Source organism: Herminiimonas aquatilis, from assembly GCF_042665175.1.
Taxonomy (GTDB): Bacteria; Pseudomonadota; Gammaproteobacteria; order Burkholderiales; family Burkholderiaceae_D; genus Oxalicibacterium; species Oxalicibacterium aquatilis.
In genome coordinates, this window is the sequence record NZ_JBHTCC010000001.1 from 1964411 (window position 1) to 2014185 (window position 49775).

At 52.2% G+C, this 49775-nt stretch carries 49 protein-coding genes, 1 other RNA gene and 1 pseudogene (1 of these 51 cut by a window edge); 30 read left to right on the forward strand and 21 right to left on the reverse strand.

Annotated elements, in window-relative coordinates; all coding sequences use genetic code 11:
• The 6 genes from ACFQO0_RS09225 to ACFQO0_RS09250 form a co-directional block, all read left to right on the forward strand.
• Positions 1-291 carry the 3' portion of an FmdB family zinc ribbon protein gene (locus tag ACFQO0_RS09225; RefSeq protein WP_382233894.1) on the forward strand. It extends 57 nt beyond the left edge of the window, so only the last 291 of its 348 coding nucleotides appear in the window; its start codon lies beyond the left edge, outside the window; it ends in the stop codon at positions 289-291.
• Between the two features lie 50 nt (positions 292-341).
• A complete protein-coding gene (locus tag ACFQO0_RS09230) occupies positions 342-983 on the forward strand; it encodes a DUF502 domain-containing protein (protein WP_382233896.1) in 642 nt (213 codons plus the stop codon).
• Positions 984-1043: 60 nt separating this feature from the next.
• Entirely contained in the window at positions 1044-2849 is a 1806-nt protein-coding gene (gene aspS / locus ACFQO0_RS09235) for an aspartate--tRNA ligase (RefSeq protein WP_382233898.1), read from the forward strand.
• 108 nt (positions 2850-2957) lie between these two features.
• Entirely contained in the window at positions 2958-3476 is a 519-nt protein-coding gene (gene nudB / locus ACFQO0_RS09240) for a dihydroneopterin triphosphate diphosphatase (protein ID WP_382233900.1), read from the forward strand.
• 103 nt (positions 3477-3579) lie between these two features.
• Positions 3580-4374: an endonuclease/exonuclease/phosphatase family protein gene (locus ACFQO0_RS09245; protein ID WP_382233902.1), complete on the forward strand. Its 795-nt coding sequence runs from the start codon at positions 3580-3582 to the stop codon at positions 4372-4374.
• Between the two features lie 135 nt (positions 4375-4509).
• Positions 4510-5676: a phospholipase D-like domain-containing protein gene (locus ACFQO0_RS09250; protein ID WP_382233904.1), complete on the forward strand. Its 1167-nt coding sequence runs from the start codon at positions 4510-4512 to the stop codon at positions 5674-5676.
• A 67-nt stretch (positions 5677-5743) separates the two neighbouring features.
• Here ACFQO0_RS09250 and ACFQO0_RS09255 read toward each other — a convergent pair whose 3' ends face one another.
• Positions 5744-6601, reverse strand: coding sequence for an HDOD domain-containing protein (locus ACFQO0_RS09255; RefSeq protein ID WP_382233906.1), 858 nt, complete (start codon positions 6599-6601; stop codon positions 5744-5746).
• Positions 6602-6846: 245 nt separating this feature from the next.
• Here ACFQO0_RS09255 and ACFQO0_RS09260 point away from each other — a divergent pair, with 245 nt between their 5' ends.
• From ACFQO0_RS09260 to ACFQO0_RS09275, 4 genes are all read left to right on the forward strand, one after another.
• Positions 6847-7227, forward strand: coding sequence for an RNA-binding S4 domain-containing protein (locus tag ACFQO0_RS09260; protein WP_382233908.1), 381 nt, complete (start codon positions 6847-6849; stop codon positions 7225-7227).
• 60 nt (positions 7228-7287) lie between these two features.
• Complete coding sequence (locus tag ACFQO0_RS09265) at positions 7288-9078, forward strand: acyl-CoA dehydrogenase C-terminal domain-containing protein (protein ID WP_382233910.1); 1791 nt, start codon at positions 7288-7290, stop codon at positions 9076-9078.
• A 104-nt stretch (positions 9079-9182) separates the two neighbouring features.
• Entirely contained in the window at positions 9183-11594 is a 2412-nt protein-coding gene (locus tag ACFQO0_RS09270) for a 3-hydroxyacyl-CoA dehydrogenase/enoyl-CoA hydratase family protein (protein WP_382233912.1), read from the forward strand.
• A 169-nt stretch (positions 11595-11763) separates the two neighbouring features.
• Positions 11764-12960: an acetyl-CoA C-acyltransferase gene (locus tag ACFQO0_RS09275; RefSeq protein WP_382233914.1), complete on the forward strand. Its 1197-nt coding sequence runs from the start codon at positions 11764-11766 to the stop codon at positions 12958-12960.
• A gap of 176 nt (positions 12961-13136) precedes the next feature.
• Here ACFQO0_RS09275 and ACFQO0_RS09280 read toward each other — a convergent pair whose 3' ends face one another.
• Positions 13137-13841 (reverse strand): hypothetical protein, encoded by a 705-nt coding sequence (locus tag ACFQO0_RS09280; protein ID WP_382234094.1) that lies wholly within the window; start codon positions 13839-13841, stop codon positions 13137-13139.
• A 343-nt stretch (positions 13842-14184) separates the two neighbouring features.
• Here ACFQO0_RS09280 and ACFQO0_RS09285 point away from each other — a divergent pair, with 343 nt between their 5' ends.
• The 4 genes from ACFQO0_RS09285 (at position 14185) to ACFQO0_RS09300 (ending at position 17750) form a co-directional block, all read left to right on the forward strand.
• The gene (locus tag ACFQO0_RS09285; protein WP_382233916.1) at positions 14185-15132 is read left to right on the forward strand and encodes an ABC transporter substrate-binding protein; all 948 of its coding nucleotides are present in this window, start codon (positions 14185-14187) and stop codon (positions 15130-15132) included.
• Between the two features lie 86 nt (positions 15133-15218).
• Positions 15219-16109, forward strand: a complete 891-nt coding sequence (locus tag ACFQO0_RS09290; protein WP_382233918.1) for an ABC transporter permease — start codon at positions 15219-15221, stop codon at positions 16107-16109.
• Complete coding sequence (locus ACFQO0_RS09295; protein ID WP_382233920.1) at positions 16102-16911, forward strand: ABC transporter ATP-binding protein; 810 nt, start codon at positions 16102-16104, stop codon at positions 16909-16911. Before ACFQO0_RS09290 ends, ACFQO0_RS09295 begins: the two co-directional genes overlap by 8 nt.
• Before the next feature lie 20 nt (positions 16912-16931).
• The gene (locus ACFQO0_RS09300) at positions 16932-17750 is read left to right on the forward strand and encodes an alpha/beta hydrolase (protein ID WP_382233922.1); all 819 of its coding nucleotides are present in this window, start codon (positions 16932-16934) and stop codon (positions 17748-17750) included.
• 10 nt (positions 17751-17760) lie between these two features.
• Here the strand turns inward: ACFQO0_RS09300 and ACFQO0_RS09305 are convergent, their stop codons facing one another.
• From ACFQO0_RS09305 to ACFQO0_RS09315, 3 genes are all read right to left on the reverse strand, one after another.
• Positions 17761-18816 carry a GlxA family transcriptional regulator gene (locus ACFQO0_RS09305; RefSeq protein ID WP_382233924.1) on the reverse strand — a complete coding sequence of 352 codons (1056 nt, stop codon included), beginning with the start codon at positions 18814-18816 and terminating at the stop codon, positions 17761-17763.
• Positions 18817-18945: 129 nt separating this feature from the next.
• Positions 18946-20196, reverse strand: coding sequence for a formyl-CoA transferase (gene frc / locus ACFQO0_RS09310; RefSeq protein WP_382233926.1), 1251 nt, complete (start codon positions 20194-20196; stop codon positions 18946-18948).
• A gap of 451 nt (positions 20197-20647) precedes the next feature.
• Complete coding sequence (locus ACFQO0_RS09315) at positions 20648-21616, reverse strand: GlxA family transcriptional regulator (protein WP_382233929.1); 969 nt, start codon at positions 21614-21616, stop codon at positions 20648-20650.
• Positions 21617-21845: 229 nt separating this feature from the next.
• On the opposite strand from ACFQO0_RS09315, the gene ACFQO0_RS09320 reads away from it, so the two are divergent.
• The 3 genes from ACFQO0_RS09320 (at position 21846) to ACFQO0_RS09330 (ending at position 23804) form a co-directional block, all read left to right on the forward strand.
• The gene (locus tag ACFQO0_RS09320; RefSeq protein WP_382234096.1) at positions 21846-22535 is read left to right on the forward strand and encodes a M24 family metallopeptidase; all 690 of its coding nucleotides are present in this window, start codon (positions 21846-21848) and stop codon (positions 22533-22535) included.
• Positions 22536-22737: 202 nt separating this feature from the next.
• The gene (locus ACFQO0_RS09325; RefSeq protein WP_382233931.1) at positions 22738-23082 is read left to right on the forward strand and encodes a CidA/LrgA family protein; all 345 of its coding nucleotides are present in this window, start codon (positions 22738-22740) and stop codon (positions 23080-23082) included.
• On the forward strand, positions 23079-23804 hold the full coding sequence (locus ACFQO0_RS09330) for an LrgB family protein (RefSeq protein WP_382233933.1): 726 nt from the start codon (positions 23079-23081) through the stop codon (positions 23802-23804). Before ACFQO0_RS09325 ends, ACFQO0_RS09330 begins: the two co-directional genes overlap by 4 nt.
• 18 nt (positions 23805-23822) lie before the next feature.
• Here the strand turns inward: ACFQO0_RS09330 and ACFQO0_RS09335 are convergent, their stop codons facing one another.
• The 4 genes from ACFQO0_RS09335 to ACFQO0_RS09350 form a co-directional block, all read right to left on the reverse strand.
• Positions 23823-24257 (reverse strand): NINE protein, encoded by a 435-nt coding sequence (locus ACFQO0_RS09335; protein WP_382233935.1) that lies wholly within the window; start codon positions 24255-24257, stop codon positions 23823-23825.
• A gap of 2 nt (positions 24258-24259) precedes the next feature.
• Positions 24260-25549: a c-type cytochrome gene (locus ACFQO0_RS09340; RefSeq protein ID WP_382234098.1), complete on the reverse strand. Its 1290-nt coding sequence runs from the start codon at positions 25547-25549 to the stop codon at positions 24260-24262.
• Between the two features lie 70 nt (positions 25550-25619).
• The gene (locus ACFQO0_RS09345; RefSeq protein ID WP_382233937.1) at positions 25620-26372 is read right to left on the reverse strand and encodes a c-type cytochrome; all 753 of its coding nucleotides are present in this window, start codon (positions 26370-26372) and stop codon (positions 25620-25622) included.
• 275 nt (positions 26373-26647) lie between these two features.
• Positions 26648-28063 (reverse strand): aminotransferase-like domain-containing protein, encoded by a 1416-nt coding sequence (locus tag ACFQO0_RS09350; protein WP_382233939.1) that lies wholly within the window; start codon positions 28061-28063, stop codon positions 26648-26650.
• 112 nt (positions 28064-28175) lie between these two features.
• Here ACFQO0_RS09350 and rnpB point away from each other — a divergent pair.
• An RNA gene (rnpB, locus tag ACFQO0_RS09355) (RNase P RNA component class A) lies at positions 28176-28498 on the forward strand.
• Positions 28499-28629: 131 nt separating this feature from the next.
• On the opposite strand, the gene ACFQO0_RS09360 is transcribed toward rnpB, so the two are convergent.
• Positions 28630-29019 carry a VOC family protein gene (locus tag ACFQO0_RS09360; protein ID WP_465261959.1) on the reverse strand — a complete coding sequence of 130 codons (390 nt, stop codon included), beginning with the start codon at positions 29017-29019 and terminating at the stop codon, positions 28630-28632.
• Positions 29020-29169: 150 nt separating this feature from the next.
• Here ACFQO0_RS09360 and ACFQO0_RS09365 point away from each other — a divergent pair, with 150 nt between their 5' ends.
• Together ACFQO0_RS09365 and ACFQO0_RS09370 are read left to right on the forward strand one after the other, a co-directional pair.
• Positions 29170-29313: a DUF3096 domain-containing protein gene (locus ACFQO0_RS09365; RefSeq protein ID WP_382233941.1), complete on the forward strand. Its 144-nt coding sequence runs from the start codon at positions 29170-29172 to the stop codon at positions 29311-29313.
• A 75-nt stretch (positions 29314-29388) separates the two neighbouring features.
• Positions 29389-29892 carry a DUF4124 domain-containing protein gene (locus ACFQO0_RS09370; protein WP_382233943.1) on the forward strand — a complete coding sequence of 168 codons (504 nt, stop codon included), beginning with the start codon at positions 29389-29391 and terminating at the stop codon, positions 29890-29892.
• A 443-nt stretch (positions 29893-30335) separates the two neighbouring features.
• On the opposite strand, the gene dsbG is transcribed toward ACFQO0_RS09370, so the two are convergent.
• From dsbG to dsbD, 3 genes are read right to left on the reverse strand one after another with little or no spacing between them, the layout of a single operon-like run.
• Complete coding sequence (gene dsbG, locus ACFQO0_RS09375) at positions 30336-31103, reverse strand: thiol:disulfide interchange protein DsbG (RefSeq protein WP_012080909.1); 768 nt, start codon at positions 31101-31103, stop codon at positions 30336-30338.
• Positions 31100-31939, reverse strand: a complete 840-nt coding sequence (locus tag ACFQO0_RS09380) for a TlpA disulfide reductase family protein (RefSeq protein WP_012080908.1) — start codon at positions 31937-31939, stop codon at positions 31100-31102. Before ACFQO0_RS09380 ends, dsbG begins: the two co-directional genes overlap by 4 nt.
• Positions 31939-33744 (reverse strand): protein-disulfide reductase DsbD, encoded by a 1806-nt coding sequence (dsbD, locus tag ACFQO0_RS09385; protein WP_382233946.1) that lies wholly within the window; start codon positions 33742-33744, stop codon positions 31939-31941. Before dsbD ends, ACFQO0_RS09380 begins: the two co-directional genes overlap by 1 nt.
• Positions 33745-33811: 67 nt before the next feature.
• Here dsbD and ACFQO0_RS09390 point away from each other — a divergent pair, with 67 nt between their 5' ends.
• Positions 33812-34531, forward strand: coding sequence for a response regulator (locus tag ACFQO0_RS09390; RefSeq protein WP_012080906.1), 720 nt, complete (start codon positions 33812-33814; stop codon positions 34529-34531).
• Positions 34528-35865, forward strand: a complete 1338-nt coding sequence (locus ACFQO0_RS09395; protein ID WP_012080905.1) for an ATP-binding protein — start codon at positions 34528-34530, stop codon at positions 35863-35865. The genes ACFQO0_RS09390 and ACFQO0_RS09395 overlap by 4 nt, the downstream gene beginning before the upstream one ends.
• A gap of 74 nt (positions 35866-35939) precedes the next feature.
• Here ACFQO0_RS09395 and ACFQO0_RS09400 read toward each other — a convergent pair whose 3' ends face one another.
• Positions 35940-36689, reverse strand: coding sequence for an MBL fold metallo-hydrolase (locus ACFQO0_RS09400; protein WP_012080904.1), 750 nt, complete (start codon positions 36687-36689; stop codon positions 35940-35942).
• A 117-nt stretch (positions 36690-36806) separates the two neighbouring features.
• Between ACFQO0_RS09400 and ACFQO0_RS09405 the strand changes: the two genes are divergently transcribed.
• From ACFQO0_RS09405 to ACFQO0_RS09425, 5 genes are all read left to right on the forward strand, one after another.
• Entirely contained in the window at positions 36807-37130 is a 324-nt protein-coding gene (locus ACFQO0_RS09405) for an ArsR/SmtB family transcription factor (protein ID WP_041297161.1), read from the forward strand.
• A 4-nt stretch (positions 37131-37134) separates the two neighbouring features.
• Entirely contained in the window at positions 37135-37566 is a 432-nt protein-coding gene (locus tag ACFQO0_RS09410) for a YeeE/YedE family protein (protein WP_012080902.1), read from the forward strand.
• A 10-nt stretch (positions 37567-37576) separates the two neighbouring features.
• Positions 37577-38014: a YeeE/YedE family protein gene (locus tag ACFQO0_RS09415; protein WP_012080901.1), complete on the forward strand. Its 438-nt coding sequence runs from the start codon at positions 37577-37579 to the stop codon at positions 38012-38014.
• Between the two features lie 8 nt (positions 38015-38022).
• Positions 38023-38820 (forward strand): sulfite exporter TauE/SafE family protein, encoded by a 798-nt coding sequence (locus tag ACFQO0_RS09420; RefSeq protein ID WP_012080900.1) that lies wholly within the window; start codon positions 38023-38025, stop codon positions 38818-38820.
• A gap of 231 nt (positions 38821-39051) precedes the next feature.
• Entirely contained in the window at positions 39052-39177 is a 126-nt protein-coding gene (locus ACFQO0_RS09425; protein ID WP_143710596.1) for a YHYH domain-containing protein, read from the forward strand.
• Positions 39178-39241: 64 nt separating this feature from the next.
• Here ACFQO0_RS09425 and ACFQO0_RS09430 read toward each other — a convergent pair whose 3' ends face one another.
• The 7 genes from ACFQO0_RS09430 to ACFQO0_RS09460 all read right to left on the reverse strand — a co-directional run bounded on the left by ACFQO0_RS09430 (position 39242) and on the right by ACFQO0_RS09460 (position 46604).
• Complete coding sequence (locus tag ACFQO0_RS09430; protein ID WP_012080899.1) at positions 39242-39592, reverse strand: DUF3147 family protein; 351 nt, start codon at positions 39590-39592, stop codon at positions 39242-39244.
• A 115-nt stretch (positions 39593-39707) separates the two neighbouring features.
• A complete protein-coding gene (locus ACFQO0_RS09435; protein WP_012080898.1) occupies positions 39708-40148 on the reverse strand; it encodes a hypothetical protein in 441 nt (146 codons plus the stop codon).
• A complete protein-coding gene (locus ACFQO0_RS09440) occupies positions 40138-43242 on the reverse strand; it encodes an efflux RND transporter permease subunit (protein WP_012080897.1) in 3105 nt (1034 codons plus the stop codon). The genes ACFQO0_RS09435 and ACFQO0_RS09440 overlap by 11 nt, the downstream gene beginning before the upstream one ends.
• Positions 43243-43252: 10 nt before the next feature.
• Positions 43253-44374: an efflux RND transporter periplasmic adaptor subunit gene (locus tag ACFQO0_RS09445; protein ID WP_012080896.1), complete on the reverse strand. Its 1122-nt coding sequence runs from the start codon at positions 44372-44374 to the stop codon at positions 43253-43255.
• Positions 44367-44927: a cytochrome c oxidase subunit II gene (locus ACFQO0_RS09450; RefSeq protein WP_238379999.1), complete on the reverse strand. Its 561-nt coding sequence runs from the start codon at positions 44925-44927 to the stop codon at positions 44367-44369. Before ACFQO0_RS09450 ends, ACFQO0_RS09445 begins: the two co-directional genes overlap by 8 nt.
• The gene (locus ACFQO0_RS09455; protein ID WP_012080894.1) at positions 44924-46138 is read right to left on the reverse strand and encodes a TolC family protein; all 1215 of its coding nucleotides are present in this window, start codon (positions 46136-46138) and stop codon (positions 44924-44926) included. The genes ACFQO0_RS09450 and ACFQO0_RS09455 overlap by 4 nt, the downstream gene beginning before the upstream one ends.
• A 109-nt stretch (positions 46139-46247) precedes the next feature.
• A complete protein-coding gene (locus tag ACFQO0_RS09460; protein ID WP_238379998.1) occupies positions 46248-46604 on the reverse strand; it encodes a hypothetical protein in 357 nt (118 codons plus the stop codon).
• 196 nt (positions 46605-46800) lie between these two features.
• Here ACFQO0_RS09460 and ACFQO0_RS09465 point away from each other — a divergent pair, with 196 nt between their 5' ends.
• From ACFQO0_RS09465 to ACFQO0_RS09475, 3 genes and pseudogenes are all read left to right on the forward strand, one after another.
• A complete protein-coding gene (locus tag ACFQO0_RS09465) occupies positions 46801-47733 on the forward strand; it encodes a chromate resistance protein ChrB domain-containing protein (protein ID WP_012080892.1) in 933 nt (310 codons plus the stop codon).
• Entirely contained in the window at positions 47730-49103 is a 1374-nt protein-coding gene (gene chrA, locus ACFQO0_RS09470; protein ID WP_012080891.1) for a chromate efflux transporter, read from the forward strand. Before ACFQO0_RS09465 ends, chrA begins: the two co-directional genes overlap by 4 nt.
• 506 nt (positions 49104-49609) lie before the next feature.
• Positions 49610-49775 (forward strand): annotated as a pseudogene (locus tag ACFQO0_RS09475) (IS30 family transposase); the annotation flags it as partial.

Consider the following 49775-nt stretch of genomic DNA (forward strand, 5'->3'; position numbering starts at 1 on the left):
AAGATGTCCGATCCAGTCCTGACCGAGTGTCCGCAATGCGGCAAGGCCACGTTCAAGAAACAGTTAACCGCCGCCGGTTTTCAGCTCAAGGGCACTGGTTGGTATGTCACTGACTTTCGGGGCGGTCAGGGTGGCACGACAGCACCTGCAGTTGCCAGCACGGCCGGCAGCGATGCGCCTGCTGCCAAATCCGATACCGCCGCTTCGGCAGCCAGCGCCACGCCGGCACCTGCAGTCGCGTCGGCAACATCGGCTGCTGCGACTACTGCGACTACCAAATCCGATTCATGACATTGCATCGTGCCGGAACAGTCCGGCCGATTTTTTTACGGTAAATCATCATGCGTAAATATTTCATTACCGGTTTGCTGATCCTCGTTCCGCTTGCGATCACCTTGTGGGTGTTGAACCTGATCGTCGGCACGATGGATCAGTCACTGCTCCTGCTGCCGGCGCGCTGGCGGCCGGAGGCACTGTTCGGTTTTGCGATTCCCGGACTCGGGACGATACTGACGCTGCTGATCATTTTCCTGACCGGTCTCGCCACACGCAACTTTATCGGCAATCGTGTGGTCGCTTTGTGGGAATCGGTGTTAAAGCGCATCCCGGTATTCAACACAATTTACTCTAGCGTCAAGCAAGTGTCGGACACCTTGTTCTCTTCATCCGGCAATGCCTTCCGCAAGGCACTGTTGGTGCAGTATCCGCGTCAGGGTTCGTGGACGATTGCTTTCATGACCGGCGCGCCGGGCGGCGATGTACGCAATCATTTGACCGGCGACTATGTCAGCGTCTATGTGCCGACTACACCTAATCCGACTTCGGGATTCTTTCTGATGGTGCCGCGTGCGGACACGATAGAACTCGACATGAATGTCGATGAGGCTTTGAAATACATCGTATCCATGGGCGTCGTTACACCTGAATATTTCGATAAAACACACATCATCGATCCGAACAAGGTGCACTCGGACGAAGTTTAGCAATGAGCAATCGCGTATTTCTGTGATTGAAAACAAGAAACCTGAAACTGGAAATTGAATATGTCTATGCGAACCCAATACTGTGGTCTTACTTCCGAAACGCTGCTCGACCAAACCGTCAGCCTGTGCGGCTGGGTCCATCGTCGTCGTGATCATGGCGGCGTGATTTTCATCGATCTGCGCGATCGCGAAGGTCTGGTGCAAGTGGTGTGCGATCCGGATCGCGTCGATGTGTTCAAGGCAGCGGAAGCTGTGCGTAACGAATTCTGCCTGCGCATCACCGGTGTCGTACGTCACCGTCCTGACGGCACCAGCAACAGCAATCTGACTTCGGGCAAGATCGAAGTATTGGCACATGAACTGGAAGTGTTGAACCCATCGGTGACGCCACCGTTCCAGCTGGACGATGACAATCTGTCGGAAACCACACGCCTGACCCATCGCGTGCTGGATCTGCGCCGTCCGCAAATGCAAAACAATCTGCGTCTGCGTTACAAGGTCACGATGGAAGTGCGCAAGTTCCTCGATGCGCAAGGGTTCATCGATATCGAAACACCGATGCTGACCAAGTCGACGCCAGAAGGCGCACGCGATTATCTGGTGCCTTCCCGTGTCAACGCCGGCCACTTCTTCGCGTTGCCGCAATCGCCGCAATTGTTCAAGCAATTGCTGATGGTTGCCAACTTCGATCGCTATTACCAGATCGTCAAATGCTTCCGTGATGAAGATTTGCGTGCTGATCGTCAGCCTGAATTTACGCAAATCGATTGCGAAACTTCGTTCATGAACGAGCAGGAAATCCGCGATATGTTCGAAGGCATGATTCGCCTGGTCTTCAAAAATTGTCTGAACGTTGATCTGCCTAACCCATTCCCAGTCATGGATTACGCCACCGCGATGGGTATGTATGGTTCGGACAAGCCGGACATGCGCGTCAAGCTCGAATTCACCGATCTGACCGCGATCATGAAGGATGTCGAATTCAAGGTATTCTCCGGCGCAGCGAATATGGAAAACGGACGCGTAGTCGGCTTGCGCGTTCCAGGCGGCGGCGCGATGCCACGTTCCGAGATCGATGCATATACGCAGTTCGTCGCGATCTACGGTGCCAAAGGTCTGGCGTACATCAAGGTCAATGAAAAAGCCAAGGGCCGCGATGGTCTGCAGTCGCCTATCGTGAAAAATATCCACGACGAAGCGCTGGCAAAAATCATCGAAGCAACCGGCGCACAAGATGGCGACCTGATTTTCTTCGGTGCCGATAAGGCCAAGGTTGTGAATGATGCGATCGGCGCGCTGCGCGTCAAAGTCGGTCACAGCGATTTCGGCAAGAAAAACGGTTTGTTCGACGACGAATGGCGTCCATTGTGGGTAGTCGATTTCCCTATGTTCGAATTCGACGAAGACAATCAGCGCTGGTCGGCAACCCATCATCCATTCACCGCTCCGAAAGACGGTCACGAAGACTTGATGGAAACCGATCCGGGCAAATGCCTGTCCAAAGCCTACGATATGGTCTTGAACGGCTGGGAACTGGGCGGCGGTTCAGTCCGTATCCACCGTGCCGATGTACAAAGCAAGGTGTTCCGCGCATTGAAGATTGGTGCAGAAGAAGCGCAACTGAAGTTCGGCTTCCTGCTGGACGCATTGCAATACGGCGCGCCACCGCATGGTGGCTTGGCATTCGGCCTCGACCGCATTGTCACCATGATGACCGGTGCTGAATCGATACGCGACGTGATCGCTTTCCCTAAAACCCAGCGTGCGCAATGCCTGTTGACACAAGCGCCTTCGGAAGTCGATGAAAAGCAATTGCGCGAATTGCATATTCGTTTGCGCAATGTGGAACCTGCAGTAAAAGGCTAAGTTCCTTGGGGACATTGCTTTTTACGGCATAATAAAAAGGCGCGGAATTCCGCGCCTTTTTTTCGCTCCAATGCTTGAGTAATTCGCACTTTGAAAGACACGATTGGTATGAGCCGGCCTTACAAAATTCCTGAGTCTGTTTTAGTGGTAATTCATACCGCTCAGCTGGAAGTGCTGTTGATAGAGCGTGCCGACAGGCCTGGCTTCTGGCAGTCTGTGACCGGTTCCAAGGATAGTGTGGACGAGCTTTTCCTGGAAACGGCGGTACGCGAAGTTGAGGAAGAAACCGGGATTGCGGTGCGAAATTTGCCTTTTGAACAAGAGCAGGTTGCAGGATTGGTCACAATAAGCGCCCATGTTCCGCTGGAAAATCTCAAGGATTGGCAACTTTCCAATGTCTATGACATCTATCCGGTATGGCAGCACCGTTATGGCCCGGATGTGACACGCAATACCGAACATGTATTCGGGTTGCGGGTGCCACGCGACATTCCGGTTGTGCTGGCCCCGCGCGAGCATTTGAACTTTGTGTGGCTGCCGTATCGCGAAGCTGCGGATAAATGTTTTTCTGCCTCGAATGCCGAAGCAATTTTACTGTTGCCGAAGTACGTCGATAGGGCGGGATAAGCGACTTTCTGCCATTGACCGGGATACAAATATTTGCAATTGAATACTCTGAAACAGATTTACTCGATCATCGATTCAATTTAATTCGTCAGGCATAGACTGCATGAAACTGCGTATCACGACTTACAACATTCACAAGGGCGTATCTTCATTTGGAGCCCGACCACGCATACACGCATTAAAACAAGCCATCAATGCGATGCAGTCCGACGTGCTGTTCCTGCAAGAAGTGCAGGGGCGTCACGATTTGCATGCGCTTAAACATGCAACCGACTGGCCGGAGTTGTCGCAGCAGGATTTTCTGGCAGGCGACTCGCATCATTGCGCGTATGGCATGAATGCCATCTATGATCACGGCCATCATGGCAATGCCTTGTTGAGCTGCCATCCTATTCTGTCATCTCGTAATCAGAATATTTCGGATCACAAGTACGAGGCGCGCGGCATTCTGCATTGCGTGGTGCAGGCGCCGGAAGCAGAGGTACATTGTTTCGTGATTCATCTGGGTTTGTTTGCCGGCAGCAGAAAGCGCCAGACCGAGGCCTTGATCGAAGCGGTATCCGAATCTGCTCCGGCCGATGCACCTGTGATTATTGCCGGCGACTTTAACGATTGGGGCAATCACTTGAGCGAGGAGTTACGCGCCAGGCTGGATGTCACTGAGGTATTTGATGCAAATCTTTCGCGGCGCGGCTTTGGTACTTACCTCCGTCAGTTGAGTGGACGCGGCACCAAGATTCAGCCGGCACGCACTTTCCCGGCGGCGATGCCTTTCCTGCAGCTGGACAGAATTTATGTGCGCGGATTCAAAGTAGAATCGGCTGAGGTTCTGCACGGTGCAATGTGGGCAAAATTATCTGACCATGCGCCTATTGTCGCGAATTTGCAGCTGAAATAACCGACGGCTGAACAGACATCATTAGAAAGCGGGCGCATGTGCTTTGTGCGCTCCGAAAAATCGGTCAGTATCAAGTCGCACCAGATCAAGTCGCATCTATACCCATTATCCTTTCTCGCAAGGTAGCCCACACTTATGCGCCCCGTCAGCTTTATCGGTCAAAACGATATCCAGCTCCTGCATGGCGGTGCGGAATATTTCCCCGCCATGATCGAGGCATTTGACGCGGCGCAATCGGAAATTTATCTCGAAACGTATATCTTCGCAGCCGATGAAGCGGCGCAAGCCATCAAGGCTGGCCTGGCGCGCGCTGCCGCGCGTGGCGTCATCGTCAATGTGATCACAGACTGGATAGGCACTGGCAATCTCGCATCGGGCACATTGCAGCGCGAGTTCCAGGAAATGGGTGTCGATCATCGCAGCTTCAACCCTTGGTTCAGGCGCGGCATCGCCCGCATGCATAGAAAATTATGTGTAGTGGATCGCTCGGTGGCATTTCTTGGCGGCGTCAACATCGTCGATGATATGCACGACGACGATGATGCAAGTATCGTTCTTCCCGCACCGCGCTGGGATTTTGGCGTACGTATTGTCGGTCCATTAGTGGCAACCATCCATTGGGAAATGGCATTGAACTGGGTGCGCCTGGGTCATATCAGCCTGCGCACGCGCTGGGCTACTTTCAAGGAGCAGCGTGCACGCCAGCCGACCGAGGCTCGCGTACCGATAGTGGCCGGCATGGTGGTGCGCGATAATTTACGCAATCGCCGCACGATACAGAATGCATATTTAAAGGCATTGGGTGGTGCGCGCGAATCGGTATTGCTGGCTAATCCTTATTTCGCTCCGGGCCGCAAACTGCGCAAAGGATTGTCGTCGGCTGCCTCGCGCGGCGTAAAGGTGACCTTGTTGCTGGGTGTAGGGCATTACCAGTTTCAGGATGTGATTGCGCGCGCGTATTATCCAGAATTGCTGAAATGCGGCGTAAAGATCGTCGAGTATAGAAAAACGCAATTGCATGGCAAGGTCGCAGTGGTCGACGATAGATGGTCTACGGTGGGCTCCAGCAATTACGATGGCTTCAGTCTGTTCGTGAATCAGGAAGCCAACGTGGTTGTGATTGATGTTGATTTTGCAAAACAGTTGCGCGCGCATATCGAACGTGGCGTAGCCGATGGCGTCGTGATGGACTTGTCTGAGTTCGACCAGATTCCCTGGTACAAAAAGGCGTTCTATCGTTTCGCTTATCTGATTTATAAAAACCTGTTGCGACTGATCACCTGGGGCAAGTCGGCCGAGTAGCGAGTGTGAGTGTAAGGTCCTGGCGTCTGGTATCCACGAATTGTATGGCGCGACCTGCGGGCAGCGTTTAGTAAGCGCGAAATCTCTGGATCAGCGATTCACATAAGTTCTCGACTTCGCGGTGCGAGATACGCAAGGCCTTTGACGCGTACAAGCCGGCCGCCACCCATTCCAGCGAACCAGCCTGGCCACGATATTCCTGAATCGCTTTTTCCACGACGTAGTTGAGTGCGATCAATGTGCGTACCACCGGCGTATAGGCTTTGTCGAACAGCACCTGATGCGAATGATGCATGCGGATTGCCAGTACGATTTCAGGCCCCAGCGACCAACGCTCCGCCAGCAGCGCACCGACTATCGTGTGATTGACACCATGCCTGTCGTTTTCGACCTGCAAAAATTCGTCCGATGCTTTCAGATTGGCATGCAATAGTGTTTCTAGATATGACGGAAACGCGCCTTTCAGCAATGGAATGCCGGCATCGCAAAAGAGGCCGAAGGTATAGGCGATTTCCGGCGAAAGTATGCGCGTTCTTTTTGCCAGCATGCTAATGCCTATCGCGCGTTTTTCCGAGCCGTCCCAAAACCTTGCCATCATCTTGTTGCCGAAGTGAAGCGATTTGCGCAGGATCAGCCCCGACATGATGGCGTTGCATTGATTCAGCCCCAACAGCACGATCGCGTCTTCTACCGTGGCAATACGACGGCCGGGATTGAAGTAGGCCGAATTGGCAAGTTGCAGCAGCGTGCCTGTCATGGCGACGTCGCGTCGAACCAGGTCGGCAAAGCGCTTGGTATTGGGGTTATCTTTTTGGATTTCGTGTTGCAATGCCATCAGCAACGCAGGGCGCGGCGGAATGCTATCCAGTGAAAAATCCGGCGTGACCAAATGTGAGGGCGCAAGGCTGGATGGAGGCGATGCCACGACGAATTTCCTTTAATCTATTGATGTATGGCAACATTTTGTTGCTCGTTTGTTATTCTTTCTGCGTCGCAAGCAAAATAACATCTTTTTAACAAAGCGAGAGTACTTGCCCTTTCTTTTCTAGTCTTATTTGCATAAGTTCACAATTCGACGGCCAGCTTTTTGTCATCTCAAAATGTGCAGAAGCGTTCCAATGTCGCCGTCGTTACAATGGTGTTTCTGAAATCGCATAACGGTTTGTAAATATGGCTGCAGAAAACGTACGTATCGACAAATGGTTGTGGGCAGCGCGGTTTTTTAAAACCAGAACGCTGGCAAGCGACGCTGTCGATAACGGCAAGGTGAAGCTGGATCGCGATCGCATCAAGCCCGCACGCAATGTCAAGGTAGGCGAGGTCCTGCAAATCGATAATGGCGCGACTGAATGGGAAGTGACAGTCCAGGCATTGTCGGACGTACGCGGTTCGGCAGAAATGGCGCAGAAGCTTTATACGGAAACAGAACAGAGCATCATCAAGCGACAACAGGAAGCGGAGAAAAGAAAATTCTTCAAGGAGCCTGGATTGACGCTCAAGGGACGACCAACCAAACGTGATCGACGTCTGCTCGACAAGACGAATCAGTAATCGATTTCAGATGATAGTATTCAATAGCGTTTAAACCAAAATAGCTTCCAGGAGACATTCATGGGTCAATACGTTGCGCCTTTGCGCGATATGCAATTTGTACTGCACGAACTGCTGCATGTTGCAGATGAATTGAAACAATTACCTAAGCATGCCGACATCGATGCCGACATCATCAATCAGGTGCTGGAAGAAGGCGGAAAGTTTACTTCAGAAGTTCTGTTCCCACTCAATCATTCAGGTGATCGCGAAGGCTGCAAGCTGGACACGACCACGCATGAAGTCACTCCACCAAAAGGTTTTAAAGCTGCGTATGAACAATACGTGGCAGCCGGCTGGCCATCGCTGACTTGCGATCCGGAATACGGCGGCCAGGGTTTGCCTATGGTGGTGCAAAACTCGTTTTATGAAATGCTGAATGCGTCGAATCAGGCATGGACCATGTATCCGGGCCTGTCGCATGGTGCGTATGAATGCCTGCATGAACATGGCACGGATGAACAGAAAGCGCTGTATCTGCCGAAGCTGGTTTCGGGCGAATGGACAGGCACGATGTGTCTGACGGAAGCCCATTGCGGCACTGATCTTGGCTTGTTGCGTTCGAAGGCCGAGCCGCAAGCTGATGGCTCCTACAAAATCACCGGCAGCAAGATTTTCATTTCGGCTGGCGAGCACGACATGGCGCAAAACATTTTGCATCTGGTGCTGGCACGACTGCCGGATGCGCCAGCCGGGACCAAAGGTATTTCGCTGTTCATCGTGCCGAAATTCTTGCCGAATGCAGATGGCACTATCGGCGCACGCAATCCGATATTCTGCGGTGCGCTTGAAGAGAAGATGGGCATCCACGGTAACGCCACCTGCCAGATGAATATCGATGGCGCGATCGGCTGGATGATAGGCGAACCGAACAAGGGTTTGAACGCGATGTTCGTGATGATGAATGCTGCGCGCCTTGGCGTCGGCATGCAGTCCTTGGGTTTGACAGAAGTCGCATATCAAAACGCCTTGATCTACGCGAAAGATCGTTTGCAAATGCGTAGCCTGACTGGCGCGAAAGAAGCAAGCAAGCCGGCCGACCCCATCATCGTGCATCCTGATGTGCGTCGCATGCTGTTGACAGCAAAAGCGTATGCCGAAGGCGGCCGCGCATTCAGCTCCTACGTTGCGCTGCAGATCGATAAGGAACTCAATCATCCGGATGAGGCGATCCGTACCGAAGCAGTCGATGAAGTCGCGTTGCTGACGCCTATCATCAAGGCCTTCCTTACCGACAACGGCTGGATCTCTACATCAGAGGCGATGCAGGTTTATGGCGGCCATGGCTTCATCTCCGAATGGGGCATGGAGCAATATGTACGTGACTCACGCATCAACATGATTTATGAAGGCACCAACACGATCCAGTCGCTGGATTTGCTGGGTCGAAAAATCCTGCTGGATAACGGCAACAAGCTGCGCAAATTCGGTGAAAAAATCCGCGCCTTCATCGAAGAAAACGGTACCGATGAAGCGATGTCGGAATTTATTACTCCGCTGGCTGACCTTGCAGAAAAAGTGCAAAAGCTGACGATGGAAATCGGCATGAAGGCCTTCCAGAATCCGGATGAAGTCGGTGCCGCCGCCGTGCCGTATCTGCGCGTGGTCGGGCATTTGATCTACGCTTACTTCTTTGCGCAAATGGCAAAGATCGCATTGGCGAAACAGGATGGCGGCGATAACTTCTACAAATCCAAACTGGGAACTGCGCGTTTCTACTTCGGCCGTCTGCTGCCGGAAACCGCAATGCTGATTCGTCAGGCGCGTTCCGGCTCTGCCAATCTGATGGCACTGGATGCCGATCTGTTTTAAAACCTGAGCAATATTGTTGCGATTGAAACGGTGCGCGATTGACTATGCTTAGTTAATACATTGATGGCGCACCATTCATCAAAAGTTTATCGAGAGGTTGAAGCATGTCAAATTTCATCGTCAAAAAAGTAGCCGTACTTGGCGCCGGCGTGATGGGCGCGCAGATCGCTGCGCACTGCGTGAATGCCAAAGTTTCGGTCATCCTGTTCGACCTGCCAGCCAAGGACGCGAACAAAAGTGTGGTCAAGAATGGCGTCGTGTTACGCGCGATCGAGAATCTGAAAAAACTCAATCCCGCGCCCCTCGCCAATCCCGATTACGCGGCTTTGATAGAAGTCGCAAACTACGAAGATCATCTGGAAAAATTACAGGATTGTGATCTGATCATTGAAGCGATCGCCGAGCGCATGGACTGGAAGCATGATCTGTACAAGAAGGTCGCGCCGCATATAGCTCCCAACACGATCTTTGCATCGAACACATCCGGCCTGTCGATCACGGCCTTGTCGGAAGGATTTGATGCCGATCTGAAGTCGCGTTTTTGCGGTGTGCATTTCTTCAATCCGCCGCGGTATATGCACTTGGTTGAATTGATCCCGACCGCTGCGACCAAGCCGGAAATTTTAGATCAGCTTGAAGGTTTCCTGACATCGACTTTGGGCAAGGGCGTAGTGCGCGCCTTCGATACACCTAACTTCATCGCCAATCGCGTCGGTATCTTCGGCATGCTGGCAACCATGCATGAAGCGCAAAAATTCGGACTGACGGTTGATGTAGTCGATGACCTGACCGGCAGCAAATTGGGCCGTGCCAAATCCGGCACCTTCCGCACCGCTGATGTGGTCGGACTCGACACGATGGCGCACGTTATCACGACGATGCAAAACACTTTGCAGGACGATCCTTTCTTCCCTGTGTATCAGACGCCAGAGATTCTGACCAAACTGATAGGTGGCGGCGCCCTGGGTGCAAAAGCCGGTGCAGGTTTTTACAAGAAAGTCGGCAAGGACATTCTGCGTATTGATCCAGCAAAAGCAGATTATGTCGCTGGCGGTGGCAAAGCCGATGATCTGGTCGGACGCATCCTGAAAGAAAAAGATCCTGCCAAGCGCATGAAGGCTTTGCACGATTCGACCAATCCGCAGGCGCAATTCCTGTGGGCGATTTACCGCGACATGTTTCATTACATTGCCGTGCATCTGGAAGCGGTCGCCGACAATGCGCGGGATATCGATTTCGCCTTGCGCTGGGGTTTCGGCTGGACTAGCGGTCCGTTTGAAACATGGCAGGCTGCAGGCTGGGAACAGATCGCAAGCTGGGTCAAGGAAGATATAGACGCTGGCAAAGCACTCAGCAATGCACCTTTACCGGCTTGGGTCTTCGATGGTCCGGTTGCGAAAAATGCAGGCGTGCATGCGCCTGATGGCTCGTGGTCACCGGCGCAGAAAAAGAATGTGGCGCGTTCCAACCTGGCTGTGTATCAGCGCCAGGCATTCCGCGCGAGTGTCTTCGGTGACAAGGCTGCGAATGGCAGTACTGCCGGCACAACTGTATTCGAAGATGAGTCGGTGCGTATCTGGCATCAGGACGACGAAGTCTTGATCCTGTCGTTCAAGACCAAAATGCATGTGATTGGAGGCGGCGTGACTGCAGGCATCGCGAAAGCCATCGAAGAAGCGGAGAAGAATTACAAAGGTTTGGTGATCTGGCATGCGGATGCAGCTGAAGGCGGTGCATTCTCTGCTGGTGCAGATTTGCAATCGATGCTGCCCCTATTCATGTCTGGTGGCGTCAAGGCGATCGAGCCCGAAGTCGTCAAGTTGCAGCAAGCGCATCAGGCCTTGAAATATGCGAACGTGCCTGTCGTTGCAGCAGTCGCAGGTTTGGCGCTGGGCGGCGGTTGCGAATTGCTGCTGCACGCAGCCAAACGTGTCGCATCGATAGAATCGTATATCGGTTTGGTGGAAGTCGGCGTCGGCTTGATCCCGGCCGGTGGCGGCTTGAAAGAAGCCGCAGTACGCGCTGCGAATGAAGCCAAGGGCAATGACATCCTGCAATTCCTTAAACACTATTACATGAGTGCAGCAACGGCGGCCGTTTCCAAATCCGCACTGGAAGCGCAGACCATGGGTTATCTGAAGAGCGATGACGTGATCGTCTTCAATCCGTATGAGTTGCTGCATATCGCCAAGGTGCAGGCACGTGCGATGTTCGATGCCGGTTATCGCGCACCGCGTAAAGCACTGGTGGCGGTGACAGGTAAATACGGTCTGGCGACAATCGGTGCGCAGCTTGTCAATATGCGCGATGGCGGTTTCATCTCTGCGCATGATTACAAGCTGGGCACGATGATCGCCGAGATTGTAAGTGGAGGGGATATTGAACAAGGTTCGCTGGTTGATGAGCAATGGTTGCTTGATCATGAGCGCAAGGCGTTCATGGAGTTGCTGAACAATCCGAAAACTCAGGAGCGCATCATGGGCATGATGCAAACCGGCAAACCAGTCCGCAACTAAGGAAGGGTCGATAAAGCTGCTGCGCGATCCAATCTCAGCGCTGTGATGCTCGCCGTACTTGCGTACGACTCTGCTTCTCGCACTGACCTTGAACCGCTCGCTACGCTTTCTCAACCCTTCCTCAATCTTTCCGATTAGTCGAATAAAAAGATTTCATTAGGAGCACAAGATGAGCAAACAACTTCACGATGCCTACATTGTTGCAGCGACTCGCACACCGATAGGCAAGGCGCCGCGCGGGATGTTCAAGAACACACGGCCCGACGATTTGCTGGTGCGTGTATTGCAGTCGGCGTTGGCGCAAGTTCCCGGCCTCGATCCGAATCTGATCGAGGATGCGATAGTCGGTTGTTCTTTTCCCGAAGCGGAGCAGGGTTTGAACTTGGCGCGCATGGGCGTGTTGCTGGCGGGTCTGCCGAAGACAGTGGGTGGCGTTACCGTTAATCGTTATTGCGCATCGGGTTTGACGGCGATTGCGATGGCCGCCGATAGGATACGTGTGGGTGAAGCTGATGTGATGATAGCCGCTGGCGCCGAGTCGATGTCCATGGTGCCGATGATGGGTCATCATCCTTCCATGAATATGGGTATCTTCAAGGATGAAAATATCGGCATGGCTTACGGCATGGGTTTGACTGCTGAAAAAGTTGCCGCGCAGTGGAAAGTGTCGCGCGAAGCGCAGGATCAGTTTGCGCTGAACTCGCATTTGAAAGCACTGGCGGCACAGCAAAGCGGCGAGTTCAACAACGAGATGACGTCGGTCGATATCGTTGAGCGCTTCCCGAATCTGTCCAGCGGCGAAATCGATATCGCGACACGCATGGTGAACATGGATGAAGGCGCGCGTGCTGATACCAGTTTAGAAGTACTCGCAAAACTGCGCCCTGTGTTTTCACCGAAAGGTTCGGTCACGGCGGGAAACAGCTCGCAAACCTCGGACGGTGCCGGCGCATTGATACTGGTCAGCGAAAAAATCCTCAAGCAATTCAATCTGACGCCACTAGCGCGCTTCGTCTCGTTTGCCGTGCGTGGCGTACCGCCGGAAATCATGGGCATAGGACCGAAGGAAGCGATCCCTGCGGCGTTGCGCGCGGCTGGTTTGAAGCAGGATCAGATGGACTGGATAGAATTGAATGAAGCGTTCGCAGCGCAAGCGCTGGCGGTGATTCAGGATTTGGGTCTTGACCCTTCCAAGGTCAATCCTATGGGTGGTGCGATTGCGCTTGGCCATCCGCTCGGTGCGACCGGTGCGATTCGTTCCGCGACTGTGGTGCATGCCTTGCGTCGTAAAAATCTGAAATACGGCATGGTGACTATGTGCGTGGGCACTGGCATGGGGGCAGCGGGGATTTTTGAGCGTATGTGATCAGGTACGCATGTGATCAGTCATATTGGTATTACTTAAAAAGCCGCACGATTTGGTTCGTGTGGTTTTTTTATGTATCAACTCTATCCAGAGTTTCTAAAGATGAGGACGCTGCTGCAGTTGTGGCAACATTCCGGTCAAGTTGCAGACTGCGCATTCGCATCTTGCAAGCGTAATTATTTCCCCAGCAGCGCCAGCGTATGATCCCATTCCGCAGCCCATGTGTCCAAGAACGCATGCGTATTGAAAGATTTTTTCAAGTGTGACATCGGCACCCGATACACATCATTCAATCCCAGCGCCAGCGTGATCGGATTCCACATGAATTTGCTCTTGGTTTTTTTTCCGCTGCCTTTAATTCTGGCTCCCTCATCGCCGAATATGCCGCCGCCGCTGGCCAGGGCCTGCTCCAGATCGATTTTTACCAGGCTGGAAAATGCGATCAACACTTCCTCCTTGCTGATGCCGACCTGTGATTCCCTGGCTTCTTCAACTTTGGCCGGTTCAGCCTCGCGCTTGAGTTTTTTTACCAGATGCTCCAAATCTTTTTTCAGGAAACGCAACTCATGCAAGGCTCTGCGAAAGCCCGGTGGTGGTAGTTGCGTCACTATCTTGTAAGCGTCTTTCGTAATCGTGATGAGTACGTCTTCGCTGCCGGTAGCAAGTCGGCGCGTGTCGTCCTCGAAAAATATCGGCGCTGCATAACCACCGTTCGCATCACCGAATAGCGCCGGATAGTCGGCGTCATATTCCAGCCAGACGTAGGGGGTCAAGCCATGCTCCAACATGAGCGCCAGCGTCCATGGCGTGCCGGTCTGCTTTGCCAGCCAGCCGCAAGCCTGTTCTGTTGTTGCGCGAAATGGTAGTTCGATGATCGTCATTTTCATGATTGTCTTTTACGCAGGCCCAATTCAATTATCTGCATGCGCGCCTGACGCCGCTTGCAGGAAAGTGCACATCATATGCGAAAGCGGCAGGAACACTTGGTTTCATCATGGTGCACACATGCGGTGCGCGTTTTGCACCAGCGCGACACCCTTACTTCTCGCACTGCTGTTTCCCTTCATACGGTTAACTTCCTGCACTCTCCCTCGTGATTCTGTCGTATTGCCAGCTCCAGACTGACATGGCACAGACCTTGCACTAACAAACTTGTACACAAGAAGGTATTTAATCGCCGGCTCGCGTCGACACCCGCTCATCCGTTCACTCTAAGGAACCGCCATGCAAACACGCAGAACATTCATCGCCACCCTGATCGCTGCCTCCTTCGCGCTTGCTGCAGGAGCCCCTTCCGCATTCGCAGCAGATCAGGTTATCAAGGTCGGTACGCTCAAACTGATGCATGGCATCACGCCTTACTTCTACGATAAATTCACGCCGCCCGGTTACAAGATCGAAGTGATTCCATTCGAAACGCCGACCGATGGCAAGAATGCGGTCGTCACCAAGTCGGTTGATTTCGGTACCTACGGCCTCGCTGCTGCAACACTTGGTGGCGCAGCCGGTGAGCCGGTGGTGATCATCGCAGCGCAATGCAATCGCGGTATGGCAGTGGTAGCGCGCGCAGACAGCAAGATCGCCACGATCAAGGATTTGAAAGATCAACGCGTCGGCATTCTGCCTGGCTCCACACAAGAAGTCGTGATTCTCGATCGTCTGAAACAAGAGGGGATGACGATCAAGGATATCAAGCCGGTACGCGTGTCGTTCAGCGAAATGGCTTCTGCACTGGAACGTAAGGATATTGATGCATTCGTCGGCGCAGAACCAGGCCCATCGATCGCAGTGGGCAAAGGCGTAGGCAAGATTGTCGAGTATCCGTACTCAACCCCGACCGGCACCGTCAACATGGTGATGACTACGCATGCGGATAACGTCAAGGACAAGGCTGAACTGATCAAGGTTTTCCTGAAGATCCACCGCCAGGCAACCGAATACGCAATGGCGAATCGCGCCGAGTTCGTCAACATGTCGGTGCAGAAGCTCGGCTTGCCTGCCAAGACAGCTGAACTCGCTGCGCCAAATGTCGAGCTGACCTGGAAGCTGGATGAAGACTGGATCAAACGCGCCAAGTACTACGGTTCGCAAATGCTGGACAAGAAACAGATACGCCAATTGCCTGACTACGGCACCTTCATCAACGCCAGCTTTATTCAACAAACCAAGTAATGACTTCAGCACTGATGGACATAAGTGCTGAAGCAACTCGATAAGCAAGTGAACAGGCAAGTGCAGTTAATCTGGAAGGAATCATCGTGGAACATACCGCCGAATTATCAATCAAGGATGCGGGAGGGAGTGTAGCAAGCAGTCCGCCTGCAGCCGTGGCGAAGGAACCGGCTGCGGTCGTCAAATCTACATTCTGGCCGCGCATCAAACGCATAGTGACACCGTTGGTGGTGCCGTTTCTCTTGCTGCTCGCTTGGCATGCGGCGGTGCGCATCTCGGGTACGCAATTGATCCCGTCGCCGAAGGACGTGGGTTTGATGCTGTATGACTTTGCATTCGGCGGTATTTACGATGATGCATTCAGTGAAACCTTGTGGCTGCATTTGTGGAAATCGGTGACCCGCGTCTATGGTGGATTTTTCGCCGCAGCGCTGGTGGCGATTCCTTTGGGTTTGCTGATAGGTCGCATCAAACTGATACGCGATTTGCTCGATCCGACTTTGCAGCTATTGCGTCCAGTGCCGGTGACAGCATGGTTGCCGCTGTCTATGATTTTCTTCGGTATCGGTCCCAATGCTGCGATCTTCCTGGTATTCCTCGGTGCGTTTTATCCTATCGTCTTCAATACGATCTTTGGCGTGAAAGCGGTCGATGGTCGTTTGTTTGAAGCGGCGCTGATGTTGGGTTGCTCAGGTTCTTCGTTGTTCCGCCAGGTGGTCTTGCCGGCAGCGATTCCTTCGATCCTGAATGGCTTGCGCCTCGGTCACGGCTTCGCATGGATTCTGATTGTGGTTGGTGAAATGACAGGCGTACCCGAAGGACTGGGTGCCGTGATCATGGACGGTCGCATGCTGTCACGTACCGATCTGGTGATCGCTGGTATGGTGGTGATTGGCATCACCGGCTATACGACAGATCGCTTGCTGGTCTTGCTGAATAACCGCTTGCTTAGATGGAGCCCGCAACATCATGTCTGAATCCAAACCTGTAGTGTATGCAGATCGCCAGCCATTGCCGGCGATCGAAATCAAGAATGTCGGCAAGGTTTTTTCAGTTGGCAATCAAACCGTGCAGGCTTTGCGCGACGTCAACCTGACAATCAAAAAGGGTGAGTTCGTTTGCCTGATCGGTGCTTCCGGTTGCGGCAAGTCGACGCTGCTGCGCATCATGGCCGGCTTTGAAAAGGCGACCTCCGGCATCGTCAATATGTACGGCATGCCTATCGATGGGCCTAGCCCCGAGCGCGGCATGGTATTCCAGGATTACGGCCTGTTCCCGTGGCTGACGGTCAAGGAAAATATCGGCTTTGGCCAGCGGCAGCGCAATCTGCCGAAAGCCAAGCTGGAAGAAATTTCGGCCTATTACACCGAGATGGTCGGCCTCACGAAGTTTGCCGATTACTATCCCGGACAATTGTCAGGTGGCATGAAGCAGCGCGTATCGATTGCACGTGTGCTGGCGAACGATTGCGAAGTGCTGCTGATGGATGAGCCTTTCGGCGCACTCGATGCATTGACGCGCGAAAAGCTGCAACAGGATTTGCTGGAAATCTGGGAACGCACCAAGGTCACCATCGTCTTCGTCACGCATGCGGTCGAAGAAGCGGTGATGCTGTCGGATCGTGTCGTCGTGATGACGGCAGGACCAGGCCGCATCGAAGAAGATATCAAACTGGAGCTGGAACGTCCGCGTGATATCACCGCGATCGAGTTCAACCAGGTGCGTCGCGATATTACGCAATATATGACCAGTCACGTTTCGACCAAGGCCGTAGCGTGATAATGGGCATGACAGGAAGCATGACTGCAATCTATCGCGACATGGATCAGACTGCGCTGGACGCTGGCTATAACAATACGCTGGCGGTCAGCGACAGTGCCGCTTTACTGCAGGATTTCGATGAGCGCAGTGCCGCGTTGCGGATTGCACATGGTGAACATCTGGATTTGCGCTACGGTCCGGCACCGCGCAATCGCATCGATTATTTTGCTGCGGAAAAACCAGGACCATTGCTGATCTTTATACACGGCGGTTACTGGCAAATGCGCGCAAAGGAAACCTTCAGTTTTCTCGCCGCTGGTCCGCTTGCACATGGAATCCATGTTGCGATGATCGGCTATACGCTGGCGCCTGATGCAACGCTGACCGAGATCGTTGCGGAAGTGCGCACGGCGATCGCGTGGTTAAAAAATAATGCTGCAGAATTTGCCGGCGACACTGAACGCATGGTCGTGTCTGGCTGGTCGGCCGGCGGTCACTTGACAGCAATGTGTCTGGACGAACCGGGTGTGATTGGTGGCGTTGCCATCAGCGGCATTTACGATCTGAAACCGGTACGGCTTTCGTACCTGAACGACAAATTGCGTTTGAGCGATGAAGAAGAATCTGCGCTTAGTCCCTTGCATCTGCCATTGAGCGAAAAACCGTTGACGATCACTTACGGCACAGGCGAATTGCCGGAATTACAAAGACAGTCGGAACAGTATGGCGAGGCACGTCGCGGCTTGCCGGGTGAAGTCCTGCCGCTACCGCAGCACAATCACTTCACTATCTTGAATGAGCTGGCTGCAGTTGATGGTGCGATTACGCGTGCAGTGTGCAAAATTGCGGGAATCTGAATCGCCTCTATCAATTTTTCTCTGATTTGGTTTTCTTCTGCATCGCATCGTCGGTTCTAAATCGCTCGCGATAATCGACGGGGCCTATGCCCAGCCGTTTCGCAAATACACGGCGCAAGGTTGCTGCATTGGTAAAGCCGCAGCGCCTGGCTATTTCTGTCAGGCTGATATCGGTAGCTTCCAGATGACGCCGCACCGCGTCTATGCGCGCATCGTTGACGAAGGTCATCAGCGTCATCCCGCATTCCTGCTTGAAGATGCGCGATAGATGACGTTCGCTCATCTGCATTTTTTCTGCGATGGACGGCAGCGTATGTTCGACATCCAGATTGGCGAGTACGTAGCTCTGAATGGCACCGACCGGCGAATCGGTTTCTGCCTGCAGCTCCAGCAAGGGGCTGAATTGCGATTGCCCGCCGGCGCGACGCAAATAGACGATCAGGTATTTGGCAACATCCAGCGCCATCTTCTTGCCGAAATCTTCTTCAATCAAGGCCAGCGATAAATCGATGCCGGCGGTGACACCTGCGGTCGTGTACAGCGCATCGTCCTTGACGTAGATGCGATCCGGTTCAACGATCGCCTTGCGAAACATGCTACTCAAGCGTGCTGCATCCATCCAGTGTGTGGTGACCGTCTTGCCATTGATCATGCCTGCCGCGCCAAGCGCAAACACGCCATTGCAGATCGCACCGACGCGGCGGCAATTTTCACCTTGTGCGAGCAACCAGTCGATCAACGGTGTATCTTCCAATAAATCGAAAACACCAAGTCCACCTGGCACGATCAACGTGTCGAAATGCGGTGCCGGATCGAAGATGGTGCGATCAGGCGTAATGGTTAATCCGCTTGATGATTGTATTGGTCCGCGTGTGGTTGCGATGGTCAGGATTTCATATTCGCATTCGCCATGACTGAGCACCTTCACTTCTGCGAATGCATCGCTGGGCGCAGCGATGTCCAGCATCTGGAAGCGGGGGAAAACCAGTAGGGCGACAGTAATTTTTCGCATGGTTGATAGGGGCCGGGATGGCGATGAATACAGATTGAATTGTGCATCGATCATATCAAGTTGTGCGCCATTGAGGAATTGTCATGAAAATGAGAAGCACAAGGGAATGAATGTTGATTCGTATAGCCAGGAATTAAAAGAGCGCCAGATGGCGCTCTTTTACCAACCGGTGTTACACCAACATCAAACCGCTTGTGCCGCGTGCAAGGCTGCAATTTGCTGTGCGTTGTAACCGAGCTTGGCCAACACTTCATCCGTGTGTTCACCCAGCAATGGCGACTGAGTGATTTCCACTTTATTGGCGGACATCTTGATCGGGCTACCGACTGTCAGGTATTTGCCGCGTACCTTGTGATCGACTTCGACAATGGTTTCGCTTCTACGCAAGGATGGATCGTTGGCGATTTCCTTCATCGATAAAACAGGGCCGCATGGAATATCGAATTTACGGAAAATTTCAATCGCTTCGAATTTGTCTTTGTTTTGCAGCCATGTTTCGATATACGCAAAGATGTCGAAAATTTTGTCCTGGCGTGCACGCGCTGTCATGTATGCAGGATCGTCTATCCATTCTTCCTTGTTGATGGCGCGGCAGGTTTGTGGCCATGCTGTTCCTTGAATCGTGAAGTAGATATACGCGTTAGGATCGGTTTCCCAACCTTTGCATTTCAGGATCCAACCCGGGTTGCCGCCACCACCTGCGTTACCGCCGCGTGGGACGACGTCCGTAAAGGTGCCGTGCGGATACTGCGGATACTCTTCCAGCACGCCGGTACGATCCAGACGTTGCTGATCGCGCAATTTGACTCGGCAGAGATTGAGCACGGCGTCCTGCATCGACACCGCCACTTTTTGACCGAGGCCGGTCGTGTGACGTTGCTGCAATGCAGCCAGAATCCCAATCGTCAAATGCATACCGGTGTTGCTGTCGCCGAGTGCCGCGCCGCTGACAGTGGGTGGGCCGTCCCAGAAACCGGTGGTGCTGGCTGCGCCGCCCGCTGCTTGTGCGACGTTGTCATAGACTTTCAAGTCTTCGTAGAAATGGCCGTCGTTGAAGCCTTTGACAGATGCCAAAATCAAACGCGGATTCAGTTTTTGAATGGTTTCCCACGTGAATCCCATACGGTCGAGTGCGCCTGGCGCAAAGTTCTCGACCATGATGTCGGATTGCTTGATCAACTTCTCCAGCACTTCCTTGCCTTCGGGTTTCTTGGTGTCCAGCGTCAATGACTTCTTGTTGCAGTTCAACATGGTGAAGTACAAGGCATCCGCACCGGGAATATCCCGCAACGAGGTGCGCGTTGCGTCGCCGGAGCCTGGGCGCTCAACCTTGGTGACGTCGGCGCCGAACCATGCAAGTTGCTGCGTGCAGGAAGGGCCAGCTTGCACGTGGGTGAAATCGATAATCTTGATGCCGTCTAATGCTTTGCTCATGATTGATGTTCCTTCGTTCTTCGTTAGCTATGTCCGTATTTGGCTGTTTTCAAATAGTCTGAATGATTTGAAACAGCTTTTTCGCGGCAGAATTGTCACCCGCTTCCAACGACTTTACGTGGCCGGCGCAAGGCCGTTTTCAGCAGGTTCGAAATGATTCTGCCTAGGCTTTTTTTGCATTTCCACGTCTATTTTTCACTTGGCTGCCATCGTCTCGCATGCGGCAGTGCATGCATGTACCCGTGTCTGAATTTGCTTGGGATTCGTTAAACGGACAAGTTTGAAATTGGCTTGAATCGGACAGATGGGATGCAACGGCCATCGCCGCAAATGGCTGAATAAATGAAAAATGAAAGCCAAAGAAGGTGATCGATTTGCAATGGCGAATTGAAAAAGTGCAGGTGGCGCGCGGAAAAGTGGAGCGCTAATAAAAATTACATGAAGCTGTCGCTCATCTGGTTTGAAAGCCGGCAAAGTGGGCGCGATACTGCATCGCGGTGACGCCCAGTCGCTTGACAAATACCTGGCGCATCTGGTTGGCATTGCTGAAGCCGCAGCGATAGGCGACGACCTTCAAGGGATCGCTGGTCGCTTCCAGCAGCGCACGCGCCGCATCCAGTCGCGCGCTTTCAATAAAGTCCGCGGGCGTGATTTTGGTGTCGCGTACAAATACGCGTGCGAAGTTGCGCGGGCTCATAGCCACGACAGATGCCAGATTCTCGACAGTCAGTTCCTCTGCCAGATGCGCTAGTACATATTGCTGCGCGATACTGGCGGCTGAGGTTTCTTCGACATAGGGGGTCAGGTAAGGACTGAATTGTGATTGTCCACCCCGCCGCTGCAGGAAGACCACCAGTCGCTTCGCAACATTCAGCGATACTTCGGGACCGACATCATTCGACAGCAAATACAGCGACAGATCGATGCCCGCAGTCACGCCGGCCGACGTGTACAGATTGCCGTCTTGCAGAAAGATGCGATCGGCATCGACTTTGATCCTAGGGAACATCACCGCCAATCCGGGCGCATCGTTCCAGTGTGTTGTGACCTGCTTGTCGTCGAGTAGGCCTGTGTGCGCCAAGAGAAAAACGCCGTTGCAGATGGCGCCGAATTTCTTTGCGCGCATCGCGCTGCCGCGTAACCAGCTCAATAGCTCTTCATCGCGTGGCATGCGCGGCAATTCAGGTCCGCCAGCGACCAGCAGCAGATCGAAAGCTTCCGGCGCTTCGCTGTAATGCCTGTGCGCGATGATGGACAAGCCGTTTGAGCAGCGTATCGGGCCATGTTCTGTAGCCAGAACTTCGAGTTGATAGTGCTGTTCGTACGGCAGAAAGCGATTCGCTTCCGCGAACACATCCAGCGGACCCGATACATCGAGCGCCTGTACGCCGGGAAAAACCAGTATGGCAACTGTAGGCACGATTACTCCTTGCTGTCTTATGCGTAATAAATCGTTATGCATGCATCGCTGTGATCAGGATATAGATTTCTGCTGGATTGCATATGCGATCGCATTGCCCTGGCAGAATTCCCACTATCGTTGTCAGTTTGTAGCGTCATGCTGCGCTAGGGATGGCCAGGTTTGTTCACCATAATTTATCCCAGGATGTGAGGGCATGTCGCTTTCATGTAAATGTGGAGAATGAATGATGAAAGAATCTGTACCTAATTTCGCCGAGCGCGTCGGCCCGGCTTTTTCGGTAGACGGGATGTTGCAGGCGAGGGCGGCAACACGCGACGCGATACGCACCATCGCTGCGCTGGTCAAGTCCGGCATGTTGGAAGAAGACGCGGTCGATATGGCGAAGCGTACCTTGATCGCGTCCGGCCTCGATCTGACCTGGCATCCGACGCGCGTGCGCTTCGGCAGTAATACGATGAAAGCGATGAAGCAGGCATCCGAACCCGGCATTGTTTTGAAAGACGACGATATTTTTTTCATCGACATGGCACCACGTTTTCATGCGTGGGAAGGCGATGGCGGCGCTTCTTTCACGGTAGGCAGCAATGAAGAATATGCACGTTGTGCTGCCGATGCAGAAGCGCTATTCCACGATGTACGTGCACTGTGGCAGGCCGAAAAATTGAATGGCCGCGACTTGTATCGTTATGCCGATCAAAGGGCAAAGAGCATGGGCTGGGAATTGAATTTCGATTTGCCGGGCCACCGCGTCTCCGACTTTCCGCATGCGGCACTGCACACCGGCTCGCTGGCTGACTACGATCTGCCGCCATCAGCGATGCGCTGGATACTGGAGATTCACATCCGTCATCCAGAAAAGCAATTTGGCGCTTTTTTTGAAGACATGTTGCTGGATGATGAAAGCTACATCCGCTAGCTGGAAAGCAGGGACGTGGGCTTGGTATGGCAGACAATCGAAACGCGAAAATGCTATTTCGCTGAAAAGATTTCATCCAATCTGCGCCGCGATTTTCAGCGGCGACTGATACGATATGCCGGTTATTCGAGACGGTATATTCAAGTTTTGATATCTGCGTGCATATCGTCATGCAAGTTCTTCCCTTACTCTTGTCCCTACCATGCTCAACACACTGCTTATCCTGCTCATTTTCCAGACCATGGGCGAAGGTTTGGTTTATGTCCTGTCGTTGCCGGTGCCGGGCCCGGTCATCGGCATGCTCTTGCTGCTGGTTTATCTGATCTGGAAAAAGAAGGTGGCGGCGCAACTGGCGCCGACCACTTCGCAGTTGCTGGCACACATGGCCTTGCTGTTTGTGCCGGCCGGTGTCGGCATCAGCGTACACATGCACAGGATAGCGGATGAATGGTTGCCGATCGTGGTCGCATTGGTCATCAGCACCGTGGTGTCCATCGTGGTGACTGCTTTCGTGGTCAACAAGCTGAAAAGCCGGGGTGGAAAATGATGCCGCATCTGAATACGGTATGGGTCTATCTGGCCGGGTCGCCATTGCTATGGCTTACCGCGACGCTGCTTGCGTATCGGATCTCGACGCTGATTTACGAGAAGAGCAATCATAGTCCTTTGGCCAATCCGGTCGCGATCTCAGTCGCGCTGCTGGTGCTGGTTTTGTATATCAGCGACACGCCCTATAAAACCTATTTCGATGGCGCGCAATTTGTCCATTTTCTGCTGGGACCGGTGACGGTTGCATTGGCGATTCCGCTTTACCAGCAGATGGAAAAATTGAAGCGCAACTGGTTTGCCCTGCTGGCCGGAGCATTGATAGGTGGAACGGCGGCGATCACGTGTGCGATGTGCGTAGCATGGGCGCTGGGCGCATCGCCATTGACGATACTGTCGATGGCACCGAAGTCGGTGACGATCCCGATCGCCATGGGGATTACTGAAAAAATCGGTGGTTTGCCGACGCTGACGGCAGTGATGGTCATGCTGACCGGCATCTTCGGCGCGGGCATCGCGCACTATGTTTTCAAGTGGATAAAGATAGACGATGACCTGACTTGCGGTTTTGCCTTGGGTGCAACGGCGCATGGCGTAGGCACTGCACGCGCGTTTCAGGTCAGCCAGGAGATGGGGGCGTTTTCCGGACTGGCGATGGGGATGTCAGGCATTCTCACCGCCTTGCTATTGCCGTTGGTACTGAAACTGCTGGGCTACTTTTAAACCCAGCCCGTAGCCGGTTCAACCGAAAGCGCCGCCCGTCAAAAATATATCGGTGGCGCGTGCGACGCAGAAAATGAAGGTCGTGATGCCCAGGCCAAACGTGATCACCAGCAACACAATCAGCGGCCATCCGGATGACGACTTGCGCCGACTATGCGCATTGTGTCTGGCGTCCCATTGGGCGTCAGCTGTCAAGCCCGTCACGATTGCTTCTATCCAGCCGGCAAAAATAGACGCCGGGAACAGGGCCAGCAAAGTGATCGTCAGCGTATCCGTTGATCGGGCGAGGAATGCGGCAGAGGCAAACAGAATGAATGCGATTAGATAGTTCCACGCCCAGAAATCCTTGGCGCCATGCAAGTAAAAGCGATGGACGCCGATACCGCCGAGGAAAACCGCTAATAGCGTGGTCAGGGTTTTGTTTTTATGGTGTGTAGTTGCTGCTGAGTTCATATTCAATGGCGCGAACGATACTGGTTGACTTCATTGGATGAGATTGCATTGCCTTGATTGCCCCATGAATTTCTTACATAGGTCAGCACGGCTGCGACTTCCTCATCCGACATGGATTGACCGAATGGCGGCATGCCATAAGGACGCGGGTTACCGACTGTACTAGGAGCGTAGCCGCCATGCAAGACCATACGAATGGCATTGGTGGTAATCGGCGTGTTGATCGCGGTACTGCCGGCCAAGGCCGGATAAACTGATGGCACGCCTTTGCCGGATGCCTGGTGACAGGTCGCACATTGATTTTCATACAGTTTGGCGCCGGCCGTAATCATCGCCTTTTTATCTTCAGGGCGCATGTTTTCGGCGGCAGCAGCGGGTGACTTGATCTGTTGCGGCAATGATTTCAAATAACCGGTCAAGGCGCTGATATCTGCATCGCTCATGTGTTGCAGGCTGCCTGCGACCACTTCTGCCATCGGCCCGCTGACGGAGCGATTCGGCGCAACGCCGGTTTTCAGGAAAGCGGCAAGATGTGCGGCTTCCCAATTGCCGAGCCCGTTTTCCTTGTCGCCATTCAATGGCGGTGCATACCAGTTCAAGATCGGGATCATGCCGCCGCCGAGTTCGGCTTTCAGATTGGTGCCGCCGAAAGAATCGCGCGGCGAGTGACAGGCGCTGCAATGGCCCAGACCTTGTGCAAGATAAGCGCCACGATTCCATTCCACTGATTGCTTGTCCTCATTCACGTATTGCCCCGGGCGGAAGTACAAGGCGCGCCACACATAAAGGAGTGCACGGTTGTCGTAGGGAAAGCGCAAATCAGGATCAATATTCTTTTGTGCGACCGCTGGCAATGTTTGCAGGTAAGCGAAAATCGCATCCGAATCGGCACGCGTCACCTTGGTGTAATTCGTGTACGGAAAGGCTGGGTAGAGCAGGCTGCCATCTTTGGATTTGCCGTTATGCATGGCCTGCCAGAAATCACCGTTGTTCCATTTGCCTATGCCGGTTTCTGCATCTGACGTCAGATTGGATGTGTAGATATTGCCGAAAGGTGTAGGCACGGCGCGACCACCGGCGTATTGCTCACCGCCGCGCGCAGTGTGGCAGCTCATGCAATTGCCGACGCGCGCCAGATATTCGCCTTGTTTGATCTGCTCCGCAGGATTGGCTGGCGGGACGGACGGCTGATTCAGGTCGGGATTGCGATTTGCCAGCGCCAGCCAGAGCACTGCGCTGGCAATGATGGCCACTAGCATTGCAAGGATGCTCCACAGGATTTTTCGTTTCATCATCTGTTTGATCTTTATTGTTTGCCTGGCTTGCTGAAATGCGCTTGATGGTATGGACGCGGGTACAGGATCAGGGCGACAGCTTGCCGCATTCCAGCGGCAGTTTGACGGTGAGCGCTGAGGCAGGCGCGGCATCTGCCGGCACCCGTTGTTCGGACAGCCATGCGGTCACAGCGCTGATGTCTGCCGCATCCATTTTTTGCACGATGTGCGCCATGCAATCCGGCGTGGCAGCCTTGCGCGTGCCTATCTTCCACGCGCCTATCTGGCCCAGTAAATAATCGCGTGGCAATCCAATCAAGCCGGGAATTGCCGGTGCAGTGCCGGTCATTTTTGCGCCATGGCAAGCCACGCAAGCCGGTATGCCTTTGGTCTTGTCGCCGTCATGCACCAGGACGCGTCCACGCTCCCGTTCAGCTGGATTCGACTGCGTGGGTTGCGGTTCCGGATAAGGTGGATGCTGCTCGGAAAAATAGTGTGCAATCTCGCGCAGATAGGCATCTGACATGTTTTCCAGCATCGCTGTCATGACTGGATAAGTGCGTTTGCCATCGCGAAAATTGATCAACTGGTTATACAGATAGCCGGCCGGCTTGCCGGCGATCCGCGGATAGTAGCCATCGCTACCGGCACGACCTTCCTTGCCGTGGCAGACCACGCAAGCGGCGACGCGTTGTGCAATTGTATCGGGCACGCGGGCTTCTTCGGCGCGTGCAAAGTTACTGCCGCATATGAAAACAGCAATACCCGCAATGAACATCGCGTTGAGCGGGGATCTGGCTAGCGTGGTGCGGTTGGTACGCATGGTGAATGGCTCACTCATTTTTCTATGGTCTCGTGGCAGATGCCTGCAGCATCGATGATGGGTTGTAGAAACGCTGCAAACGTGATCGCGATGATGCGCTGTTGTGCGCATGGAATTGCAGCCGCGGCTGATCACTCAAACTGCAGCTTCAGCAATGATACTGCAAGGGTAGGCGCAGTCCGGTGCTTTATCCAGCATCAGAAGCCGGATAAAAAACCGTAGCAGTTGGCCGACAGGCGTATTAGAAAGGAAAGCGGATTTCTGTGAGAGGGAGCGCAAGCCATCCGTAATCATCAAACAGATTGTGCGACCAGCTGGCCCAGGCTTGCCAGCGCCGCTTCGGTGCGCGCATCCCATGTATGGCCGTAATTCAGGCGTATGCAATTGCTGAAGCCGTGATGCGCAGAGAAAATCGGCCCTGGCGCAATGCTGATTCCTTGCGCCAGCGCTTGTCTATGCAGGCGCAATGCGTCGACATTATTCGGTAGCTCCACCCACAGGAAGTACCCACCTTTCGGCCGCGTTGCCTGCGTTCCTTCAGGAAAGTAGCGCGCGATAGCTGCCATGAATTGCGTCTGCTGCACTGCGAGTGTATGGCGCAATTGCCGCAAGTGGCGATCGTAGCCACCTTTTTCCAGATACGCGGCGAGCGCGGCTTGTGCCGGCGCGGATGCGGCCAGTGTCGTCGTTAATTTATGGCGTGCGACAGCGCGGGTATAGCGTCCGGGCACTGCCCAGCCTACCCGATAACCAGGAGCCAGACATTTGGAAAAAGACGAACAGTGCATCACCAAGCCTTTGGTGTCGAAAGCCTTGGCCGGTGTCGGCCGCTTGTTGCCGAAATACAGTTCGCCATAGACGTCGTCTTCTATGAGCGGGATGTCATGGCGCGCCAGCAGTTCGACCAGATCACGTTTCTTTTCATCCGGCATCAGGCTGCCGAGCGGATTCTGGAAGTTGCTCATCAGCCAGCACGCTTTAGGTTGATGTCTTTCCAGCACGCGTGCCAACGCTGCGAGGTCCATCCCTTCGCGTGGATGCGTTGGTACTTCAATCGCGCGCAAGCCGTTGCGCTCCAGCGATTGCAGCGCGGCATAAAAAGTCGGCGACTCGACCAGCACCGCGTCGCCGGGACGCGTCACCGCCATCAGGCAAAGATTCAGTGCTTCAAGCGCGCCATTGGTGATCACGATCTCATCCGGCTGCACATGCAGGCCGTCTGCCAGATAGCGTAGCGCGATTTGCCGGCGCAACTGCGGATTGCCCGGCGTCAGATCGTCCACCGAACTCCAGGGATCGAGTTGCTGCACACTGGCGGCCATCACTTTTGCGAGGCGCGCCAGTGGGAATAAAAGTGGGCTGGGGAAGGCTGACCCAAGAGGCACGACGTCGCGCATCCTGGCTGATTCCAGCACTTCAAACACGCGTTCGCTGATATCGACAGTCGCTGAATCTTCATTCGGTTGCGACGCTTGCTGCGGTTCTGGCGGCAAGGTTTGCGCACCGACCGCGACGTAATAGCCGGAACGTTCGCGCGCGCGTATCAAGCCGCGTGCTTCCAGCAGGTAATACGCCTGGAATACGGTTGACGGGCTGACTTCGCGGCTGGAACTGGCCTGCCGTACCGAAGGGAGCCTGTCGCCCAGCCCAAGCACGCCATCCTGTATGGATTGCGCGATCTCGGCGGCCAGCGTTTCGTACAGTTTCATGCGGCGATCTTATTGGATGGAGTGTGATGGTGCAGACCAAGGTGGGTAGAGCCAAGTGCATGATAAGACATTATCCGGGCCTTTCCCTGCGTGAGCGGCTACAATGTCGGCTGAAGCAAGCCAAGACAATCGCTGGCTGTCATTTCGGTGATGGCGGGAGGAAGGTCCGGACTCCATAGAGCAGGGTGACGGTTAACGGCCGTCCGCCGCGAGGCGAGGAATAGGGCCACAGAGACGAGCGTATTAAGTTACGGTGAAACGCGGTAACCTCCACCTGGAGCAATTTCAAATAGGCACGCGTTGACGTTGCTCGCGGAGCGTGCGGGTAGAAAGCTTGAGCCGTGGAGTAATTCACGGCCTAGAGGAATGGTTGTCATAGCGCATGGGCTTGCTCATGCGCCGTAACAGAATCCGGCCTATCGGCTTGCTTCAACTGTATTCAAAAGGCGGTGCGCGAACAATTGCGCACCGCCTTTTTCTTTGCGGGGCCTGTTTTGAATGGCGATCATTTCATAGACATAGGCCAATAATCGTAATCAGACAATTGAATTCCGGCGGCGCAAGGTTCAAGTCTTCAGCTGATTGGACACTTCAATCAGGTTACAGTCCGGATCGCGGATATAGAGCGACATGATGGGGCCGGTTGCGCCGGTGCGGCGGATCGGGCCTTCCAGTATCGCGATGTCGCATGCAGCAAAATGTGCCGCCACTGCATCCAGCGGTACCGAGGTAAGGAAGCATAGATCGGCAGAACCAGGCGTCGGTCGTTCGGCTTTGGGTTCAAATTCTTTACCCTGCTGATGCAGGTTGATTTTTTGCGTACCGAAGGCCAGTGCTTTTCTGCCTTCGCCGAAAGTGATCACGCTCATGCCCAGCACGCGTTGATAAAAATCGACAGTGGTGTCGATGTCTTTGACGGTCAGCACCAGGTGGTCGAGGGAATCCAGTTTCATCATTGTTTGCGAGCTCTATATAAAGAGCTTCATTTTAATGGACGTCAGGTTTTTGCTGATGTGGATAGTGCGACGTGGTCTGCAACATTATATGCAGATGAGGTAAGCTGGCGTTGCTTGCACATCCGATGCATGATTTTAAAAGGAAGTTCCATGAATTTGCACATTACCTTAGCTCCCTTGATTTCCCTGATTGCTGGTGTATTGATCCTGTTGATGCCGCGACTGTTGAATTTTATCGTGGCGATTTATTTGATCGCCATCGGCGTGATCGGGATATTTGGAATTCGTTACTGAGTCCACACAAGGTATATGTTCTGCATGCGATGGTTCTGACTATGTTGACAGCTTCGCTCGAGAAATGAGGCAATCATGAATGCCAAAACGGTGTTTTTACTTGCATGCTGCATGCTGTTTTCGGCAGCGTCTGCGGCAACCATTTATCAATGGGTCGATGAAAACGGGCGTACGCATATTTCCGATACGGTGCCGGCGCGCTACAAGGATGTGGCAACCAAGCTCGATACCGGGGCCTCGCGCGTAAGTGAAAAACAAAGGCAGGAGGCATTGGAGCGCGTTGCCAGAGAAAAACAGCAGATAGAGGCTGCCGACAAGGCAAGGGCCGAGGCCGCTGCAGCAGCGAGGGCTGCGGATCAGTCCGCGGGGCAAAAAAGTGCGATTCCCGTAGTCGATGGCAAGAACGACGACTGTGAAGAATTGATGCGAGCCTACCGCGAAAGCCAGGAATGCTTTGCGCCTTACATGCGAGTTGAGGGCGGGCCACGGGAAGAGGCCTACAAATACTGTACGCCGGTCCCCGACCCTTCCGGTAAATGCGGATTGCCTGGCGAATTGCCGGAAAGGATCAATCGGTGAGTGGCTTTTTCATCTAAATGTTTTTCCGCTTTCTTCCTGCGCCTATCTGATTCGCAAAACCTTCTGCATTTGTCCCTCCCATCCCTCAAACCTTGAGGGATGCGGCGTATTAGCTGCGTATTGATCAAATTTTTGCAGCTATTTGTGGGGTTAGGCAATTCGCTGACTATATAGCCGTTATAAAACAATGGCTTATCAGAATTTACAAGGCATATTGCTGACCTTTATGCAGGCATAAGATTGACTTATCGGACAATAATTAGTCATAAGACTGCCCTATTAAAAATCGTCGCAGTCCTTGGTTTTGAATCTCGAGGCTTTACTAGATGCGCCTAGCCTATAAAACCATTTGGGTAAGACGGATTTATAAATCTGCATCCGATCGTAGGAAGATGTCCGCAATCGGCCAAAAGCAGACATCTCACTTCTGCTGCATCGCATCACTACTTAGGTCCGAGTATTGCAGTCATCTGGGCTTCGGTTGGAAGGCCATTGTGCCGTTGCACCATACCTTTATCGTCGCGATACACAACAGCTGGGGTGCCCGTGAAGCCGGACCGGGCCATTAGTATCTGGTTCTCACCGAGTGCTTTCCGTGTCTTGTCACTAATATGCGTAGCTGGCTTGATTCCGCCTTTGGAATAGTTGGATTCGTTTTTCTTGAGTGCTGCTGCTGGATTTGCGGATTGCAGCATAGCCGCAGCCTTTGAAGCACTGTCTTCTTTAATGATGCCTACCATGATGTGTCGAATTTGTACCTTTCCACTATCCACCCATGGTCGTGCAGCCTGCCAGAAGCGATTGCAATAGGGGCAATTCGGGTCACTGAAGGTGAAAACAAGTTTAGGGGCACCTACATGGCCATCTTGAATCCAAGTCGAAACCTGCAATTGCTCCCACATTCTTTCTCCCATCGGCTTGAGAGCTAGTTCCTCTACCTGAGCTTCATCAAGTGCCTTGGCTTTTGAATCGACGCGGGTCCCAATAATTGCAGTCCCATCCTTTGACACGTAGATAGCAACGGGACGCATGCCAGCGGTCCCGGCAAATGCGCGCATGTCACCAGGAATTTCAAACTCCTGGACAACTTTGATTCCTTCGTCCTCCAAGGATTTGAGAACTGCTGGTCTAGCATTGTTCTGCGCAGCCACTGTTGTGGACAACAAGAACGTGATTACACAGAATATTCGAAGCTTAAATTTTGTTGTCATGGCTGTTCCTTTTCGGCTGCTTGAGCTGTAATGTTGAAATTTCGACGTAATGAGTCATATAGTGCAGGTAGAGTGAATTCGCCCATGTGCCTGTCCATAAGTCGACCTTCGCTGTCGAAGAAGAGTGTTGTTGGTAACCCAGAGATTCGTGCCTCGCGCATTAGCAAAGAACCTCTATCCAACACCATGTGCTCAAACTCCAACTTTTCCTTTTCCAGGAATTTGAATACCACAGCCTGACTTTCTCCCTGATTTAGCATGACGAACTTCACTTCGGGAAATGCCTCCTCAGCACGGCGGAATGCTGGCATCTCTCTTCTGCAAGGTGGGCACCATGATGCCCACAAATTAACCACAACAGGCCGCTTCTGGATATCACTCAATGTGACCGGGCCACCGTCCGAGTCTGAAAAAACTGTCGTTGGAAGACGAGGTGCATTGTCAGGGTTGACTGATTGGAGGTAGAGGCCAATGTTCAATGCGAAAGCACCGCTGATGATGCCGAAGATGACCGGTTTGCGAAGCTGCGTTTGCTTTCGTGTGCGAACGAATAGATAAATGGCACTGCCAACGACTCCACCTACCCATGAGAACCCGCCGTCACTGATTGCCAGAATCGACCTTGGACTTGCGCTGTACTCGGACCACCAAATAGCGATGTATACAACACGAGCACTCAAGAAGCCGATAGCGATAGTGTCCAGTACCTTATCACCGGCCTTTTTAAATGAACTTTCCTTTTGACGTTTAGCGAATAAACGCGCAACGGTCCACGCCACAAACATTGCAAAAAACAGGGCCAGTACTGAAAATGGGATAGGTCCTAGTCCTGACATCACATACCTGCCTTATCTAGCCGAGCCAAAAACTGGTCGGTATTAATTTCACCAACTGAACGCAAAGCGCGCTTTTCTTTCCCGTCTGCGCCAACAAAGATGATGGTGGGTGGTCCAAGAACACCCCAGCGTGAAAGTAACCTCTTATCATGCTCGTCATGTGCAGTCACGTCTGGACGGATGACCTGCACCCTTTTAAGCCGAGCGATTACCTGGTCATTGCCTAATACTTCCTTCTCGAAGATGTGACAGCTAACGCACCAGTCCGCATAGAAATCAATCATGGTCGATTGTCCACGAGTCGCTGCGTCCTGAATGAGCCGGTCAATATCTTCAGCAGACTTTGCAGGTACGTACTGAACTGACGATGGTGAGTTGGTCTGACTGACGGCTTGAAAATGCCCTAGTGGCCGTAGTAAAGAGTTTCCGCCTGAGGCTGCGCCAACAACCATGAGGACAGACCAAAGGCCGACGGATAGCGAAACTATTTTGAATGTCCAGCCTTTGCGTGAAGCAAGATAATGACTGCCGAGAAACCACGTACCTACTGTTATAGCGATACCCAGCATCCCTGACGCTGCTAGCACTATCTGGTCCGGCAAAAATCTCGAACCAAAATAGATAGCCATGGCAACCATGACATAACCAAAGGCAACACGCATCCTGTCCATCCACGCTCCGGGCTTCGGAAGAATGCGTGTTCCGAAAACAGCAATAAGGAAAAGTGGCAACCCCATACCCAGGCCCAAGGAAAACAACGCGAATCCGCCAGTGGCTGCATCACCTGTTTGACCAATGTAAAGGAGCGCACCTGCTAACGGTGCGGTCATGCACGGCCCGACCAGTATCGCGGACGCGAATCCGAGTAACACTGAGCCAACGATGCTACCTTGTGCGCGGTTTCCGCTCAAGCTGCTTAACTTGTTTGTTATGTAGGATGGCAATTGGAATTCAAACCATCCGAACATAGACGCAGCAAGTATCAGGAACAGAACTGCAAACGTGCCGAGTAGCCATGGCGACTGCAAAGCCGATTGCACATTCGAACCGGCAAGTCCTGTTACTACACCAAGTACGGCGTACGTCGACGCCATGGCTAGTACGTATGCTGCAGTGAGAGTTAGATTTCGCTTAACGGATGTACTTGTGCCGATAACCATAGTCGACACAATCGGAATCATCGGAAGGGAGCAAGGCGCAAAGGCCAACAGCAAACCAAGTCCCAAGAAGACAATACTGGCACCTACTGGCCCAAGCTGCGTTAGCCGCTGTGCATTGAGCTGGTCTTCTCCCTTATCATTGGTCGATGTTTCTTGACTGTCCGAAACCCAGGCAAGTTGCTTGCTTCTAAAAACTTCATTAGCGCTGTGGTCGGAGTGAATAAGTTGAGTTTGAGGTGGATAGCATATTCCCCCTTCAGAGCAACCTTGCCATTGAAGAGTAAGCGGTAGTTTGAAATCAATATTAGGAATCTGAAAGCGAAGCGATGCATTTTTGTAGATTTCCGTATCGCCAAAGAACTCATCATGTTTCGCTTCACCATCTGGAATCACAAATAAGATGTTGTTGTTCGAAGCATCTTTGATACTGAGGGAATGACGATAGACGTAGTATTGGTCAGCAATGTTGGTCTGAACAACCAGATTGTCCTCGCGACTCTCGATATTCGTCAGCTTCAAAACTTCACTTGGTTCCAAGAATGTCGCTTCAGCCGATGACATTGATGGCGCGCTCCAAGCCCATGGGACACAGGACCACACCAACAGCAACAGCATAACGAACGTCTTTTTCACTAACACACCCATCTCCAAACAAGTAATGAACCTATATTGAATGAGCCCGATTAACCGAGAGTTAAGAGCTAAATGACATATGAGTATTTGCGCATTTGACTTAAACTCAATGCAAAACAGCAATGGGAAAAGTGATATGCAGGTACTTGTCGTCGAGGATGATGAACTGATTGCAAGCGGTTTGGCTGCAGGCCTGCAAGCGCACGGTATGGTGGCTGTGTGTGTCACAACTGCAGTATCAGCGGAGCAGGCTATTTATGCGGCCGACTTCGATGTGATGGTCTTGGACCTTGGATTACCAGACCAAGATGGATTGACCCTGCTCAAAGAGACAAGAAGCCGCAAGCTTTCGCTCCCCGTGATTGTACTAACAGCAAGAGATGCGATTGAGTATCGAATCGCTGGATTGCAAAGCGGCGCCGATGACTACGTGCTGAAACCATTCGACTTAGGTGAACTAGCAGCCCGTATTCATGCAGTGGTGCGTCGAAGTAAAGGTCGAGCGACACAAGAAATTACAGCAGGCCCTTTAAGACTGGACCCGCAATATGGCCAGGTATGGCTGAACGAGAAACTTATTGCTTTATCTCGCCGAGAGTTCGACATACTGATTCATTTGGCAAATGCGGCAGGACATTGGCTTGCGCCCTCAACCCTACGTGACAGGGTTTTCGGAGAGGATATCCAAATCAGTAGTAATGCGCTCAACGTGCACATCCACAACATCCGTCGCAAACTTGGTGCTGAAGCGATTGAGACATCTCGCGGTTTAGGATTTCGTTTGGGGTGGCGTTTATGACGAGCATCCGCATTCATGCTGTATTGGTAACAGGTGTCGCACTTGTTCTGTTCTGGGCGTTATCTGCAATTTGGATGACCAATAGTGTTCAAGAAAATCTCGATGCAACCTTAGACCAAAGATTGTCGATGTCTGCTCGAATGGTTGCAGGCATTCTCAAAGATACAGGTATCGTCGGCCGTGCACCTCGCGAAGAATGGGATAGCGCCTTGAAGGTTGGCGGCGGCAAGGGTATTGCATGTCAGATTCGTACGATGCGAGGTGAAATTGTGGCTGAGACAGAAAATGGCCCTTTTCGAAACGTTGAGCCGTTACCTTTAGGATTGTCGACCAAGATAGTTGATGGCCAAACGTGGCGTGCTTACACGTTGCAAAGTGGGCAGTATCGAATTACCGCATCGGATTTAGTCGAAGAACGTCGACATTTTGTAGATGCTGTATTGCTATCGGCAGGGCTTCCCTTTCTGGTGGCGGTCATAGGCGGTCTATTGGCGCTATGGATTGGTATTGGCAAGGGACTTGGTCCGCTGGCTGCATTGAGCAAAACACTTCAGAAAAAGAATGCGAATGATTTGGCGCCAATCGCTGACCAGTATGCTTCTAAAGAGCTTCGACCAGTTATCGACTCTCTGAATCAGATGCTGGGGCGAGTCAGCAGTACGTTGGTTCAGCAGCGAGCTTTTACGGATGGTGCCGCGCATGAGCTCCGAACACCTTTAACGATTATAGGGACACATCTTCAAGTCGCGAAGCTCTCGACAGGAACCGCACTTGAAGTTTCATTGAACAGCGCGGAAGAAGGTGTTCGTCGTCTAAATCACACTCTGGAACAGATGATGGCACTTGCTCGCGCTGACAGTGTGACCGTGGAAGAAGAGTGCGATTCTGTCTCTCTGGTCATCGAAGAATTGGTCGAACGACTTCCGACAGTTTCCATGCGACGCCTTCGGATTGATTTCGCTGAGCAAGATGCCGGCGCAAAGGTTCCGGCTTCCTTACTCCATACCGCAGTAAGAAATCTACTTGATAACGCCTTTCGGTACTCAATGGGCATGGTCTTACTCTCGGTGACCTTCGACAATCACAAAAAGCTATGCCGAATTTCTGTTGCAGATAGCGGCCCTGGACTAACTGAAGAACAAATATCAGTCGTCAGCCAACGATTCTGGCGGGGAAAAACCTCGACGCATACTCAAGATGGTTCAGGCCTTGGTTTGTCCATTGTGAGCGCTATTGTCGGGCGGTATGGTGGAGACCTCATATTGGCTGGCCGGTCCGAAGGTGGCCTTATCGCAGAACTTGTGATTCCAGCCTTCACTCATGAGGATGCATGATTTTCGCTATCAGCTAGGTCCCCCCTAAATCCCGTCAGCTGCAGACGCTGATTCATCGCCACGACATCTCTCCGTCAACCTTGCGGGCTCCGATTCATTTGCTGGCAATAGCTCTCCAAATTCTCCGGTAAGTCCTTCGGACAAACCCCGCATTGCTGGTTGCCTAAAACAGCATAGTCAATGAACTTTGGATATGGCAGATTCAGATTCGCCATAATGTGCTTAAACTCTTCGAGTGTCTTGTTGTCACCCAAGCGGGGATTGCGTGCTTTTTCCTGGGCTATGGACGACACAAAGCGCTGTTTGTAGTCATGGCTCGGATATACCAACGTCTCATCCGGCAAGGAAAACAGCTTTTCCTTCACGCTTTTATACAGCGCGTCGGCATCACCATTCTGAAAGTCAGTACGACCGCAGCCTTCAATCAGCAACGCATCCCCAGTAAATACCCGGTCGTTAAACAAGTAGGAAAAATGCCCCTCGGTATGGCCAGGCGTATGGAGTGGATGTAGCGTGATGCCGTCGACTTGAAACGGTTTGCCTTCCTCAATGCCGATGTCCGTGCAGGATAGGTTGTCATGTGCCGGCGTAGCAATCTTGCTGCCAACTGCGCGCTTGAGCTCGAGCGCCCCGGTGATGTGGTCCGCATGAATGTGGGTGTCAACTGTGTATGCGAGTTTCAAGCCGAGACGGTGTACTTCTGCTAAATCGCGCTCCATAGTAGAAATAACAGGGTCGATGAGAATGGCGCGACCGGTTTGTTCGTCCCCCAGCAAGTAGGTATAAGTGCTAGACAGCGGTTCGTAGAGTTGTCTGAAAATCATAATGGCTCCTGAATGAGTCAAAAAAAATGGTAGTAACTTTTTCGCAAATAATATATGTTAAAATATATTATTATAGTATATTATTTTGGTGTAAAGCGTTACTTCACCCGATTTCATATGACCAATCCAAAGCAAATTGAATTAGTAAAACTCCAGGCAGCTGCTGGACAGGCCTGCGGCTTACTGAAGACTCTTGCCAACCCTGACCGCTTGCTGCTGCTATGCCAGATGACGCAAGGAGAATACTCGGTCGGCGAGTTGGAAACGATGACCGGGATTCGCCAACCGACGCTGTCGCAGCAATTGACCGTGTTGCGGGAAGAGAAGGTTGTAAACACTCGTCGCGAAGGCAAGCAGATTTTCTACAGCGTTAGCAGCCCAGAAGCGCTGGCGATACTACAAGTACTTTACCAGTTGTACTGTCCAAAGGATGAGGAGTAACGAGATGACGATTGACTGGATTCACTTCACGCCATGGGCCTCGCTTGTTGGCGGCTTGTTGATTGGTGTATCGGCCACGCTGCTCCTGTTCTTCAACGGCAAAATCGCTGGTATCAGCGGAATTGTGGGCGGCCTGTTCAGACCGTTCAACGGCGACATCGGATGGCGCGTTGCCTTCATCGTTGGCTTGGTGTGCGCACCGCTTGTCTATGGCTTCGCAGTGCCGCTTCCTGACGTAAGCTTCGATACCAGCATGCCAGCACTCATCGTCGCCGGACTGCTGGTGGGCATTGGCACCCGTTATGGTGCGGGCTGTACCAGCGGGCATGGCATATGTGGTCTGTCTCGCCGTTCACCGCGCTCGATGGTGGCGACTCTGGCCTTTATGTTTGCAGGGTTTGTGACTGTCTACCTCGTGCGTCACGCGTTTACTTGAGGAGACTGAAATGACATTGCTGATGTCGTTATTAGCCGGCTTGGTATTCGGTCTTGGTCTGATTATTTCAGGCATGGCAGACCCATCCAAGGTACTTGGATTTCTGGACCTGGCTGGAAACTGGGACCCGTCACTTGCCTTTGTCATGGGGGGCGCACTGCTAGTCGGCTCGCTGGCATTCCCGTTCGCAGTCAAGCGACCGCAATCACTGCTGGGTGAAGCAATGCGTCTGCCGACAGCCACGAAAATTGACCGGCGGCTTGTGCTTGGTAGTTTGACCTTTGGCGTCGGTTGGGGCTTGGCGGGATATTGCCCGGGGCCTGCCCTGGTATCGCTTTCCCAAGGGGGCGCAAAGCCCTTGCTGTTCTTCTTTGCGATGATAGTCGGCATGCTCATATTCGAGCTCCTAGAGCGCGTATCAGCAGCGTCGCACAAGAAAGCCGCATAAATACACCCATGCTATCTAGTCTCGTTTTAGGAGCGACGGTCGGGCTTGTCATGGGCTTGACGGGAGCAGGTGGAGGCATCCTTGCCGTACCGCTCCTTGTGTTTGCGCTTAACATGACAGTCAGTGACGCCGGACCAATCGCGCTACTTTCGGTCGGAATCTCGGCAGCGGTAGGAGCAATGATTGGCTTTCGGGCTGGAGCTGTCCGTTATCGGGCAGCAATGGTGATAGCAGGCACCGGCATACTTGCTGCTCCAATAGGGTTATGGCTTGCCCAGCGCCTTGATACAAATCTTCTTAGTATTTTGTTCGCAGTCGTATTGATTTGGATTGCGTACAAAAACTTGATGGACGGCCGACAAAAAACACAAAAAGCAGTCAATGGGGATTCCTTACCGTGTATCCGTGACGAAAAAAGTGGTCGCTTTGTTTGGACCAGCAAGTGCGCAAGCCGGCTATTGTTAGCCGGTAGCTTTGCCGGGATATTGTCCGGCCTGCTAGGAGTAGGTGGTGGTTTTGTGATGGTGCCCGCTCTGCAACGCTATACCGACTTGGCAATGAAGTCCGTGGTGGCAACGTCGCTTGCAGTCATTGCATTTATATCGCTCACAGGGGTAGTTGTGAGCATATCTGCTGGGCACTTTGACCAAGGTGTCGGTGTGCCTTTCGCCGCGGGCTCAGCTCTGGGAATGCTTATAGGTCAACCTCTGTCGTTGCGACTACCTGCAAAGTATTTGAAGATTGCTTTTGCAATCATTTGCATACTTGTCGCTTGCCTAATGGTTGGCAAAACCATTTCGAGTTGACTGACAGGTGGTTGCGTAGGTTAATCGCTTTGCCTGCAATTCATCCGTTGTCCTGTTAATGCCCGCTTTGGGTCGAAGCCGGACGACCGCTATCGGCCAATAGCAGACACTCGGTTTCTTAATCAGGCACGGCACGGGAAGCGAATTCTCTGTTTTAGCCATATTCATGGGATGCGGTAAAACTCCTACGCTCTTACACTCCATGTATGACTAAAACATAGGGAAATGGCGATGAAAAAAATAATAATGGCAATGCTGGTGACCTCGATTGCATCTTTTGCTTTTGCTCATTCCGGTGGCACTGATAGCAACGGTTGTCATAATGATCGAAAAAATGGCGGTTACCATTGTCATTAATTAGCAAGATAAAAAAACCGGCATTGGCCGGTTTTTTTACGTCCCAATTTAGCCGCTAACACTTTTAGATCAGTTCAACACCAAATCGACGCATAACAAATGCAAAAGTAGCAAAGCAAATGAGCGTGATTACGACAGAAGCGAGAAGCGTTGGCCAAAAACCTATCCGCGGTAGCAGTGTGGGAAAAATCAAAAACATCGGCAAGGTTGGAACTACATACCAAAAGGTATACCACGCGTGATTGGCGATTTTTGCTTCCGGTTGCTTTTCAATGTAAAGCCAAATCAGCGTCAGCACTGTAATCATCGGCAATGCAGCGATTAAGCCGCCGAGTTTGTCGCTACGTTTGGCAAACTCCGAAACAAGAACAACCACGCCGGCAGTAATTAGATATTTGGTGATAATCCAATACATATTTTTCCTATATAGCTGATGCTGGCATTAACAAAAATTGACGGGCGAGACGTTCAAAAAGTACAAAGTAATGAATGCCTCGATCATTACTCTGTACATATGAGCAGCACCAACTTTATTTAACTGCAAATCTCACGTTAACAGTGCTTTTATCGGCAAAAGTAATTGCTGCAACGACCTTTGCACCCTTAGATAATTTGACTTCACCTTTCGATACCAGCTGGTTGGTTCCAGCAGCTTCAAGTGGCACTTCGGTTTTTTCAGCGCCATTAAGAATAGTAAGTTTGCCTGTTGCACCCGCAGTGGAAAGTGCTTCGTCATGATCTTCAACATAGATCGTGGCTTTGCCATCTTTAGCGACTAATTCAAAGTTCAAATCATTAACGCTCTGCGCAATACCACCGTGACTTGCTTTTGCGCCGTGTGCGAGAACTTGACCAGTGGTGGTAAGTGCAATTGCCATTGTTACCAAAGCTAAAATCTTCTTCATCATTTTCTCCAAAAAATGTGGCGTGTCTTGAATAGGTGCCGCCACATAAACCTTATTAATAAGCATTTTCCTGTTGCCCTGCAATCAGTCGTTCAAGTGGCTTGCGTCCGACTAACCAAAATATCAGTGGAGTGAGAAGCGAGTCGAGAATCGTCGAGCTAATCAGACCTCCAAAAATCACGACCGCAACCGGATGCAAAATCTCTTTGCCCGGCGCATCCGCCGCCAATAACAATGGTGTCAAGGCAAAGGCAGCTACCAATGCTGTCATCAACACGGGTGTTAGTCTTTCCAGCGAGCCGCGCACGATCATCGGCAGGCCGAACGCTTCGCCTTCGAACTTGCAGAGATTGATGTAATGACTGACTTTGAGGATGCCATTACGCGTTGCGATACCGGCTAGCGTAATAAAACCAACCATGGATGCTACAGACAGCGATACGTCGGCAATCCACATCGCGATGACGCTACCAATCAATGCAAAGGGGATGTTGCCCATAATGACCAACGCCAGGACGCCAGATTTATATCGCGAATAGAGCACGAGGAAAATCATCGCCAACGACAATAGGGATAAGCCTACGATAAGTTTCATCGCTTTTTCTTGCGCTTGGAATTGTCCTTCGACACTCACGAAATAGGCGCTAGGCATTGGTGTCGCGGCAATTGCGGCACGAACGTCGCCGATGATGCGCGACATGTCAGATCCGTCTGTATTGGCATAGACGACAATGCGTCTTCTGCCATTTTCTCTACCAATCTGGTTCGGCCCGTCGCCTTCCTCAACAGTTGCAATCGATGACAACGGTATTTTTCCCGCAGGTGTATCTATCATTACGCGGGATAGGTCTTGGGGTGAACGACCATCGTCCGGCAGGCGTATCGTCACATCGAATCTACGAATCCCATCGACAACTTGCGCAATGCGCTTTCCTTCCGAAAGCGTTTCCAACATGGTCAATAATTGGCCTGGAGCTATTCCATACTGAGCGGCCTTACGATAATCCACGTGTATTTTGATTTGCGGAATAAGAACTTGCCGCTCAACCGAGAGATCCACAAGGCCGGGCACCGTAACCAAACGTGAACGCAATCCTTCTGCCAATCCACGCAGGGTATCGGTATCGTCACCGTAAATCTTCAGTGCAATCTGCGCGCGCACACCAGAAAGCAGATGATCAAGCCGATGTGAAATCGGCTGTCCAATCGCTACCGATGCCGGGATGGTCGAAAGCTGCGCGCGAATGTCCGCCATTATTTCTTCCCGACCACGTTCTGATCGCTTCAGGTCGACGTCAATTTCTGACGAATGAACCCCTTCGGCATGTTCATCAAGTTCAGCACGGCCAGTGCGTCGTCCAACCTTGATTACTTCTGGAACCTGTCGAATGAGCGTTTCAGCCATTGCACCCATTCGATTGGCTTCTGCCAATGAAGTGCCTGGGGTGAATGTCATGCCCATCACCAAAGAACCTTCGTTAAATGGCGGCAAAAAAGCACGAGGAAAGAATGCAATCGTAGATGCAGAGGCAACGACTAGAAATGCAGCTACAGCCAGAATCATTTTTGATCTTGGGAATGACCACATTAGCACTCGCTCATCCCATGCCTTCAGGCGGCTGACCAGAGGGCTATCGCCGTGCTGGAGCTGCTTCATGTGTGGCAACAGGTAATAAGCCAGCACAGGAGTGATCGTCATGGAAACCAACATTGAGGCCAGTATCGACACAATGTAAGCAATACCAAGCGGCGCGAACAAACGGCCTTCAATTCCAGGTAAGGCGAACAGCGGCACGAATACAAGGACAACGATAACGGTTGCATACACGATGCCAGAACGCACCTCGACCGATGCGCGCCAGATTACTTCCATTACCGATAGTGATTTGTCTCCGACACTTCGCTGCTTGAGACGCCGCAAAATATTTTCAACATCCACTACCGCATCATCGACGAGTTCGCCGATTGCAATGGCGAGACCGCCGAGTGTCATCACGTTGATCGATTGACCCAGCAAGTGAAATGCGACGGCAGTTACTGCAAGCGATAAAGGAATCGCAATAAGTGATATTGCGGTGGTCCGGACATTGAGCAAGAACGCAAACAAGATAATCGCAACGAGGATTGCACCATCACGCAATGCTTCCACCACGTTATTGATCGATGCTTCAATGAAGTCAGCCTGTCTAAACAGCACTTCCGGCGCGGAAAGACCCTCAGGAAGCCCTTGTTTGAGTTCACTTAATGCGGCCTCAATATCTCGCGTCAACTTGACCGTATCTGCAGCCGGCTGTTTCTGCACGCTGACGATTACTGCTGGCTTGCCGTTAAGTCCTGCATCGCCTCGTTTAAACGCTGCAGCGAACCGCACGGTTGCTACTTGATCTATTAATACAGGTTTGCCATTCCGGTAGGTAACCGCCAATCCTTTTGCGTCTTCCAGACGATTGGTACGCCCCAGATTGCGAATCAGATACTCTCGACTATTAAGGTCAATGAAACCGCCGCTTGTGTTGGCGGCAAAGCCACGTAGTGCGCTTTCGATTTGTTCAAGCGTCACATTGAACTGCGCCATGCGTGCTGTATCCGGCTCAACCCGCAACTGCCTTACGTCACCGCCAATAGGAATGACCTGGGATACGCCGGGAATAGACAGTAACCTCGGCCGTAGTACAAAGTCGGCATATTCCCGCGCGCGCATTGGATCGGTTTTAGCGATATCAATAGGGAGTGCTATCAACATTACTTCGCCCATGATGGAGGAGACCGGTCCCATGATTGGCGTAATGCCATCGGGCAGTTGTTCCTTCACAAGTGCAAGTCGTTCCGATACCAGCTGTCGGTTTCGGTAAATGTCTGTGCCCCAATCGAACTCGGCGTACACAATCGACAAACCGACGCCCGCCACTGAACGCACTCTAGTCACGCCCGGCATCCCGTTCAACGATGTTTCAACGGGAAACGATACCAACTGCTCGACTTCTTCAGGAGCCATGCCTCCGGCCTCTGTCAGAACCGTCACTAATGGCTTATTCAAATCCGGGAATACATCAATCGGTGTACGCAATGCCATTAATGTGCCGTACACCATCAAAAGCAATGCTGCCGCTAAAACAAATATGCGATTGGTCAGACTGAAACGAACTATCCAGTTAAACATGAGTTCGCCCCTATCGGATTTGATTGATCAGTGCAGTGCCTGACACAACAACGCGATTTTCGGGAGAAAGCCCCTTCACCACAACGATTGTGTTTGCATCCAATGCGCGTGTTTCAACCTTCTGAGCAATAAAACGTTCAGCACCTGATTTGATCCAGACGATGGGCTGGTTTTCAGGATTGCGTACCAGCGCCTCTGCAGGGAGTGCGATTCCCTTTACCTTTTCGTTCAGTTTAGCGATGACGGTAACGGGTTGGCCCACAGCTAACGCCATTCCTTTTCCCTGCGCCTGAAAAGTGATTGGCAATGCACCATCACGTAAGCTGCGTCCGCCACCCAATAGAATCAGGTCGATAGCCGGAAAGGACACCAGACTTGCTTGCCCAATGCGATTCGCGAGTGCAACGTCCGTGCTGCTTGCTTCAACAAACATACGATTCGGATCAATGATTTCGAATAACACATCGCGTGCTTCTACTATTTGCCCGCTTAAAACGTTTGCGCTGGCGACTATGCCGGACGCTGGCGCCGTAATGCTCTCGCTACCGATGACACTTACAGACACAGCCCGTTCACGTCCTTTCAAACTGCTTAGCTCTGCACGTGCTGCCTCAATGTCTTTTTGAGGAACGCTACCTTCCAGCGATTCGAGACGTTCAACTCGTTGCTTTGCCAAAATAAGGTTGGCGCGTAGGTCAGCTAACTGTGCCTCTTGATTGCTACGGTCAATGGCACTGGCGACGGGTTTTATACGGATGAGAATCTGTCCCTTCTCAACGCGTTGGCCAGCTACTGGCAATCCCTTTGGGCCAGCTTCAATGCGACCAGAAAATGGTGCTTGTACGCGTCCGCCAGCATTCGGATCTATCGCCACGCGGCCATTCAGTTCAACGGTTAGTGGATGGTCATTCTCGACCGCCATTACCGTTCGGATGGCCATACTTCTTTGCGCCTGTTTAGGAACATTGACGCTGCCATCAGGCAGGCGTGCCAATCCGCTACCGCTACCTGACGCCGCACCGTCCAAGTGCTCCCCATCTGGGCCATGCGCACCTGGCGCACCGCTAGCTATCGGTGAAAGCAATCCAATTACGAATGCCGGAATGACAAAAAAAGCGAGTTTGTTATGCATGATTATTTCCTGTCGATTTTTTGCGGCGGCGGAATCTGATGATCGCGTATAGCAGTACGGCTACCGCGAATAAGCCCACAGCACTCCATGCCCATGGAAAATGTGAGTGGTCGTCTGCATCAACCTCGCTTGCTACCGTGAGCGTGCCTTCCAGCAAATCACTTTCGTTAGCTGTAGATAACGTGAAGAGAAGCGAATGCTTTCCCGGTGCAGCTAGCGCCTTCAACATACGTTCGTCACTGACTGCATAGTCGCCGTGATCACTATGAAACTTTGCAAGCACTTTCAAGCCGTTTAAATCAACCTCTAACTTTGCATTGAGCACTGGCTCGTTGGTTTCGTAACGGTCGATCAAGATCGATAGCTCGTCTGCTTGCAGGCGGCCGACCAATTCAAATGACTCAGTGAAAGTTTCAACACGAGGTCCCGCGTCACGATGTGTGTGTCCAGAGGCGCCATCCAGATGCTCGCCATCTGGACCATGTGCACCTGGTGCGGCAACAGCTGACATGGTCAGCACAAAATATAAAATACAAAATTTGAGTAGCTTCACGGGAGTATTCCTAAGGCTTGATTTAAACGCGCATGGGCTAGTCCCACTGCGACTTTCTGCTGTCTTTCACTTACATCAGCTTCATGGCTGAGTGCATGAGACCGTAATAGATCGTTCAATCCACGTTCGCCCATACGAAATGACTTGGCAATCAGCTCGGTATGTTCTCGTGTAAGCGCGGCACGCTCCGAAGCAGCTTGCAGCCCTTGCTCGGCGGCTGTTAGTTGTTGGCGTGCCAGTTCTATATCGCTTTGAAGGATGCTCTCGGTTTGCGCTGCTTCTGCTCTAGCGGTTTCGATTTTGGTGAGTGCTGCCGACTCTAATGGAAGGTTGCGCGCATTTGTTCCGAATGGAATCTGGACAGCAATTCCGACACTCTGGGTGGACCCGCTCACCAACCCATCTTGTTCACGTCGCATTAATAAGCCAACAGTAGGTGGGTCGCTACGCGTCGAGTTCACTGCATGAAGAGACGCTTGCGAACGCTGTATTGATTTACGCGCAAACAGCATTCGGGGATGCGGCTCTTGCATTGATACTGCAATAGGTTCAGGTACAGGGGACGGGATGCTTTGCTGGCCGGTTAGCGTAACGTAGCGGGCCGTTGCAACTTGTAGCCGAGTCTGTGCGACGGTGATTGCACTTTTTGCAGCGAGGACTTCTTGCTGTGCGAGCAAACCATCAGTGCGAGCAAGGTCTCCCGCTTTTACACGACGCATGACATCACCAGAGAGTGCGTCAAGGTGACGCTGATGATCCTGCACCTCCGCCAGCTCTTCGCGAGCGGCAGCAACTGCCCATAGCTGTTCGCGTACCTCGCCGGCGATAGCTAGGCGCGTTTGCGCTATTTGCGCTTCTAACTCTTCAGCGTTGACAGTGGCCAAGGACTCTCGTGCTGATCTCTGGCCTGGCAACCAAATCGGTGCGGAAACAGAAACCTCTGTTTCGCGATAACCGGTTTGATTGCTTCCGCGGTCATTGCGTTGGGATAAGCCAACTGAAGGGGAGCCGGCAATCCAAGATTGCGCTGATTCCTGGCCTGCAACAGACTCGCCTCGGCGGGCTTCAAGCGTACGAGCCAAAGGCGATCTTTGCCAGGCGGCATCCACTGCAATCGAGAGCGGCGTATTGGATTCAGATAGGGCTATAGGTGCTGTAAGCACCAATGCGGCTAAAAGACATAAACGACAAAATATAGAACTGGCAAACATGCGATCTCCATTCGGTAACCAAAAAGGTGAACCGAAGGTATGCACATGCCAAACGGAATACTTCCGTGCGGAGTTTAATAAATATTAAAAAGGCAATACCCTCGGTAGATTAACCGAGGGATGAGGGAGGTCGCTGTGGACGTTCGAGATGAGGATTTGGTATATGAAAATAGTTGCGTTCTGACTCAACAACGATGAACGCAATCAGTGGACTTAACGGTGTAACGCTAGCAGGCAAAGTTGCGCTCTGTCCCGATGCGGCGTGATCCGAGAAATGCTGGGCTGATTCGCTTGAGTCATCGTAATGAATTGAGCCGTCATCGCCATGATGATGATTGATACCTTCCTGATGCACCAGTTCGTGCGAAAGGTCGTATGCGCTTCCGGACGACAGCCAAGCTCCTTGCATAGCAAAGCTATGTAAGGGCAAAAGCATCAACAGGAAAATGCAGAAATAACGACGCACGAAGTTCTCGCAGACCAAATAGTGGGCTGATTATAGCAACTAATTTCTACGTTAAACCTATTCAATATCGGCTCGACTTGGTTATAGCCAATGAACGTCCGCCGTTGCTAAGGCTCCTTCGATCAAACTCACGGACCTTGCATCCGCCAATTTATATGGTAGAGTTCAATACATAATTGTAGAGAAAGCTACCAATATGAAATGGATACTACTGATTCTGACCCTGCCGACTGAAAACGCTACGGCGCGAATGCGGGCATGGCGGGCGCTCAAATCGTCCGGTGCTGCGGTTTTGCGTGATGGTGTGTATCTATTGCCTGAACAAGGTGTCAACAAGGAGACGCTCTCAGAAATCGCCGACGATATCGACAAGAATGGCGGCACGACGCATTTACTGCAGACGAATACCGATAACGAAGCGTTCGTTACTTTGTTTGACCGTTCAACAGAGTTCGCAGAGTTGTCAGCTGAAATTGCTCTGCATCGTGCCAAGCTCAACGACGAGACTGCGAATGAAGCACTGAAGCAAGCACGCAAATTGCGTAAAACATTTGACCAGTTAGTCGCTATCGACTTCTTTTCTAGTGAATCGCAAAAGCAAACCGCTGCAGCATTGCTGGAGTTAGAGACCTCCGCGATTCGCACGTTATCGCCGGACGAACCGCATTCCATTTCAGGAGAGATTCCTCGGTTATCACTTGCCGATTATCGCGGCCGCACTTGGGCGACACGTGCTCGTCCATGGATGGATCGTCTTGCAAGTGCATGGCTGATTCGTCGCTTTATCGATGCCGATGCGCAGATCTTGTGGGTGGCCTCGCCTGCAGATTGTCCGCCTGATGCTTTGGGATTCGATTTTGACGGCGCGACGTTCTCTCATGTCGGGGCCAAGGTCACGTTCGAGACCTTGTTATCAAGCTTTGGCCTGGACTCACCCTCGCTCTCACGGCTCGGTGCCATTGTCCATTTTATTGATGCCGGTGGCATACAGCCGCCAGAAGCCAGTGGTATCGAACGTGTATTGGCAGGCGTGCGCGCAACCATTACCGATGACGATCAACTTTTAGCCATAGCGTCAGGCATTTTTGATGCCCTGATAACCAATTTTGAACAGGACATTTCTACATGAGTACCACTGTATCCACGCAGGTCGAATCAGCTGAGGAAGTCGCGAGACCTACTGAGGTTCCGTTCTGGGAAGCACTTAAGCTGTGGTTCAAGTTAGGTTTCATCGGTTTCGGTGGTCCTGCTGCGCAAATCTCACTCATGCACAGAGAATTGGTCGAGCAGCGGCGCTGGATCAGTGAGAGGCGGTTTCTCCATGCGCTGAACTATTGCATGCTGCTACCCGGACCGGAAGGGCAACAGCTCGCGACTTATATGGGATGGCTAATGCACCGTACCAAAGGCGGCATTGCCGCTGGTGTGCTGTTCGTGCTGCCATCACTATTTTTTCTGATCGCGCTATCTTGGCTGTATATCGCTTACGGTCATGTGCCTCTGATTGCAGGTTTGTTTTACGGCATCAAGCCTGCGATTACCGCGGTTGTTGTACACGCCGTTCATCGTATTGGTTCGCGCGCTTTGAAGAACAATCTGATGTGGGCAATTGCCGCCGCATCATTTGTCGCCATCTTTGCAATGAACGTACCTTTCCCTGTCATCGTTGCAACAGCAGCGCTCATTGGTTATCTCGGTGGCCGCTATATTCCGAACAAATTTACAGTAGGCGGTGGTCACGGCGAATCAAAAAAATCGTATGGCCCGGCATTGATCGACGATGACACGCCGACACCTGAACATGCGCAATTCCGTTGGTTTGGATTGACGAAGATACTGATCGTAGGTGGGGTACTGTGGTGTGTCCCGATGGCTGTCTTGACGCTGCGATTCGGTTGGGACCACACGTTGACGCAAATGGGATGGTTCTTTACGAAAGCGGCACTGCTGACTTTTGGCGGTGCCTATGCCGTATTGCCTTACATTTACCAAGGTGCGATCGGGCATTACAACTGGCTGACGCCAACGCAGATGATTGACGGCTTGGCCTTGGGTGAAGCTAACCCTGGCCCACTCATCATGGTGGTGGCGTTTGTAGGATTTGTTGGCGCTTATGTACAAGCTGTATTCGGCCCTGATTTACAGTTTCTTGCTGGAGCTACCGCAGCAGTGCTCGTGACATGGTTCACATTTCTGCCATCGTTTATCTTTATTTTGGCTGGCGGTCCATTGGTCGAATCGACTCATGGCAATCTGAAGTTCACCGCGCCATTAAGTGGTATTACGGCCGCCGTCGTTGGCGTCATTCTTAACCTGGCGGTGTTCTTCGCCTATCACGTCCTATGGCCGCAAGGCTTCGCAGGCGCCTTCGACTGGATCGCTGCACTTATGTCAATTGCTGCTGCAATTGCATTGGTTCGCTACAAACGCAATGTGATCCACGTCATCGCGGCCAGCGCAGTGATGGGACTAATCTTGAAAACAGTTTTTGCAGTTTGATTCATTTACGTTATCTGGCCTACACGGCTGACCGCAAATGACAAACGAGTTCAAAAGATGGAGTCGGAATGTAGCAAATGCCGATTTGAAGAAGGATATTTCCATCTCATCCAATACCAGTCTACTGAATGCAGGTGGTTGGTTGATGGAAATAGACAAAGCCGCGGTACGGCAACAAGCTTTGAATCTAATGAAATGCATAGAGACGGACGATAACCTGCAAACAGCTTGTACCTGTTTACCGGAGATTTTGCTTTTGCTAAATGCCTCGCTTGATGAAACTCTGGACCTACCCTTCAGGGGAGACACGCCTTGTTCTGTAGACCTAGAAAGATTGCGTACCTCTGTCGCCTCAAATCGCGACTTCCGTTATAGGTATTACAGTTTTATATCTCTGATCCGAGGTTGGCCGAGGTTTTAACCTCTTCATGAATGTCCGCTTTGGGTGGCGGTTTCAACCGGTGAATGCAACACACTAAAGGCTATGCAGATAGCGGGAGTGTGTCATGGTTCGCCGAACAAGGATCATTTATACCGATAGCCAAAAGGCTCTGATGTGGGATCGCTGGAAGAAGGGAGAATCTCTCCAGCAGATTGCTCAGCTATTCGATCGAAACCATTCGTCTGTGCAACGCATTCTGGCTGATAGTGGTGGAATCCGACCACCACCAC

Excerpts from the sequence above, each read along its gene's own strand:
- ACFQO0_RS09435 (WP_012080898.1), bottom strand. The coding sequence starts at position 40,148 with ATGCTTATTAATAAGGTTTATGTGGCGGCACCTATTCAAGACACGCCA.
- ACFQO0_RS09350 (WP_382233939.1), bottom strand. The coding sequence starts at position 28,063 with ATGAAACTGTACGAAACGCTGGCCGCCGAGATCGCGCAATCCATACAG.
- ACFQO0_RS09395 (WP_012080905.1), top strand. The coding sequence starts at position 34,528 with ATGACGAGCATCCGCATTCATGCTGTATTGGTAACAGGTGTCGCACTT.
- ACFQO0_RS09275 (WP_382233914.1), top strand. The coding sequence starts at position 11,764 with ATGAGCAAACAACTTCACGATGCCTACATTGTTGCAGCGACTCGCACA.
- ACFQO0_RS09285 (WP_382233916.1), top strand. The coding sequence starts at position 14,185 with ATGCAAACACGCAGAACATTCATCGCCACCCTGATCGCTGCCTCCTTC.
- dsbD (WP_382233946.1), bottom strand. The coding sequence starts at position 33,744 with ATGGGTGTGTTAGTGAAAAAGACGTTCGTTATGCTGTTGCTGTTGGTG.
- ACFQO0_RS09440 (WP_012080897.1), bottom strand. The coding sequence starts at position 43,242 with ATGTTTAACTGGATAGTTCGTTTCAGTCTGACCAATCGCATATTTGTT.
- nudB (WP_382233900.1), top strand. The coding sequence starts at position 2,958 with ATGAGCCGGCCTTACAAAATTCCTGAGTCTGTTTTAGTGGTAATTCAT.
- ACFQO0_RS09430 (WP_012080899.1), bottom strand. The coding sequence starts at position 39,592 with ATGTATTGGATTATCACCAAATATCTAATTACTGCCGGCGTGGTTGTT.
- ACFQO0_RS09320 (WP_382234096.1), top strand. The coding sequence starts at position 21,846 with ATGAAAGAATCTGTACCTAATTTCGCCGAGCGCGTCGGCCCGGCTTTT.
- ACFQO0_RS09405 (WP_041297161.1), top strand. The coding sequence starts at position 36,807 with ATGACCAATCCAAAGCAAATTGAATTAGTAAAACTCCAGGCAGCTGCT.
- ACFQO0_RS09335 (WP_382233935.1), bottom strand. The coding sequence starts at position 24,257 with ATGAACTCAGCAGCAACTACACACCATAAAAACAAAACCCTGACCACG.
- ACFQO0_RS09245 (WP_382233902.1), top strand. The coding sequence starts at position 3,580 with ATGAAACTGCGTATCACGACTTACAACATTCACAAGGGCGTATCTTCA.
- ACFQO0_RS09265 (WP_382233910.1), top strand. The coding sequence starts at position 7,288 with ATGGGTCAATACGTTGCGCCTTTGCGCGATATGCAATTTGTACTGCAC.
- chrA (WP_012080891.1), top strand. The coding sequence starts at position 47,730 with ATGAGTACCACTGTATCCACGCAGGTCGAATCAGCTGAGGAAGTCGCG.
- ACFQO0_RS09325 (WP_382233931.1), top strand. The coding sequence starts at position 22,738 with ATGCTCAACACACTGCTTATCCTGCTCATTTTCCAGACCATGGGCGAA.
- ACFQO0_RS09345 (WP_382233937.1), bottom strand. The coding sequence starts at position 26,372 with ATGAGTGAGCCATTCACCATGCGTACCAACCGCACCACGCTAGCCAGA.
- ACFQO0_RS09250 (WP_382233904.1), top strand. The coding sequence starts at position 4,510 with ATGCGCCCCGTCAGCTTTATCGGTCAAAACGATATCCAGCTCCTGCAT.
- ACFQO0_RS09340 (WP_382234098.1), bottom strand. The coding sequence starts at position 25,549 with ATGAAACGAAAAATCCTGTGGAGCATCCTTGCAATGCTAGTGGCCATC.
- frc (WP_382233926.1), bottom strand. The coding sequence starts at position 20,196 with ATGAGCAAAGCATTAGACGGCATCAAGATTATCGATTTCACCCACGTG.
- ACFQO0_RS09370 (WP_382233943.1), top strand. The coding sequence starts at position 29,389 with ATGAATGCCAAAACGGTGTTTTTACTTGCATGCTGCATGCTGTTTTCG.
- ACFQO0_RS09280 (WP_382234094.1), bottom strand. The coding sequence starts at position 13,841 with ATGACGATCATCGAACTACCATTTCGCGCAACAACAGAACAGGCTTGC.
- ACFQO0_RS09420 (WP_012080900.1), top strand. The coding sequence starts at position 38,023 with ATGCTATCTAGTCTCGTTTTAGGAGCGACGGTCGGGCTTGTCATGGGC.
- ACFQO0_RS09445 (WP_012080896.1), bottom strand. The coding sequence starts at position 44,374 with ATGCATAACAAACTCGCTTTTTTTGTCATTCCGGCATTCGTAATTGGA.
- ACFQO0_RS09415 (WP_012080901.1), top strand. The coding sequence starts at position 37,577 with ATGACATTGCTGATGTCGTTATTAGCCGGCTTGGTATTCGGTCTTGGT.
- ACFQO0_RS09270 (WP_382233912.1), top strand. The coding sequence starts at position 9,183 with ATGTCAAATTTCATCGTCAAAAAAGTAGCCGTACTTGGCGCCGGCGTG.
- dsbG (WP_012080909.1), bottom strand. The coding sequence starts at position 31,103 with ATGACAACAAAATTTAAGCTTCGAATATTCTGTGTAATCACGTTCTTG.
- ACFQO0_RS09425 (WP_143710596.1), top strand. The coding sequence starts at position 39,052 with ATGAAAAAAATAATAATGGCAATGCTGGTGACCTCGATTGCATCTTTT.
- ACFQO0_RS09260 (WP_382233908.1), top strand. The coding sequence starts at position 6,847 with ATGGCTGCAGAAAACGTACGTATCGACAAATGGTTGTGGGCAGCGCGG.
- ACFQO0_RS09455 (WP_012080894.1), bottom strand. The coding sequence starts at position 46,138 with ATGTTTGCCAGTTCTATATTTTGTCGTTTATGTCTTTTAGCCGCATTG.
- ACFQO0_RS09380 (WP_012080908.1), bottom strand. The coding sequence starts at position 31,939 with ATGTCAGGACTAGGACCTATCCCATTTTCAGTACTGGCCCTGTTTTTT.
- ACFQO0_RS09230 (WP_382233896.1), top strand. The coding sequence starts at position 342 with ATGCGTAAATATTTCATTACCGGTTTGCTGATCCTCGTTCCGCTTGCG.
- ACFQO0_RS09465 (WP_012080892.1), top strand. The coding sequence starts at position 46,801 with ATGAAATGGATACTACTGATTCTGACCCTGCCGACTGAAAACGCTACG.
- ACFQO0_RS09365 (WP_382233941.1), top strand. The coding sequence starts at position 29,170 with ATGAATTTGCACATTACCTTAGCTCCCTTGATTTCCCTGATTGCTGGT.
- ACFQO0_RS09295 (WP_382233920.1), top strand. The coding sequence starts at position 16,102 with ATGTCTGAATCCAAACCTGTAGTGTATGCAGATCGCCAGCCATTGCCG.
- ACFQO0_RS09410 (WP_012080902.1), top strand. The coding sequence starts at position 37,135 with ATGACGATTGACTGGATTCACTTCACGCCATGGGCCTCGCTTGTTGGC.
- ACFQO0_RS09360 (WP_465261959.1), bottom strand. The coding sequence starts at position 29,019 with ATGATGAAACTGGATTCCCTCGACCACCTGGTGCTGACCGTCAAAGAC.
- aspS (WP_382233898.1), top strand. The coding sequence starts at position 1,044 with ATGTCTATGCGAACCCAATACTGTGGTCTTACTTCCGAAACGCTGCTC.
- ACFQO0_RS09300 (WP_382233922.1), top strand. The coding sequence starts at position 16,932 with ATGACTGCAATCTATCGCGACATGGATCAGACTGCGCTGGACGCTGGC.
- ACFQO0_RS09305 (WP_382233924.1), bottom strand. The coding sequence starts at position 18,816 with ATGATCGATGCACAATTCAATCTGTATTCATCGCCATCCCGGCCCCTA.
- ACFQO0_RS09330 (WP_382233933.1), top strand. The coding sequence starts at position 23,079 with ATGATGCCGCATCTGAATACGGTATGGGTCTATCTGGCCGGGTCGCCA.
- ACFQO0_RS09400 (WP_012080904.1), bottom strand. The coding sequence starts at position 36,689 with ATGATTTTCAGACAACTCTACGAACCGCTGTCTAGCACTTATACCTAC.
- ACFQO0_RS09390 (WP_012080906.1), top strand. The coding sequence starts at position 33,812 with ATGAGTATTTGCGCATTTGACTTAAACTCAATGCAAAACAGCAATGGG.